Origin of the sequence: Pseudomonas weihenstephanensis (genome assembly GCF_001043055.1) — a bacterium.
GTDB classification, from domain to species: Bacteria; Pseudomonadota; Gammaproteobacteria; order Pseudomonadales; family Pseudomonadaceae; genus Aquipseudomonas; species Aquipseudomonas weihenstephanensis.
This window is the reverse complement of record NZ_JYLF01000002.1, coordinates 284335-341347: the sequence shown is the minus strand read 5'-3', so window position 1 is coordinate 341347 and position 57013 is coordinate 284335. Positions and strand designations below refer to the sequence as shown.

Annotated in this window: 54 protein-coding genes (2 of these 54 running past the window's edge); 14 read left to right on the top strand and 40 right to left on the bottom strand. The window is 58.0% G+C overall.

Features of this window, described 5'->3' with window-relative positions; translation table 11 throughout:
- Positions 1–612: the 3' portion of a putative RNA methyltransferase gene (locus TU86_RS05775; protein ID WP_048363342.1), read on the top strand. Its footprint begins 198 nt before the window's first position; the window shows 612 of its 810 coding nt (coding positions 199–810); its start codon lies off the left edge, out of view; it ends in the stop codon at positions 610–612.
- A gap of 80 nt (positions 613–692) precedes the next feature.
- Positions 693–1070, top strand: a complete 378-nt coding sequence (locus TU86_RS05770) for a hypothetical protein (protein WP_048363341.1) — start codon at positions 693–695, stop codon at positions 1068–1070.
- A gap of 119 nt (positions 1071–1189) precedes the next feature.
- On the opposite strand, the gene TU86_RS05765 is transcribed toward TU86_RS05770, so the two are convergent.
- Positions 1190–1399, bottom strand: coding sequence for a cold-shock protein (locus TU86_RS05765; RefSeq protein WP_048363340.1), 210 nt, complete (start codon positions 1397–1399; stop codon positions 1190–1192).
- Positions 1400–1640: 241 nt separating this feature from the next.
- Between TU86_RS05765 and plsB the strand changes: the two genes are divergently transcribed.
- The 3 genes from plsB to TU86_RS05750 all read left to right on the top strand — a co-directional run bounded on the left by plsB (position 1641) and on the right by TU86_RS05750 (position 5076).
- Positions 1641–4136: a glycerol-3-phosphate 1-O-acyltransferase PlsB gene (gene plsB / locus TU86_RS05760; protein WP_048363339.1), complete on the top strand. Its 2496-nt coding sequence runs from the start codon at positions 1641–1643 to the stop codon at positions 4134–4136.
- Between the two features lie 121 nt (positions 4137–4257).
- The gene (locus tag TU86_RS05755) at positions 4258–4539 is read left to right on the top strand and encodes a hypothetical protein (RefSeq protein WP_048363338.1); all 282 of its coding nucleotides are present in this window, start codon (positions 4258–4260) and stop codon (positions 4537–4539) included.
- Between the two features lie 132 nt (positions 4540–4671).
- A complete protein-coding gene (locus TU86_RS05750; RefSeq protein WP_048363337.1) occupies positions 4672–5076 on the top strand; it encodes a YbaY family lipoprotein in 405 nt (134 codons plus the stop codon).
- Positions 5077–5145: 69 nt separating this feature from the next.
- Here the strand turns inward: TU86_RS05750 and TU86_RS05745 are convergent, their stop codons facing one another.
- Both TU86_RS05745 and TU86_RS05740 read right to left on the bottom strand, forming a co-directional pair.
- Positions 5146–8217, bottom strand: coding sequence for an efflux RND transporter permease subunit (locus tag TU86_RS05745; protein WP_048363336.1), 3072 nt, complete (start codon positions 8215–8217; stop codon positions 5146–5148).
- A 5-nt stretch (positions 8218–8222) separates the two neighbouring features.
- On the bottom strand, positions 8223–9323 hold the full coding sequence (locus TU86_RS05740) for an efflux RND transporter periplasmic adaptor subunit (protein WP_048363335.1): 1101 nt from the start codon (positions 9321–9323) through the stop codon (positions 8223–8225).
- 90 nt (positions 9324–9413) lie between these two features.
- Between TU86_RS05740 and TU86_RS05735 the strand changes: the two genes are divergently transcribed.
- A complete protein-coding gene (locus TU86_RS05735; protein ID WP_048363334.1) occupies positions 9414–10052 on the top strand; it encodes a TetR/AcrR family transcriptional regulator in 639 nt (212 codons plus the stop codon).
- A 9-nt stretch (positions 10053–10061) separates the two neighbouring features.
- On the opposite strand, the gene TU86_RS05730 is transcribed toward TU86_RS05735, so the two are convergent.
- Entirely contained in the window at positions 10062–10844 is a 783-nt protein-coding gene (locus TU86_RS05730) for a class I SAM-dependent methyltransferase (protein WP_048363333.1), read from the bottom strand.
- A 93-nt stretch (positions 10845–10937) separates the two neighbouring features.
- Here TU86_RS05730 and TU86_RS05725 point away from each other — a divergent pair, with 93 nt between their 5' ends.
- A complete protein-coding gene (locus TU86_RS05725; protein ID WP_048363332.1) occupies positions 10938–11558 on the top strand; it encodes a hypothetical protein in 621 nt (206 codons plus the stop codon).
- Here TU86_RS05725 and TU86_RS05720 read toward each other — a convergent pair.
- The 5 genes from TU86_RS05720 to ppc form a co-directional block, all read right to left on the bottom strand.
- Entirely contained in the window at positions 11555–12424 is an 870-nt protein-coding gene (locus TU86_RS05720; protein WP_048363331.1) for a DUF72 domain-containing protein, read from the bottom strand. The two genes, TU86_RS05725 and TU86_RS05720, sit on opposite strands and share 4 nt — an antisense overlap.
- A gap of 3 nt (positions 12425–12427) precedes the next feature.
- The gene (locus TU86_RS05715; protein ID WP_048363330.1) at positions 12428–12724 is read right to left on the bottom strand and encodes a hypothetical protein; all 297 of its coding nucleotides are present in this window, start codon (positions 12722–12724) and stop codon (positions 12428–12430) included.
- A gap of 209 nt (positions 12725–12933) precedes the next feature.
- On the bottom strand, positions 12934–13620 hold the full coding sequence (gene tsaB, locus TU86_RS05710) for a tRNA (adenosine(37)-N6)-threonylcarbamoyltransferase complex dimerization subunit type 1 TsaB (RefSeq protein ID WP_048363329.1): 687 nt from the start codon (positions 13618–13620) through the stop codon (positions 12934–12936).
- 92 nt (positions 13621–13712) lie between these two features.
- Positions 13713–14360 (bottom strand): adenylate kinase, encoded by a 648-nt coding sequence (gene adk, locus TU86_RS05705; RefSeq protein WP_048363328.1) that lies wholly within the window; start codon positions 14358–14360, stop codon positions 13713–13715.
- A gap of 286 nt (positions 14361–14646) precedes the next feature.
- Entirely contained in the window at positions 14647–17277 is a 2631-nt protein-coding gene (gene ppc, locus TU86_RS05700) for a phosphoenolpyruvate carboxylase (protein ID WP_048363327.1), read from the bottom strand.
- A 416-nt stretch (positions 17278–17693) separates the two neighbouring features.
- Here ppc and TU86_RS05695 point away from each other — a divergent pair, with 416 nt between their 5' ends.
- From TU86_RS05695 to TU86_RS05685, 3 genes are all read left to right on the top strand, one after another.
- The gene (locus TU86_RS05695) at positions 17694–18107 is read left to right on the top strand and encodes a DUF4398 domain-containing protein (RefSeq protein WP_048363326.1); all 414 of its coding nucleotides are present in this window, start codon (positions 17694–17696) and stop codon (positions 18105–18107) included.
- A gap of 65 nt (positions 18108–18172) precedes the next feature.
- A complete protein-coding gene (gene lptF, locus TU86_RS05690) occupies positions 18173–18952 on the top strand; it encodes a lipotoxin F family OmpA-related lipoprotein LptF (protein WP_048363325.1) in 780 nt (259 codons plus the stop codon).
- 337 nt (positions 18953–19289) lie between these two features.
- Positions 19290–20654 carry a lytic polysaccharide monooxygenase gene (locus tag TU86_RS05685; RefSeq protein WP_048363324.1) on the top strand — a complete coding sequence of 455 codons (1365 nt, stop codon included), beginning with the start codon at positions 19290–19292 and terminating at the stop codon, positions 20652–20654.
- Between the two features lie 49 nt (positions 20655–20703).
- Here TU86_RS05685 and TU86_RS05680 read toward each other — a convergent pair whose 3' ends face one another.
- From TU86_RS05680 to prfB, 7 genes are all read right to left on the bottom strand, one after another.
- Positions 20704–21030 (bottom strand): PA3694 family proteiin, encoded by a 327-nt coding sequence (locus tag TU86_RS05680; protein WP_048363323.1) that lies wholly within the window; start codon positions 21028–21030, stop codon positions 20704–20706.
- Positions 21027–21941, bottom strand: a complete 915-nt coding sequence (locus TU86_RS05675; protein WP_048363322.1) for an alpha/beta hydrolase — start codon at positions 21939–21941, stop codon at positions 21027–21029. The genes TU86_RS05680 and TU86_RS05675 overlap by 4 nt, the downstream gene beginning before the upstream one ends.
- Before the next feature lie 52 nt (positions 21942–21993).
- Complete coding sequence (locus TU86_RS05670) at positions 21994–23271, bottom strand: flavohemoglobin expression-modulating QEGLA motif protein (RefSeq protein ID WP_048363321.1); 1278 nt, start codon at positions 23269–23271, stop codon at positions 21994–21996.
- 24 nt (positions 23272–23295) lie between these two features.
- Positions 23296–23844, bottom strand: coding sequence for a hypothetical protein (locus tag TU86_RS05665; protein WP_048363320.1), 549 nt, complete (start codon positions 23842–23844; stop codon positions 23296–23298).
- Between the two features lie 12 nt (positions 23845–23856).
- Positions 23857–24573 carry a TetR/AcrR family transcriptional regulator gene (locus TU86_RS05660; RefSeq protein ID WP_048363319.1) on the bottom strand — a complete coding sequence of 239 codons (717 nt, stop codon included), beginning with the start codon at positions 24571–24573 and terminating at the stop codon, positions 23857–23859.
- Between the two features lie 151 nt (positions 24574–24724).
- The gene (lysS, locus tag TU86_RS05655; protein WP_048363318.1) at positions 24725–26227 is read right to left on the bottom strand and encodes a lysine--tRNA ligase; all 1503 of its coding nucleotides are present in this window, start codon (positions 26225–26227) and stop codon (positions 24725–24727) included.
- 116 nt (positions 26228–26343) lie between these two features.
- Positions 26344–27439 (bottom strand): peptide chain release factor 2 gene (prfB, locus tag TU86_RS05650; RefSeq protein WP_120752346.1). Its coding sequence is split into 2 segments (ribosomal slippage): positions 26344–27366 and positions 27368–27439, totalling 1095 coding nucleotides; the frame shifts between segments, so codons are not numbered across the junction.
- Between the two features lie 373 nt (positions 27440–27812).
- Here prfB and TU86_RS05645 point away from each other — a divergent pair.
- Complete coding sequence (locus TU86_RS05645) at positions 27813–28601, top strand: class I SAM-dependent methyltransferase (RefSeq protein WP_048363317.1); 789 nt, start codon at positions 27813–27815, stop codon at positions 28599–28601.
- A 76-nt stretch (positions 28602–28677) separates the two neighbouring features.
- Here the strand turns inward: TU86_RS05645 and TU86_RS05640 are convergent, their stop codons facing one another.
- The 12 genes from TU86_RS05640 to TU86_RS05585 form a co-directional block, all read right to left on the bottom strand.
- Positions 28678–29679: a response regulator gene (locus TU86_RS05640; protein ID WP_048363316.1), complete on the bottom strand. Its 1002-nt coding sequence runs from the start codon at positions 29677–29679 to the stop codon at positions 28678–28680.
- Positions 29680–29731: 52 nt separating this feature from the next.
- A complete protein-coding gene (gene cheB / locus TU86_RS05635; protein ID WP_048363315.1) occupies positions 29732–30742 on the bottom strand; it encodes a chemotaxis response regulator protein-glutamate methylesterase in 1011 nt (336 codons plus the stop codon).
- On the bottom strand, positions 30739–33018 hold the full coding sequence (locus tag TU86_RS05630) for a hybrid sensor histidine kinase/response regulator (protein WP_048363314.1): 2280 nt from the start codon (positions 33016–33018) through the stop codon (positions 30739–30741). Before TU86_RS05630 ends, cheB begins: the two co-directional genes overlap by 4 nt.
- A complete protein-coding gene (locus TU86_RS05625; RefSeq protein WP_048363313.1) occupies positions 33015–33701 on the bottom strand; it encodes a chemotaxis protein CheW in 687 nt (228 codons plus the stop codon). Before TU86_RS05625 ends, TU86_RS05630 begins: the two co-directional genes overlap by 4 nt.
- Positions 33698–34981: a CheR family methyltransferase gene (locus tag TU86_RS05620; protein ID WP_048363312.1), complete on the bottom strand. Its 1284-nt coding sequence runs from the start codon at positions 34979–34981 to the stop codon at positions 33698–33700. Before TU86_RS05620 ends, TU86_RS05625 begins: the two co-directional genes overlap by 4 nt.
- Positions 34978–35493: a chemotaxis protein CheW gene (locus tag TU86_RS05615; protein ID WP_048363311.1), complete on the bottom strand. Its 516-nt coding sequence runs from the start codon at positions 35491–35493 to the stop codon at positions 34978–34980. Before TU86_RS05615 ends, TU86_RS05620 begins: the two co-directional genes overlap by 4 nt.
- Positions 35493–37115 carry a methyl-accepting chemotaxis protein gene (locus TU86_RS05610; protein ID WP_048363310.1) on the bottom strand — a complete coding sequence of 541 codons (1623 nt, stop codon included), beginning with the start codon at positions 37113–37115 and terminating at the stop codon, positions 35493–35495. Before TU86_RS05610 ends, TU86_RS05615 begins: the two co-directional genes overlap by 1 nt.
- Before the next feature lie 263 nt (positions 37116–37378).
- Complete coding sequence (locus tag TU86_RS05605; protein ID WP_048363309.1) at positions 37379–37588, bottom strand: hypothetical protein; 210 nt, start codon at positions 37586–37588, stop codon at positions 37379–37381.
- A 155-nt stretch (positions 37589–37743) separates the two neighbouring features.
- Positions 37744–38463 (bottom strand): tellurite resistance TerB family protein, encoded by a 720-nt coding sequence (locus TU86_RS05600; RefSeq protein ID WP_048363308.1) that lies wholly within the window; start codon positions 38461–38463, stop codon positions 37744–37746.
- A gap of 191 nt (positions 38464–38654) precedes the next feature.
- Positions 38655–39761 carry an NADH:flavin oxidoreductase/NADH oxidase gene (locus tag TU86_RS05595; RefSeq protein WP_048363307.1) on the bottom strand — a complete coding sequence of 369 codons (1107 nt, stop codon included), beginning with the start codon at positions 39759–39761 and terminating at the stop codon, positions 38655–38657.
- 140 nt (positions 39762–39901) lie between these two features.
- Entirely contained in the window at positions 39902–41611 is a 1710-nt protein-coding gene (gene recJ / locus TU86_RS05590) for a single-stranded-DNA-specific exonuclease RecJ (protein WP_048363306.1), read from the bottom strand.
- Between the two features lie 53 nt (positions 41612–41664).
- Positions 41665–42207 (bottom strand): YaeQ family protein, encoded by a 543-nt coding sequence (locus TU86_RS05585; RefSeq protein ID WP_048363305.1) that lies wholly within the window; start codon positions 42205–42207, stop codon positions 41665–41667.
- A gap of 134 nt (positions 42208–42341) precedes the next feature.
- On the opposite strand from TU86_RS05585, the gene TU86_RS05580 reads away from it, so the two are divergent.
- Positions 42342–43541: a CaiB/BaiF CoA transferase family protein gene (locus tag TU86_RS05580; protein WP_048363304.1), complete on the top strand. Its 1200-nt coding sequence runs from the start codon at positions 42342–42344 to the stop codon at positions 43539–43541.
- A 49-nt stretch (positions 43542–43590) separates the two neighbouring features.
- The gene (locus TU86_RS05575) at positions 43591–44475 is read left to right on the top strand and encodes a TIGR02285 family protein (protein ID WP_048363303.1); all 885 of its coding nucleotides are present in this window, start codon (positions 43591–43593) and stop codon (positions 44473–44475) included.
- A gap of 168 nt (positions 44476–44643) precedes the next feature.
- Here TU86_RS05575 and TU86_RS05570 read toward each other — a convergent pair whose 3' ends face one another.
- The 6 genes from TU86_RS05570 to xerD all read right to left on the bottom strand — a co-directional run bounded on the left by TU86_RS05570 (position 44644) and on the right by xerD (position 52142).
- Positions 44644–45054 carry a response regulator gene (locus TU86_RS05570; RefSeq protein ID WP_048363302.1) on the bottom strand — a complete coding sequence of 137 codons (411 nt, stop codon included), beginning with the start codon at positions 45052–45054 and terminating at the stop codon, positions 44644–44646.
- 136 nt (positions 45055–45190) lie between these two features.
- A complete protein-coding gene (locus TU86_RS05565) occupies positions 45191–47290 on the bottom strand; it encodes a transporter substrate-binding domain-containing protein (protein ID WP_053075986.1) in 2100 nt (699 codons plus the stop codon).
- Between the two features lie 119 nt (positions 47291–47409).
- Positions 47410–48819: a threonine synthase gene (thrC, locus tag TU86_RS05560; protein ID WP_048363301.1), complete on the bottom strand. Its 1410-nt coding sequence runs from the start codon at positions 48817–48819 to the stop codon at positions 47410–47412.
- A 106-nt stretch (positions 48820–48925) separates the two neighbouring features.
- The gene (locus TU86_RS05555; protein ID WP_048363300.1) at positions 48926–50230 is read right to left on the bottom strand and encodes a homoserine dehydrogenase; all 1305 of its coding nucleotides are present in this window, start codon (positions 50228–50230) and stop codon (positions 48926–48928) included.
- 136 nt (positions 50231–50366) lie between these two features.
- Positions 50367–51098, bottom strand: a complete 732-nt coding sequence (locus tag TU86_RS05550) for a thioredoxin fold domain-containing protein (RefSeq protein WP_048363299.1) — start codon at positions 51096–51098, stop codon at positions 50367–50369.
- 147 nt (positions 51099–51245) lie between these two features.
- Positions 51246–52142: a site-specific tyrosine recombinase XerD gene (gene xerD, locus TU86_RS05545; protein WP_048363298.1), complete on the bottom strand. Its 897-nt coding sequence runs from the start codon at positions 52140–52142 to the stop codon at positions 51246–51248.
- A 133-nt stretch (positions 52143–52275) separates the two neighbouring features.
- Here xerD and TU86_RS05540 point away from each other — a divergent pair, with 133 nt between their 5' ends.
- On the top strand, positions 52276–54081 hold the full coding sequence (locus TU86_RS05540) for a cation:proton antiporter (protein ID WP_048363297.1): 1806 nt from the start codon (positions 52276–52278) through the stop codon (positions 54079–54081).
- 41 nt (positions 54082–54122) lie between these two features.
- Here TU86_RS05540 and TU86_RS05535 read toward each other — a convergent pair whose 3' ends face one another.
- The 6 genes from TU86_RS05535 to ffh form a co-directional block, all read right to left on the bottom strand.
- On the bottom strand, positions 54123–54536 hold the full coding sequence (locus TU86_RS05535) for an acyl-CoA thioesterase (protein WP_048363296.1): 414 nt from the start codon (positions 54534–54536) through the stop codon (positions 54123–54125).
- A 97-nt stretch (positions 54537–54633) separates the two neighbouring features.
- A complete protein-coding gene (rplS, locus tag TU86_RS05530; protein ID WP_003440273.1) occupies positions 54634–54984 on the bottom strand; it encodes a 50S ribosomal protein L19 in 351 nt (116 codons plus the stop codon).
- A 45-nt stretch (positions 54985–55029) separates the two neighbouring features.
- Positions 55030–55782, bottom strand: coding sequence for a tRNA (guanosine(37)-N1)-methyltransferase TrmD (trmD, locus tag TU86_RS05525; RefSeq protein ID WP_048363295.1), 753 nt, complete (start codon positions 55780–55782; stop codon positions 55030–55032).
- Positions 55783–55784: 2 nt separating this feature from the next.
- Complete coding sequence (rimM, locus tag TU86_RS05520) at positions 55785–56324, bottom strand: ribosome maturation factor RimM (protein WP_048363294.1); 540 nt, start codon at positions 56322–56324, stop codon at positions 55785–55787.
- Positions 56325–56329: 5 nt separating this feature from the next.
- Positions 56330–56581, bottom strand: a complete 252-nt coding sequence (gene rpsP, locus TU86_RS05515; RefSeq protein WP_048363293.1) for a 30S ribosomal protein S16 — start codon at positions 56579–56581, stop codon at positions 56330–56332.
- Between the two features lie 249 nt (positions 56582–56830).
- Positions 56831–57013 carry the 3' portion of a signal recognition particle protein gene (gene ffh, locus TU86_RS05510; protein WP_048363292.1) on the bottom strand. 1194 nt of this gene lie beyond the right edge of the window, so only the last 183 of its 1377 coding nucleotides appear in the window; its start codon lies off the right edge, out of view — the gene reads right to left on this strand; it ends in the stop codon at positions 56831–56833.

Here is a 57013-nt window from a genome sequence, read left to right as displayed (position 1 = left end):
GCGCCTGTGGCCAAGCGCCTGGCGGAGCTGGCTGCCGAGCGCGCCCCGCAGCGCTGGCTGGACATCGGTTGTGGCGAGGGTTACTACACCGCACAAATCGCCGACGCCCTGCCCCATGCCGATGGCTACGCCCTCGATATCTCCCGCGAGGCGGTCAAACGGGCCTGCAAGCGCAATCCGCAATTGACCTGGTTGATCGCCAGCATGGCCCGAGTGCCTTTGGCTAACGGCAGCTGCCAGTTTTTGGCCAGCGTGTTCAGCCCGCTCGACTGGCTTGAGGCCAAACGCTTGCTCAGCCCCGGCGGCGGGCTGATGCGTGTCGGCCCCACACGCGGGCACCTGATGGAATTGCGCGAACGCCTGTACGACGAAGTGCGCGAATACGCAGACGACAAGCATCTGGCGCTGATACCTGAAGGCATGCAGTTGCAACACAGTGAAACACTGGAGTTCAAACTGCGCTTGAGCGAACCGCAAGATCGCGCCAACTTGCTGGCCATGACCCCGCACGGCTGGCGCGCCAGCGCCGAACGTCGCGCCGAAGTCATCGAACACCCCGAGCCTTTAATCGTGACGGTGTCCATGCGCTACGATTATTTCGTGCTTCAATAACCCACTTTACGGCCAGGGGCACACGCCCCAGGCCCGACTAATCCGCGAATGGATTTTTCAGACCCGCAGTGAGGACATCCATGCGCCAACCCGACATTGAGATTTACCTGAAAGAAACCGTCACCTACAAAGACGTAGAAGTCTGGCTTTCAGAGGTTCTGGGCACATGCTCGGAATGGAAAAAGAAAGGCGAAACCTGGAAATGTACCGCTGGCAACGTTCCCGTGACCTGGATGCCAAAAGCCGTAGGCAAATGGAACAGTTTGTACCTGGACAGCGATCAAACGCCTTGGGAAGACGACATCGCCTGTGCCCACGCCGCCTTCAAGGCACTGAACATCGAAGTGCGCTGCGCGCCGGGTAGCTGGGTTGAAGAGCAAGGCGAAGCCGACGCTGACCGCTGGGTGCGCATCAGCGAAGACGGCGAAGAAGAAATCACTTGGAAAACCGGCTCCTGACCCACAGGCCTTGTAGCCGCTGCCGCAGGCTGCGATGGGTTGCACAGCGACCCATCGCCTGAAAAGCGAAGGCCCTTCGGACCTTATCCAGCCTTGGGCAGCGGCTACAGGTTTTACCGTTACAGCCCTACCACATCCTCAGCCTGCAAGCCTTTGTCACCCGTCACCTGGTTGTATTCGACCTGTTGACCTTCAGCCAGGCTGCGATGGCCTTCACCGCGAATTGCGCGGTAGTGCACAAACACATCCTTGCCCTCTTCGCCCTGAATAAACCCGTAGCCTTTGGCATCGTTGAACCATTTCACATTGCCTGTAAACCGCGTAGTCATGCGTGCATCCCCTTTATTATTTTTGAGCGGGCTTGCTGATTCAGCCCATTGAGCACTTTCGCTCGAACTTATAGTTTGCTGAAAACGTCTTACATTTGATGGCGAAAGAGCATCGAGTATAAGACAGCGCGAAAAACACTCAATCAATATTAGTTCGCAGCTTTTTTGCCGATTTTCCAGAGATACGGCACACTACCCGCCCGAGTAAACACTCGTTTTAATCCACTCATGCAGAAGCCGTATGACCCGTTCCCCGTTCCGTCGTCTAGTGTTTGGCGCCTTGCGTCGCTTGCTGTACCTGTGGGTACGCTCGGAGACCATTAATCAGTCGTCCTTCACCCTTAATCTGGACCGCAGCCGGCCGGTGTTCTACGTCCTGCAATCGCCCTCCGTGACAGAACTGGCGGTGGTCGACGCCGAATGCACCAAGGCGGGCCTGCCGCGCCCGGTATTACCGGTGGCCGTGGGGCAAATGGTTGAACCTGCCGCCTTCTTTTACCTGACCCCAGAACCCGACTGGTTAGGGCGCCAGGACAAACGCGGGGCCCCGCCGACGCTGACCCGTTTGGTGGACAGCCTGACCGCCAACCCCGGCGAAGACGCGCAAATCATCCCCGTCAGTGTGTTCTGGGGCCAATCCCCTGACAGCGAGTCCAGCCCGTGGAAGTTGCTGTTTGCTGACAGCTGGGCAGTGACCGGGCGTCTGCGTCGCCTGCTGCGCATTCTTATTCTGGGCCGCAAGACCCGCGTGCAGTTCTCGGCGCCCATTCATTTACGTGAACTGCTCGACCATAACAAAGGCCATGAACGCACCGTGCGCATGGCTCAGCGCATCTTGCGCGTACACTTTCGCAACCTTAAAACCGCGGTCATCGGCCCCGACCTGTCGCACCGGCGCAATCTGGTCAAAGGCCTGGTCAATGAGCCAACCGTGCGTCAGGCGATTCTCGACGAAGCCGAGCGCGAGAACATCTCCCCCGATAAGGCCAAGGCACAAGCCCTGCGCTATGCCAACGAAATCGCCTCGGACTACACCTACACCGCCATTCGCTTTCTGGAAGTGGTACTGAGCTGGTTTTGGAACAAGATTTACGACGGGATCAAGGTCAACCACATCGAAGGCGTGCAAGACGTCGCGCAAGGTCACGAAATTATTTACGTGCCGTGCCACCGCAGCCATATCGACTACCTGCTGCTTTCCTACCTGCTGTTTCGCAACGGTCTGACTCCGCCGCACATCGCCGCCGGGATCAACCTCAACATGCCGGTCATCGGCAGTTTGTTGCGCCGTGGCGGGGCATTTTTCATGCGCCGTACCTTCAAGGGCAATCCGCTCTACACCTCTGTATTCAACGAATACCTGCACACCTTGTTCACCAAAGGCTTCCCGGTCGAGTACTTCGTTGAGGGCGGGCGCTCGCGTACCGGCCGTATGCTGCAACCCAAAACCGGAATGTTGGCCATCACCCTGCGCAGCTTTTTGCGCTCTTCGCGCATGCCCATCGTGTTCGTGCCGGTGTATATCGGCTATGAGCGTGTGCTTGAAGGCCGTACATACCTGGGTGAATTGCGCGGTGCGAGCAAGAAGAAAGAGTCGATTTTCGACATTTTCAAAGTCATTGGCGCGCTCAAACAGCGTTTTGGTCAAGTGGCGGTTAACTTTGGCGAACCGATCAAACTGGCGGAATTCCTCGACACCGAACAACCGAACTGGCGCCAACAGGAACTCGCACCGTCGTACCGTCCTGAATGGTTGAACGCCACCACTCATCGTTTGGGTGAGAAAGTGGCTCAGCACTTGAACGAAGCGGCCGCCATCAACCCGGTGAATCTGGTGGCACTGGCGTTGTTGTCCACCAGCAAGCTGGCGCTGGATGATCGCGCTATGGCCCGCGTGCTCGACCTCTATCTGGCGCTGCTGCGCCGCGTGCCGTATTCACCGCACACCACCTTGCCTGAAGGGGATGGCCGCGCGCTGATCGAGCATGTAAAGGACATGGACTTGTTGTCCGAGCAAAGCGATGCATTGGGTAAAATTCTGTATCTGGATGAGCAGAACGCCGTCCTGATGACTTACTACCGCAACAACGTGCTGCACATCTTCGCGCTGCCTTCGTTACTGGCCAGCTTCTTCCAGAGCGCTTCGCGAATGACGCGTGAGCAGATCCTGCGCTACACCCGCGCCTTGTATCCGTACCTGCAATCGGAATTGTTCATCCGCTGGACGCTGGACGAACTGGATGGCGTCGTCGATCAATGGCTGGAGGCTTTTGTCGAACAAGGTTTGCTGCGTTTCGAAAACGAGGTGTACCTGCGCCCTGCTCCTAGCTCGCGCCACTTTGTGCTGCTGACGCTGTTGTCCAAGAGCATTGCGCAAACCCTGCAACGCTTTTACATGGCGATTTCACTGCTGCTCAACAGCGGTCAAAACACCTTGAGCGCCGAAGAACTGGAAGACTTGTGCACCATGATGGCTCAACGCCTGTCCATTTTGCATGGCCTAAATGCCCCGGAGTTCTTCGACAAGAGCTTGTTCCGCCACTTTATCCAGACGCTGCTTGAAGAAGAGGTACTGCGCCGCGATGCCAACGGCAAGTTGAGTTACCACGAACTGTTGGGGGAACTGGCCGAAGGCGCAGCCAAACGCGTATTGCCGGCAGAGATTCGTCTGTCGATCCGTCAGGTGGCCCTGCACCGTGCAGAAGATGCCGCTGACACACCGCAGAGCGTAGGGTAAGTCTTCAAAACAACGCAGAAAGCTCTCGATCATTTTTCGACGACTTATAAGCAACTAGCCTTGGCATGTACCGAATGAATCGGCACATACCCAGGCTAGTCAACCTATAAGGACATCAAACATGACTCAAGAAAATGAAGGCACTCACGTAGAACATAACGCTCAAAACCGCGGCCGACCTGACCTTGGCGGCGACACCGAAACCCGAGGCCGTCCTGACCTTGGCGGCGATACCGAGACCCGAGGCCGCCCTGATTTTGGCGGCGATGCCGAAACCCGAGGCCGCCCAGACCTTGGCAACGACGCAGACACTCAAGGCGTACCGGACAAAGAAACACCTCCTGGCACCCCTTGGCGCATCGACCATCCGGACGGTGGCGTTCACGGCGGCAACAACGGCTAAGGCCACATCCAGCACCGTGGTCACAGCGATGTTGGCCACCCACCAGCGCCCAAGCCGCTTTTCATTGTTAGAATCCCTTCAGCTTCCCTGGGTGAAATCACTTGCTCAGGGATAGAAACGGAGTTTTCTGCCATGAAAAAACTGCTTGTGCTCAGCCTTGCTGCACTACTTGGAGCCTGTAGCTCAATGAACTCAACCCCACACGCCACACTCGACGGCGAAGTGTTCTACCTGCAACGCATCGCCTTGCCGCCAACCGCCACTCTGGAAGTCAGCCTGCAAGATGTTTCACTGGCTGACGCCCCGGCCGTGACCCTTGCCAAACAAAGTGGCCAGATCAAAGGCCAGGTTCCGTTGCCGTTTCACTTGAGCTACGACCCTGCTCAAGTCAAGCCCGGCCATACCTACGCCGTCAGCGCCCGCATTGAAGACAACGGCCAATTGCTGTTCATCACCACCGAACGCAATAGCGTTGACCTCAACGACAAAACGCCGCAACCGCTGCGTCTGCGAGTCGATCAAGTTCCAGCTTCATAACGAACCCTGTAGGCGCTACCGCAGGCTGCGATCTTTTGCACCCACACAGCTCTCATCCTGCGGCAGCACCTACGCACTCGGCTTCTTCACCTTGAACCACGCGGCATACAACGCGGGCAAAAACAGCAACGTGAGTGCGGTCGCGACAATCAGCCCGCCCATGATTGCCACTGCCATCGGCCCAAAAAACACACTGCGCGACAGCGGAATCATTGCCAGCACCGCCGCCAGCGCGGTCAGCACAATCGGACGAAAACGGCGCACGGTCGCTTCGATGATTGCCTGCCAAGCCTCCAGCCCCGCCGCTTTGTCCTGCTCGATCTGGTCCACCAAAATCACCGAGTTGCGCATGATCATCCCTGACAGCGCAATGGTGCCCAGCATGGCCACAAAACCAAACGGCTGGTTGAACACCAGCAAAAACAACGTCACGCCGATCAACCCCAACGGTGCGGTCAAAAACACCATCGCCACGCGTGAGAAGCTGCGCAGTTGCACCATCAGCAAGGTCAGCACCACCACGATAAACAGTGGAACTCCGGCCTTGACCGAATTCTGACCACGGGCAGAGTCTTCCACCGTGCCACCGACTTCCAGCAAATAGCCATCGGGCAGTTCGGCACGCACCCCTTCAAGCGTCGGCAAGATCTGCTGTACCAGCGAAGCCGGTTGCTCCTTGCCGTAAATATCAGCCCGCACGGTCACGTTGGGCAGACGGTTGCGGTGCCAGATAATCCCTTCTTCGAACCCGTATTCAAGCGTGGCGATTTGCGACAAGGCAACGCTCTGGCCGTTATCGGTCGGCACGGCCAGACTCGGCAGCAACGTCAATTGCGTACGTTCTTGGGGCGTGCCGCGCAGCAGGATTTCGATCAATTCGTTGTCTTCGCGATATTGGCTGACCGTCGAACCCAGCAGCGTGCTTTGCAAAAACCGCGACACGTTAGCAGTGCTCACGCCCAAGGCCCGTGCACGGTCCTGGTCAATATTGAGATACACCACTTTGCTCGGTTCTTCCCAATCCAGGTGCACGTTCACCACATGAGGGTTTTCACGCACCTTCGCCGCAACTTTACGCGCCAGTGCCCGTACCTCCTCGATGTGCTCACCCGTGACCCGAAACTGCACCGGGTAGCCCACGGGCGGGCCGTTTTCCAGGCGCGTCACCCGCGAGCGCACCGTCGGGAATTGCTCGTTCAAGGTGTCAATCAGCCAACTGCGCAGGCGCTCGCGGTCTTCAATGCTGCTGGCCAGCACCACAAACTGCGCGAAGCTGGCCGCAGGCAATTGTTGGTCCAGCGGCAAGTAGTAACGCGGCGAACCGGTCCCGGCGTAGGCCACGTAGTTGACGATGCCGGGATGGTCTTTGAGCAAGGCTTCCAAACGCTCAACCTGCTCAGTGGTGTTGCTCAAAGACGCGCCTTCGGCCAGCTTCAAGTCCACCATCAGTTCCAGACGGCTCGATGCCGGAAAGAATTGCTGGGGCACGTACTTGAACACCACCACCGAACCGATAAACAGCAGCACGGTCAGCGTAATCACGGTTTTGCGCCGCCGCACACACCACTCCACCAACCGCCGGATACGTTGATAAAACGGCGTGCCGTAAGGGTCTGTTGCGCCATCACCGGTGCCATGCCTGGCGGCATGGCGCTTGGCCAAATCTGGCAACAGCAAGGCGCCCAGATAAGGCACAAAGACCACCGCCGCAATCCACGACGCCAGCAGCGCAATGGTCACCACTTGAAAGATCGAGCGGGTGTATTCACCCGTACTCGACTGCGCCAGGGCGATAGGTAAAAAACCGGCGGCGGTTATCAACGTGCCCGTGAGCATCGGGAAGGCAGTGCTGGTCCACGCAAAGCTCGCCGCCTTGAAGCGGTCGTAGCCTTGCTCCATTTTGATCGCCATCATTTCCACTGCGATGATGGCGTCATCGACCAACAACCCCAGGGCCAGCACCAACGCGCCCAGCGAGATCTTATGCAGGCCGATGCCGTAGTAATGCATGGCTGCAAACGTCATGGCCAGCACCAGCGGAATGGTCAACGCCACCACCATGCCGGTGCGCACGCCCAGCGAGAAAAAACTCACCAGCAACACAATCGCCAAGGCCTCGACCAACACCTGCACGAATTCGCCGACGCTGGTTTTAACCGCTGCCGGCTGATCAGAGACCTTGCTCAGGTGCATACCGGCCGGCAGGTTTTTCTGGATACGGGAAAACTCAGTCTCCAGCGCCTTGCCCAGCACCAGAATGTCACCACCGTCTTTCATGGCCACGGCCAGACCCAGGGCGTCCTGGCCCATAAAGCGCATACGCGGCGCAGGCGGATCATTGAAACCACGGCGTACATCCGCCACGTCTTCAATGCGCAAGGTGCGCTCACCGACACGAATCGGGAAGCGCTCGATCTCTTCGACAGTCTTGAAGTTGCCGCTGACGCGCAGTTGCACACGCTCGGTCGGGGTCTCAAAGAAACCGGCGGTCGAGACCGCGTTTTGCTCCTCCAGGGCCTTTTGCACTGCCTCCAGCGGCAAACCCAGCGTAGCCAGCTTGAGGTTGGACAGTTCGATCCAGATTTTTTCGTCTTGCAGGCCCAGCAGCTCGACCTTGCCCACATCCTTGACCCGTTGCAGCTGGATCTGGATGCGATCGGCGTAGTCCTTGAGCACTGCGTAGTCGTAACCTTCGCCGCTCAGGCTGTAGATATTGCCAAATGTGGTGCCAAATTCGTCGTTGAAGAAAGGTCCCTGAATGGCGGGCGGCAAGGTGTGGCGGATATCGCTGATCTTTTTGCGAACCTGATACCACAGCGCCGGGACTTCATCGGAGTGCATGGAATCGCGCGCCATAAACGTCACTTGCGATTCACCGGGGCGCGAGAACGACACGATGCGTTCGTACTCGCCGGTTTCCATCAGTTTTTTCTCGATGCGCTCAGTGACCTGACGCGAGACCTCTTCAGCCGTGGCGCCGGGCCATAGCGTGCGAATCACCATGGCTTTGAACGTAAACGGTGGGTCTTCGCTTTGGCCCAATTTGGTGTAGGAAAGCCCACCGACGATGGCCAGCAACAGCATCAGGAACAGGACGATCTGGCGATTGCGCAACGCCCATGCAGATAGGTTGAAACCCATGGGAATTACTCCTTCGCCATGACATTGATCGTTCGGTTGGAACGATCAATAGGCCGTACCTCCTGCCCTTGATGCAGCACATGCGCCCCGGCGGCGACGATCCAATCCACAGACGTGAGGCCTTCCAGCACCGGCACTGTTTTCTCGCCATACGGACCAACACGCACAGCCACTTGCTCCAGCTTGTTGCCAAGGCCAACCCGCCACACATAGGCCGCGCCGTTTTCAGCACTCAGTGCCGACAGCGGCACCGACAACGAACTCACGCCCTCGTTTTGGATAAAGACCCGCGCACTTTGCCCCAACTCGGCAGGCACTTTGCCAGCCGTGAAGGCGATACGGGCTGCAAAGGTTCGCGACTTGGGATCGGCCGATGGCGACAACTCACGAATCCGCCCGCTAAACCGCTGATCGGGCTGGGACCACAGCTCAACCGACACCGGCTGGCCAATCTTGAACCGCGCGAACGCCTGCTCGGGCACGCTGATCAACACTTCACGCTCACCGTCGGCAGCGAGCGTAAAAACGGTCTGACCTGCGGCCACGACCTGTCCGACTTCCACTTGGCGCTGGGCAATGACGCCATCTTGCGGCGCGCGTAATACGGCATAGCTGGCCTGGTTGCTGGCGACGTTTTGCTCGGCTTGCAACTGCTGCCATTTGGCCTCGCCTGCGCGATAAAGGTTTTCGGCGTTATCGAACTGGGAACGGCTGACCATCTGACGGTCGAGCAACGTTTTGTAACGATCACGTTCGGAGCGCACCAGGTTAAGGTTGGCCTGTGCAGCCGCCACTTGAGCGCGGGTCGCGTCCAGTTGCAGGCGAACGTCTTGCGGGTCCAGCTCAGCCAATGGCTGGTTGGCCTTGACCCGCTCACCTTCATCGACCAACCGGCGCGTGACTTTGCCGCCGATGCGAAAGGCCAACTGCGGGTCAAACCGTGCGCGCACTTCGCCGGGATAGCTTTGGGTCGCCAGCGCCGAAGGTTGGGGTTGCACCACAATCGCCGGGCTGATGCTGACCTGAGCAGGCTCTTCATGCCCGCACGCAGCTAACAAAAACACCAAACAGACAGGCACAGCGCGGGGCAAGGCATGACGCAACATGGAGACGACCTTTCGCTTATAGGGCTTGGAATATTTATACTGGGCGGCATGTTATTAATACTAAACTCACCAGTCCAGTAATAAACGGAAATGTCTGACCAACCTTTAGTCCCTAATGCCCCCGGCCGCCCCAAAGATCTGGCAAAACGCCAGTCGATCCTGGATGCGGCCAAAATTCTGTTTTTGAGCAAGGGATTTGCCAGCACCAGCATGGACGCCGTTGCCAACCTGGCTGGCGTGTCAAAACTGACGGTCTACAGCCATTTCACCGACAAGGAGACCTTGTTCTCGGCCGCCGTGATGGCCAAGTGCACTGAGCAGTTGCCGGAGTTGTTTTTTGCTTTGCCCCACGGCGTGCCGATTGAAACGGTGCTGTTAAACATCGGGCGCGGGTTTCACACGCTGATCAACAGTGAGGAGTCGTTAAACCTGCACCGGTTGATGATCACGTTGGGCAGCCAGGACCCGAAGCTGTCGCAGATATTCTTCGACGCCGGGCCGCACCATGTGGTGCTGGAGATGGAGCGCTTGCTGGATCGCATCCACCAGCAAGGCACACTGCGGATCAACAACACCCACCATGCGGCCGAGCACTTTTTTTGCCTGCTCAAGGGCGCACCCAACTTTCGCCTGCTGCATGGCTGCGGCGAACCGTTGAGCGCGCAAGAGGCCGAGGCCCATGTGCGCGAGGTCGTCACATTGTTTATGCGCGCCTACAGGGCGGATTAACCCGGCGGCTCAGGGCTTGAGAGCTTTTTTGGGGTAGATATCGTAGCGGCTCGATTTGCCGTCCAGTGCATGGCTTGGTTTGGGGCCTGCTATGCACGGGGCCTTGCGCGGGCGCTTGACCACGACGCGGTGGCTTGCCAGCGCCAACGCCGCTTCGAGCAATGCTGGCGCATCGTTGTCATCGCCTACCAAGGGGCGGAACAAGCGCATTTCTTTTTTCACCAGCGCCGTTTTTTCTCGGTGCGGGAACATCGGATCGAGGTAAATCACCTGCGGCGGCTCGCCTTCCCAGTGACGCATCACCTCAATCGAATTGCCTTTGAGCAACTTCATGCGTGACACGATTGGCGCCACCTCATGGTCATCCAGACCACGAGCCAGGCCGTCTTCCAGCAGCGCACCGATCAACGGCTGACGTTCAATCAGGCTCATTTCACAGCCCAGGCTGGCCAGCACAAACGCGTCTTTGCCCAACCCTGCGGTGGCGTCCAGCACCCGTGGGCGCACGCCCTGCTGGATGCCCACAGCCTTGGCAATCATTTGCCCGGTGCCGCCGCCAAACAAACGCCGGTGCGCAGCGCCACCCTCTACAAAGTCGACACGTACCGGCCCCGGCGCATCGGCGCCCAACTGCTGCAATTGCAGACCGTGCGCACTGACTTGCAAGGCGAACTCGGCATCCGCCTCGTCCATCGGCAGGCCAAGGCGCTCGGCCCACTGCTCGGCCAAGGCTTGGTACGCCTCGTCCAGTGCCTGGACGTTGATTCGACAGCCTGCTGTTTGCTCACTCATTTAAAAACACGCTCAAAAATTTAATGATCGGCAAACGCTGCCGATAAATGAAATATCCGGCATTTTGCCAGAGCTGGGCGTCGACCGAGAGCTATGTCAGACATTCATTCCACATCGATAGGCTTTATCGCGCCAATTGGCGATTTTGGCCGTCACAATTCGCAGATCACGGGCAGTGTCAATCACCTGTGGAAGGACTTCTACGCCCAGGCATTGGTCGAGCAGTCCGGTACTGACGAATTCTCACCGCTCGACATCGAGCCGGTAGAGAGCGATGAAAACGTCGAACCCCGCGGCGGCAGTGATTTGCTGAGCAGCATCGTGACCCAGCGCCATTGCGACGTGATAGACACCGAGCTGCGCCCGCCCGAAGCGCTGTTTTTGCCCATTGCCGAGTTCGAACTGGACTTGTTGCCCCCCATTGCCAAGCCTTACCCGCCGGACGAGCTGTTCGCCCAACAGCATCAGCAAGATTTCGACAGCCATTGGGTGCGCCCGATCGTAATGGCCGCCGGTCACCCGCTGCCTGAACCAGGCCCAGCGCCTGAGCCGCGGCCTTTGCACCTGCCGATAGCAGAGTTCGAAATGGACTTGCTGGACAAACCTGCCGAGCCGTTCGATGCCATGACGTTGATTGAGCAGCAGCGCGCAATGGACTTTGATCTGGGCTGGGCACGACCGCTGATCATCAATAACCTGCGCCTGGCGGCTTAAAGCAGCCCCAGTTGTTCGCTCGTCTGCGGGGTGTGCAGCACGGGCAATGCCGGCATTCCCGGCAACCGTTCGCTTAATTGCGCATGAAAACGCCGCGCCAACTCGGGTGCCAAGTGATTATCCGGCGTGTGTAAAAACACATACGGCGTGCGCCCTTCTTCGATCCAGCCCGCAACCTTTTCCACCCACGGCAGCAAAAACGCATCGTTGGCTTGCAATTGCGGCCGACCGATAAAGCGCACCTGTGGAAACAAGGTAAAGGCCGCAGGACGCGGCGGCACACGAGGTTTTTTTTCTTGGGCATGCAGCACCGCGGGTGCGGTGGAGGTGCAACTGAACAATGCACGCGAGTCCAGACAGATGCGTTCGACACCGCGATCCCTCAGCACGCGATTCAACAGGCGCTCGGCATCGCCTTTGGCAAAGAAGGCCGGGTGGCGCACTTCAACGGCCAACGGGCGCTCCAGGGCGTCTATAAAGCTCACCAGCTCTGCAAGACGCTGAGGGCCGAAGCTCGCGGGCAGTTGCAGCCACAACGGTGCTACGCGCGCGCCTAACGGGCGCAGCAACTGAAGAAAGCTCTCCACGGCTGGCCCTTGGCTACGCAAATCACCGCCATGGCTGATTTCCCGCGCGAACTTGGCGGTGAAACGAAAATGTTGGGGCATGCTCTGCGCCCAGCGCTCGACCGTGGCCAGAGCAGGCGTGGCGTGGAACGTGGTGTTGCCTTCGACCGCATTGAACACTTGCGCATACAGGCTCAGAAACTCGGTGGACCGCGCGTTTTGCGGGTACAAGCCTTCGCGCCAGGCGTTTTCACTCCAGGCGGGGCAACCGAGGTAATACGGGAGAGGATTTTGCGTCATGGCTCAAATGTACAGGTCTAGCCCCAGCACTTCAGCGTCCCAGTCGACGAAGCCTGCCGTGGTCAGGTAACTGGTCAGGGCACTGGCGACTTTTTTGCTCATGACACGTTGGAAAATCATGTCTTGCTGACGGGCGGGCACTTGGCTGATGCGCTCACCGGAGGGAGGCGTGCGTGCGGCTTGCGGGGCGTTTTCGAAGACGATTTCGCTGTCTTCCACTGACTCGTCAACCAGCGCCTGGCCTTTACGCGGCTTGCGCTTGATCGGGTAAGACTGTGAGGAAAATCCGTCGATGCGCATAGCGATAAGCTCGGTTGCAATGATGGCAATTTAGCGGCACCGGCCGAACTAAGCAATTGCCCAAGTGAAGACTAGACTGCAAAAAAGCGAAAAGGTTTAAAGCCCTGCCCATAACTGTAGTCGCTGGCGCAGGCTGCGTCCGGTGGTGCTGGCATCGTGGCGTGAAGCTTTACCACGGCGACGCCGCCGCACGCAGGCTTCGTCAACTGCTACGGGGCCAGAACAGGGTGCTTGGGGGTGGCAACTTTGTCTCGCAGGTACACCGGCTGGGCTTCGTCGGCCACGATGGCTTCGCCGCGTGCCCAGGCAAATCGGGCCAGGGTCAGTAAGTCTTCAGCGTGCGGCAGCATGCCCGCGTCCATTGCGTACGGCTTAGGGCTCAAACGTTCGGCATAGCCCCAGCCAGTACCCGCCCCAAACCATTGGCCCGTGGCGTCGTCCGGCAGTTGCGCGGCTTCAGGCGCCAATACGGCTTCAGCCCCGACCAAGCGCATTTCACCGGCCACTTCGCGGTAGCAACCCCAATACACTTCGTCCATGCGCGCATCAATTGCAGCGGCCACCTGGGTAGCGCCGTGCTCGCGGTAGGCTCGCTGGGCCAGTACCGCGAGGTTGGAGACGGGCAATACCGGGCGCTCCAGCGCAAACGCCAACCCTTGCACCACGCCGATGGCGATGCGCACACCCGTGAACGCGCCCGGCCCGCGGCCAAATGCAATCGCGTCAACGTCCGACAGTTTGACTCCGGCCTCGGCCAGCAAGGTTTGAATCATGGGCAACAGCTTTTGCGCGTGCAGGCGCGGGATGACCTCGTAGTGGCTTGTAACCTTGCCATCGTGCAGCAAGGCAACAGAGCAAGCTTCAGTCGCGGTATCCAGGGCCAGCAAGGTGCTCATCGGTGTTCCCGTCAGAATCAGAATTTAAAAAGTGCAGCAGTATAAACAACAACAGCCCGCAAGCGGGCTGTTGTATCAGGGCAAATCGACGATCAGTTCAGGGCAGCAAGCACCTTGGCGGTGATGTCCTGTACTGAGCCAACGCCTTCAACGTGGCTGTACTTTGGCTTGCCTTGAGCAGCGGCCAGCTTCTGGTAGAAATCCACCAACGGCTTGGTCTGCGAGTGGTAAACCGAAAGACGGTGACGCACGGTTTCTTCGGTGTCGTCTTTACGTTGCACCAGCGCTTCGCCGGTCACGTCGTCTTTGCCTTCAACTTTAGGCGGGTTGTAGACGACGTGGTAAACGCGGCCCGACGCTTCGTGCACGCGACGGCCAGCAATGCGCTGGACGATTTCTTCGTCTTCTACGGCGATTTCCAGTACGTGGTCCAGCTCGACACCAGCTTTGACCAGTGCTTCAGCTTGCGGAATGGTGCGCGGGAAGCCGTCGAACAGGAAACCGTTTTTGCAGTCGTCCTGGCTGATGCGTTCCTTGACCAGATTGATGATCAGGTCATCGGAAACCAGACCGCCGCTGTCCATCACGCTTTTAGCGATCAGGCCCAGCTCGGTGCCTGCCTTGACGGCTGCACGCAACATGTCACCGGTGGAGATTTGCGGGATACCGAATTTTTCGGTGATGAACTTTGCCTGAGTACCTTTACCGGCCCCGGGAGCTCCCAGCAGAATGACGCGCATCGATGTGCTCCTAAAATTTTTATTTAAATGACAACAGACTCGCCTCTTTGGGCCAATCTCAGAATCAGGTGATGGCCATCAAAATGGCCAAGGGCTGACCAAGATACACAGCAGGCCCGAGCCACACAAGACGGCAAAAGTAGGAATAATCAGAGGCTGACAGGCCCGTGCGACGGGGTGTCACAGCGCGCAGCCTTGCAATAAAGTGCTGTGCCCACGCAGCCAGTGCAGGTGTTGGTGCACAGGCTGCGTCGTGAGGGGCACGGTCACTGAGCCGGTTTTTTCGTTAACCGGTGTTACGCAAGCCTGCCGCAATTCCGGCCACCGTGACCAACAATGCTTGTTCCAGAGGGCTGTCTTGCGCCGCTTCCTGGCGCCGGGAACGGGCCAGCAATTCGGCCTGCAATAAATGAAGCGGATCAAGGTAGGTGTTGCGCAAACGTATGAATTCCAAGGTTTCAGGGCTGTGCGCCATGAGTTGCGTCTGCCCGGTCAAGCCCAGTACAACCGCGCACGCCTGCGACAATAAGTCGCGCAAGTGCGCACCCAATGGCAGCAGTTCGGGCGTCACCAGGCGCTCGTCGTACAAACGCGCAATGTCGGCATCGGCTTTGGCCAGCACCATTTCCAGCATGTCGATACGGGTGCGGAAAAACGGCCATTGTTCGCGCATCTGCCCTAACACTTCGCCTTCTCCACGCTTGAGCGCGTTGTTCAAGGCCGTTTCCCACCCTAACCATGCCGGCAGCATCAGCCGCGTTTGGGTCCAGCCGAAGATCCACGGGATGGCTCGCAGGCTTTCGATGCCGCCCGCCCGGCGTTTGGCCGGACGACTGCCCAGCGGCAAGCGCCCCAACTCTTGCTCCGGGGTGGATTGGCGGAAGTACTCCACAAATTGCGGGTTATCGCGCACCACGCTGCGGTACGCCTTGACGCCATCGGCGGCCAACTCGTCCATCAGCACGCGCCAGCCCGGTTCAGGCAAGGGCGGTGGCAGCAACGTGGCCTCCAGCACCGCCGCCAAATACAAGTTGAGGTTTTGCTCGGCGATCTGGGGCAGACCAAACTTGAAGCGGATCATTTCGCCTTGTTCGGTGGTGCGAAAACGCCCCGCCACCGACCCCGGCGGCTGAGACAAGATGGCCGCATGCGCCGGACCGCCGCCTCGACCCACGGTGCCACCCCTACCATGAAACAGCAGCAGTTCGACTTGCTGATCGCGGCAGATATTGACCAGTGTTTCCTGTGCCCGGTATTGCGCCCACGCGGCGGCGGTGGTGCCGGCATCTTTGGCGGAGTCGGAGTATCCGATCATCACTTCTTGCGGCCCGTGCAGGCGCGCACGATAACCGGGCAACAGCAGCAGGCGTTCAATCACCGGGCCTGCGTTGTCGAGGTCGGCCAGGGTTTCAAACAACGGCACCACGCGCATCGGTCGTTCCAGCCCCGCCTCTTTAAGCAGCAATTGCACCGCCAGTACATCGGAGGCGGCACCTGCCATCGAAATCACGTACGAACCCAATGAGGCTTCTGGCGCTGCGGCAACCTCACGGCATGTGGCGAGTACTTCTGCGGTGTCTGCGCCAGGTTTGAAATAACCCGGCAACAGCGGCCGACGGTTGGCCAGTTCGCGCATCAGAAAGGTCAGGCGCGTGTCTTCATCCCACTCTTCGTAGCGCCCCAGGCCCAGATAATCGGTAATTTCGGTCATCGCCGAGGCGTGACGCGCCGCGTCCTGACGCACATCGAGGCGTACCAGAAACAAACCGAAGGTCACCGCGCGGCGCAGGAAATCAAGCAATGGGCCGTCCGCAATCACCCCCATGCCGCAAGCGTGCAGCGACTGATAACACAACTGCAACGGCGCCAGCAGGTCGCGGTTGTCATGCAATACGCTTTCAGGTGCAGGCTGGGTCACGCTCAGCGAGCTATGTGCCCAATTGCGGGTTATGCGCAGGCGCTCACGCAATTGTTTAAGTACGCCACGATAAGGCTCGACGCTGTCCCCGGCGGCGGCCAACAACGCCGGTGTGCCTTGCTGCATCGACAAGTCAGCCGCCAGTTTATCGAGGTCGCGCAGGTACAGATCCGCCGCCATCCAGCGTGCTAACAACAACACTTCGCGGGTGACGCTGGCAGTCACATTGGGGTTGCCATCGCGGTCACCGCCCATCCACGACGCAAAGCGAATCGGCGCGGCCTCCAGTGGCAAATGCAGCCCGGTGGCGGCGTACAGCGCCTCATCGGCCTTGCGCATCATGTTCGGCAAGGCATGCCACAGGGAATGCTCTATCACGGCAAAGCCCCACTTGGCTTCATCAATGGGCGTGGGGCGCGTGCGGCGGATTTCTTCGGTGTGCCACGCTTCGGCAATCAAGCGTTGCAGGCGTTGTTCGATGTGTGTTTTTTCGCTGAGCGTGAGGTCGCGGTGGTCTTGTGCAGCCAACTGCGCGGCAATGGCGTCGTATTTTTGAATCAACGTGCGACGGGTCACTTCGGTCGGGTGCGCGGTCAGCACCAGCTCGATCTGCAGGCACGCAACCTGTCGCGCCAAAGATTCGGCGCTATGCCCCTCAGCCAGCAAACGCGCCAGCAACGTGGGCAATACCAGCGATTCAAACGGCTCGGGCTGCCCCTCTTCACGGCGGTGGATGAGTTCGTACTGTTCGGCGATGTTGGCCAGGTTCAAGAACTGGTTAAACGCTCGCGCCACCGGCAGCACTTCGTCATCGTTCAAATCCCCCAGAATGGTGCTCAACTCCTCGCCAGTGGTGCCACGCCGGTCATCCTTGGCGCCTTGACGAATGTGTTCGATTTTGGCGAGAAACGCTTCGCCGTACTGGTCACGGATTGTATTACCCAACAGTTCACCCAGCAGGTGAACATCATCGCGCAAGCGTGCAGCAATATCGGTCATCAGCAATTTCTCCAGCAGTATCCGGGGACAGCTCGTGGCCCAAGAGTGCGTCGCAATCGTTGTGCATGGCAAGCCGCACGTGCGATAAAAAAAACCTGCACGCTGACGCGTTTCAGCAAGGACCGGACGCTGGCTTTTTAATGTTACCGCCTGCCCGCAAACCCTTATAGAACCCGGCGCACCCTCTAAATCAGTGCTTGGCATCGCTTTGATCGCGGCAAAATAGCGTGACTGATCGGTCACTAATAATTAGGCCATTAGCCATCTTTTTTTTTGAACTATTCAAAAATCGTTTCGGTCACACCCATTAACCATCACTGCCGGGGCAGGGATATCAACACTCCGGGTGACATCACAGGCAATCCTGTTTGACGCCACAGACGTGATGGAATTTGAAGTTTTTCAGGAGTTACCTAATGGAGTTGAAGACCATGATGACCCGCACTGTCAAAACCACCTCACCTCGCCTGCGCGGGCTAAAACTGGCTGCGTTGGCAATCGGTACCAGCTTCGTTTTGGCCGGTTGTGCTGGCAACCCGCCGTCCGAGCAATACGCAGTGACTCAATCGGCGGTCAATAACGCCGTGAGCGCTGGCGGTACCGAATACGCCCCGGTGGAAATGAAGTCGGCGCAAGACAAGCTCAAGCAAGCCGAGCTGGCCATGCACGACAAAAACTACAAGGACGCCAAGCGTCTGGCTGAACAAGCCGAGTGGGATGCTCGCGTAGCAGAACGCAAAGCCCAGGCCGCTAAAGCCGAGAAGGCCGTTCAGGATGCTCAGAAAGCCGTTCAGGAACTGCGTCAGGAAGGCATGCGCAGCGTTAAGTAAACGCCGCCCCTTTTTGCCTGTCTCTGCGACTTCGCATTCCTAATCGTTAGAAAGGACTAAATATTATGCGTAACACAGTACTGATCCCTGCCCTGTTGGCCCTCAGCGTTGGCTTGGCGGCGTGCTCGCACCAGCCAAACATCAACCTGGAAAACGCCAAGACCAACTTCTCGGCGCTGCAAACCAACCCGGAAGCCACCAAGGTCGCCGCCCTGGAAACCAAAGACGCCAGCGAGTGGCTGGACAAGGCACAAAAGGCTTACCTGGACAAAGAAGACGAGTCCAAGGTTGACCAACTGGCGTACCTGACCAACCAGCGTGTTGAAGTGGCCAAGCAGACCATCGCGCTGCGCACTGCTGAAAACCAGCTGAAAAACTCCGCTGCCGCCCGTGCTCAAGCCCTGCTAGAAGCTCGTGACGCGCAAATCCGTCAGTTGCAGAGCCTCAATGCCAAGCAAACCGAGCGTGGCACCCTGGTCACCTTCGGTGATGTGCTGTTTGATTTCGATCGTGCAGACCTCAAGGCCAACAGCCGTGACAGCATCACCACGCTGGCCAACTACCTGATCAAAAACCCGGATCGCAAAGTGATCGTTGAAGGGTATACCGACAGCAAAGGTTCGGCCTCTTACAACCAGGGCCTGTCTGAGCGCCGTGCCAACGCGGTTAAAAACGCACTGGTACGTGCCGGCGTTGATCCATCACGCATCGTGGCTCAAGGCTATGGCAAGGAATACCCGGTGGCCAGCAACGCTACCAACTCCGGCCGTGCCCAGAACCGCCGCGTTGAAGTGACCATCTCCAACGACAACCAGCCCGTAGCGCCGCGTTCGTCGATGCAGTAACAGCTTGATCTAAGCTGCGCAGCACACCACGCCCCCATCGTCGGACTCAATCCCGACAGTGGGGGCGTTTTTGTACGTGCGGCAGGTCAGCCTATAGACGTAAATCACACATAAAAATAGCCAATTAATTTCGAATTGCTCTAACCAACTGTCAGTTCTGACAGTTCTCACCGCCCCGTACCCTCTCTATATATGACGCTCTGACTGCACGGTTGGATGGCCAATCCATGCGTGTACCAAAGCCTCGTCGCGTTAGCGGTCATTGCCGTTGCTGAGGGATTTTCTGCCTAATCGTCAGCATGTTTCTCTTTAGGACTATCAAAATCAGAGGCGCACAATGTCCAAAATTCGTACAAACAACGTCATCAGCAAAAGTAAGATGCCGCGTCATGGGCATGTTTTTTCACCCGCCTCACGGGCCTACTTTGCGTGGCAAGCGGGGGAACTGGATGAAGGCGCTTTAAACCAGCGGGAGTCAGGCAAGTTTTTTCCAACAACAGCCGCTGATCAGTTGGATGTTTACGCGAAACAGGACACCCTCAATGCGGCGCCTCCGCCGGACGGAAAGATTGCCAGCGCCAACCAGCTTACCGGCGCTGCACTCGATGCACCGGGTAGTCATTGGCAAAAACATGAGGTTCGAGGGGGCGAGGCTTTAGAGGTGTCCTGGCACTTCACCGCCAACCATGCCACACGGCGCTGGAACTACTTCATGACCAAAGAAGACTGGAACCCAGAGCGCGTTTTAAGCCGTGACCAATTCGAGGCCGAACCTTTTTACACCGTGCAAATCAACCTCCAGCCCTTCTGGGAACATACCGATGCGATGATGCCCTCGTCGCCCACCGTGCATGGCGTTCCGCTCCCCCAGCGTGAGGGCTACCACGTGCTGTTGGCTGTATGGGAAGTGGCAAACACGGGCAATGCGTTTTATCAGGTCATCGACCTGGACTTTTTAGCCGATGACGCAGGCGAAGAGCGCCCCACTACGCCGAGCCATCTGATGACCCGGGAGGTGACTGACAAACACATCACACTGACGTGGGGTGCCTCCACTGGCCCTCATCCCATTGCCGCCTATCGATTGATACGCAACGGCTCTACAACGGTGGATGTCATCGCGCCGCTGCTCAGTTGGATGGATAACAGCGTTAGGCCTGAAACGCTGTACACCTACTTCATCAGCGCCATTGATGAACTCGGCAATATGTCTACCCCCAGCCGCGCCATTGAAGTGATCACGCCAGCAGAGGGCGGAGAAAATGCGCCTCCCACTGCGCCAAAAAACCTGCACAGCATGGGCCAAACCTCGACCGTTGTAAGTGTGATGTGGGGCGCATCGACGGGGCCTTCTGCCATCACGCAGTACCTCATCTACCGTAACGACCAGGAGATCGCGCGGGTCAAGGCCGATAAGACTTCATTCGATGACACCGGCCTGACACCGAACACGCAATACCGCTATTACGTCACGGCGCTGGACGAACGTGCTCAAGCGTCAGCCCCCAGCAATGTGCTCTCGGTCAAAACCGAGGCTGATCAAGGTGGCGGTGAGTATCCGCTCTGGGCACTTAACACGAAGTACTTGGTGAATGAGCGGGTGAGCCACAACGGGAAACACTGGCAGTGCCTGCAAGCGCATATCTCGAACGTTTCGTGGGCCCCAGGGCAAGCGGATACGCTGTGGACGCAAGTCGCCTAACACGCCCTGACCGCCCGGCGCGAGGCCAACTCGCGCCGGGTACAGGGTTTTACTGCTCCAGCTTGGGCGTTTCCTGGCCCAGGCAGCGCACAGCTTGTTTCTTGTTGTTCACCAGTACACCGGTCAGGCCTTTCTGTTCGGTGTCGAACAGCACGATGATGCCATCGACGCACTGCGCCACTTGGTTAGCCGGGGTCAGCGACACTTTGTAATCTTCGCCGGGAATGGTTTTGAGCATGGTGAAGTCGCTGAGCAACAGGGCATCTTCAGGCTTGGCGAAATGCAGGTAGCCGTAGTACCACAGCACACCCACGGTGCCGATGATGGTGCAAATACCGGTGATGATCAGCGGGATGGCGTTACGTTCTTCACTCATGGTTGGCTCTCTGGTTCAACGTTTTTCGAATTCGGGGTGGCGGGGTAATTGGGGATTTCACCCAGGCGCCGCACGCCATTGAAGTGTTGCGGGTCTTGCAGATAACGCAGCATCACTTGCCGCCAGGTCGGGTCGGCAAACGTCTGCACATGCCCGCCGCGCGTCAATTGCAGCACCTTGGGCGGGGGCGCAGCTTGATACAACCGGATGCCGTTGGAAAGCGGCACGACCGGGTCATCCAGACTGTGGAAGATCAGCATGGGCAAATTGCCCATGTCCGGTATCGCGTAGAGCGCGCTGTCAGCGTCCGGCACCCACCACGACAACGGGACTTGCAGCGGCCACGTCAGCCACCCAGTGCTCAAGGCAAACTGCCCGACCTCACGGTAACTGGCCGGTACACCGTCAAGCACCATCGCTGTGACGCGCGCCCGCTGCTGCGGGTGTTTGCTCAAATAGTGAACCCCCATCGCACCGCCTAGGCTTTGCCCCAGCACAATCAACGGCACACCGTGAGCCTGCGGTTGGTGCTGCAACCAGTCGAACGCCGCGTCGATGTCCTGATACACCTCGGGCAAACGGGCCGAGCCTTGTGACAAGCCGTAACCACGGTAATCAAGCATCAACACCTGATAGCCCTCGGCGGGCAACCACGCGGCAGCCCCCAAGTGATAAGCCAGGTTGCCACCATTGCCGTGCAAGTGCAGCACCGTGCCCTTGAGCGGCACACCGGGTTTGGCCGGCAACCACCAGCCGTGCAGACGGGTGCCGTCGCTGGCGGTCAACGTGACGTCGCGGTACGCCAACCCCGCAGCCGTCGGCGTGACGGGCTGGCCGGGTTCCGGGTAAAACAGCAGCGAGCTGCATCCGCTGAGGGCAAGCAGCAGGCAGAGTGCAGCCAGGGTTTTCATGGAGCAATCCTATTAAAGAGGGGCCTGTAACCCCGCGGGAGCTACCGAAGCGTTACAGGATGTTGGAGTAATCCGCTTCGATCCGGTCCAGGCTCAAATGATTGAGGAAGTTGGAGAAGCACATCCAGGCCGCCAGCGCGTTCATGTCACGAAACTGCTCAGGCAAGTATTTGGGCGCCACCACCAACCCTTCATCCACCAACTGGCGCAGGGTGCGCATGTCTTCCAGCGTGGTCTTGCCACAAAACAGCAGCGGCACTTGCTCCAGCTTGCCTTTACGCACGGCCAACTGAATGTAGTTGTAAACCATGATGAAGCCCTTGAGGTAGGACAAGTCTTTGGTAAATGGCAGGCCATTGGGCACTGACCCACGGAATACCCGACTCGCATTGCCATAGCTTTCAGGCATTTCAAAGCCTTGCTCACGGAAGAACTCATACACCTGCATAAAGTCCGCGCCCTCCTCCACCATGTGAATGGCGCGGGTGCGGTTGGTCAGTTTGCGCAAGCGGCTGGGGTAGGAGGCAAAGGTGATGATTTCCATCAAAATTGCCAGCCCCTCCTGCGTCACCGTCGAAGACGGCGGGCCTTTGGCCAGAAAGGTGCAGATCGGCTGGTTCAACCCGTTGAGCGTGGTGCCGACATGCACCAGCCCTTCGTGAACTTCCAGCGCCCGCACATCACGTTCGTTGAACATCGCATCGGTGCGAATCTTGATGTAGTCCGCACCTGCCGCCGCATCGGCCACGATGCCGTCAGACTCAAAAACGCGAATGGTATCCTCGGCCTCACCGAACACCTTGTTCAGTCGGCTTTGCAGCATGCTCACCGCGTCTTTGGCGGTCAGGGTTTTGGCTTCGTCTTTAAGCGCGCCGCGATCATCGATGTTGTCCAAATAGTCCGACATCATCAGCCCCAGATCGGCCAGCGTCGGGTCGCCCGCGTGGAACGCATCGGAGGCCGCGCCGTAGAGTTCCTGCGAGATCAGCCCGAAATCTTCAGTGCCACGCGCTTCGAGCATGCGCACCACCATTCGGTACTCTTTGCACATGCGGCGCATGATCTGCCCCACCGGGTTGAACTGACCCAACTGGCGGGTAATATCACGTTCGATGTTCTGAAATTCCAGCTTCACCGCGCCCGAATCAAACGACAGCGGCCGCCCCAGGTAGTAATCGCGGTCCACGGCTGGCATTTGCTTGCCCTTGGCCTTGAGAAATCCCTGACGGATGCTGTCATCCCACTTCACCGCATCCAGCACGCGGATCGGGGTTTGGGCCAGCACGATGCGGTCTGACAAGGTACGAATCGTGCGTTGATAATCGTCCACCCGGTGCTCCTTTGATGTGGGCTGTTACTTGGCCACGCGCTGATAGCGGGCGATTTCGACAAACACGTCGGAGTTCGCCGGGTCATCCAGATAAGCAAAGACTTTAGCCGATGGGCTGTTGATCTGTACGCCAGTCCCCTCAGCGGTTTCCACCGTGTCGCCGCTCAACGCGGACTGACTGATGGCCTGACGGATTTGCTCAAGGTCAAGGTCATACACCACCAGTTCGCCCGCGTCGGTCAGTTCAAAGCCATTGAGTGTGTAATCGCCACCCACGTTCGCCGGCAACGCCGCCGAGGCGTACCAACGGTTGCCGTGCCGGGCGACGATGAAGGTGTAGCGCTTACGGGCCTTGGGCTCGCCCTTGGGGTAAACCTCGGCTTGATAGCGGGTTTTATCGATGGCGCGAATGTTCAAATGGCGCGCCTGCCCCCAAGCGTCTTTGCTGCTCCATTTGCCCAGCAGCGACTGCGGGGCCGTTTGTGCCACCAAAGGGGCTTGCTTGAAGGTGACCAGACAACCGTTCAACAGTAAAAACGAGACTGCCAGAAGCATTACGCGCCAACCTTTCATGCCTGCATCCTTCTATAAAGCGGCCAACACCAAGTGCATGTAGCGCGTGAGGATAGCGAGCCGCTCTGCATCGACTGCTGGCTGCGCGCCATTAAGTAGGGCCTGATATTCCATCCGACCGATAATCGCCGTCAAGACATTGGCATCCTGCTGCGGCTGTTTGGAACCCAGCACCTGAAAGATCTGACACGTGCCCTGCAAAAATATTTGCTCGTGTGCCCGCACCAGTACGGCCAGCCGCGGGTTAAGCAGCGCGGCCTGATGGAACGCCTGCTCGGCGCGCAACTGGTCTCGCCGGGTCAGCAGTTGGTGCTCCACATAGTGCGCCGTCATGGCCGCGATTTCATCGGCCAGTTGTGAGCGCGATTGCGGGCTACCATCGCCGTACGCCACCATTTCGCGCAGCTTGCCCTCAGTGCTTTGCCACAATTTGGCCATAAAGGCCGCACTGCGCTCCACATACTGGGCAAAGGTATCGTGGATCAGGTCATCGATGTCTTTGAAGTAATAAGTGGTCGCCGAGAGCGGCACGCCCGCCTCGCCAGCGACTGCACGATGGCGCACACCGCGCACGCCATCGCGCACCACAATACGCATCGCTGCATCCAGAATCAGTTGCCGACGCTGCTCACTGCCATGTCGACTGGCTTTGCGGCCTTGATACTGGACGCTCCCGGCCACCGCCGTGGCAACATCTACGGCACCGGTTTGTGCCTTGACAAGGTTCACGAATGTTTCCTTTTATTGAAGACGATGACTGTGCCTCAAATGCGCCCCTTTTAGCCGCAACCGCCGCCTGCGGCAGCCACAACAAGGCATACACCACCGGGCAGCAGGCAATAAAAAGCCGCCCTTGGCGGCGGCTTCTTATTTCGCAACGTTACGCTTGTGGGCGCATGTGCGGGAACAAGATCACGTCGCGGATCGACGGTGAGTTGGTCAACAACATCACCAGACGGTCGATGCCGATACCTTCACCGGCCGTTGGCGGCATGCCGTATTCCAGCGCACGCACAAAGTCAGCGTCGTAGTGCATGGCTTCGTCATCGCCTGCGTCTTTATCAGCCACCTGAGCCATGAAGCGCTCAGCCTGATCTTCAGCATCGTTGAGCTCGGAGTAAGCATTGGCGATTTCACGACCACCGATAAACAGCTCGAAACGATCGGTCACATTCGGGTTATCGTCGTTACGGCGTGCCAGTGGCGACACTTCGAACGGGTACTCGGTGATGAAGTGCGGCTGTTCCAGTTTGTGCTCGACCAGCTCTTCGAAAATCATCACCTGCAATTTGCCCAGGCCTTCGAAACCCAGCACCTTGGCACCGGCTTTCTTGGCAATGGCGCGCGCCTTGTCGATGTCGTTCAGGTCATCGGCGGTCAGCTCAGGGTTGTACTTGAGGATCGAGTCGAACACCGACAAACGCACGAACGGTTCACCGAAGTGGAACACTTTGTCGCCGTACGGCACGTCGGTGCTGCCCAGTACCAGCTGCGCCAGTTCACGGAACAGCTCTTCGGTCAGGTCCATGTTGTCTTCGTAGTCGGCGTACGCCTGATAGAACTCCAACATGGTGAATTCAGGGTTGTGACGGGTCGACACGCCTTCGTTACGGAAGTTACGGTTGATCTCGAACACTTTTTCGAAGCCGCCGACCACCAGGCGCTTGAGGAACAGCTCTGGCGCGATGCGCAGGTACATGTCCATATCAAGGGCGTTGTGGTGGGTTTCGAACGGCTTGGCCGCAGCACCGCCCGGGATGGTTTGCAGCATCGGCGTTTCGACTTCAAGGAAGTCGCGTGCCATCAGGAAGCTGCGGATGTGGGCAATCACTTGCGAACGTACACGGAAGGTGTGACGCACGTCTTCGTTGACGATCAGGTCAACGTAACGCTGGCGATAACGCTGCTCGGTGTCGGTCAGGCCGTGGTGCTTGTCGGGCAGCGGACGCAGCGATTTGGTCAGCAGACGCACGTTGGTCATTTCAACGTACAGGTCGCCTTTGCCGGAACGGGCCAGGGTGCCTTCGGCGGCAATGATGTCGCCCAAGTCCCAGGTTTTGACTGCGGCCAGGGTGTCTTCCGGCAGGGTTTTACGGTTGACGTAGACCTGAATGCGACCGCTCATGTCTTGGATCACCATGAACGAGCCACGGTTAAGCATGATGCGACCCGCAACCTTGACCGGGATGGCCGCCTCGGCCAGCTCTTCCTTGGTCGCTTGCGCGTACTGCTTTTGCAGGTCGGCGCAAAGGCTGTCACGGCGGAAGTCGTTCGGGAAGGCATTGCCCTTGGCGCGCTCGGCTGCAAGTTTTTCCTTGCGCAGGGCGATCAGGGCGTTTTCTTCCTGTTGCACATCTTGCGGGTCGAGTTGTTGGTCGCTCATGTCTTAAAAAATTCCATCACAGGTTCGTTGCCCCCGCCTTGCGGCAGGGGGAAGCGGGCGTTGGCGGCCCTCACGGGGCAGCGCCTCAGCGGCGCACTTTACGGTTGTTGCGCGACTTACAGCCCTTGTTTCAGGCTCGCTATCAGGTACTCGTCGATGTCGCCGTCGAGCACTTTGTCGCAATCGCTGCGTTCTATATTGGTACGCAAATCTTTAATGCGCGAAGCATCGAGTACGTACGAACGGATCTGGTGACCCCAGCCGATGTCCGACTTGGTGTCTTCCAGCGCTTGGGAAGCGGCGTTGCGCTTTTGCACTTCCTGCTCGTACAAACGTGCCCGCAGCATTTTCATCGCGGTGTCTTTGTTCGCGTGCTGGGAACGTTCGTTCTGGCAGCTCACCACGGTGTTGGACGGTACGTGGGTGATACGTACGGCCGAGTCGGTGGTGTTTACGTGCTGACCACCCGCACCGGAGGAACGATAGGTGTCGATCCGCAGGTCTGAGGGGTTGATGTCGATTTCGATGTTGTCGTCGATCTCTGGCGAAACGAATACCGCCGAGAACGAGGTGTGACGACGGTTGCCCGAGTCGTAGGGACTTTTGCGTACGAGACGATGGACGCCAATTTCGGTGCGCAACCAACCAAAGGCGTATTCACCCTTGATGTGCACGGTTGCGCCTTTGATCCCGGCCACTTCACCGGCAGACAGTTCCATGATGGTGGCATCGAAGCCGCGCTTGTCGGCCCAGCGCAAATACATCCGCAGCAGGATATTGGCCCAGTCTTGCGCTTCGGTGCCGCCCGAGCCTGCCTGGATGTCCAGGTAAGCGTTGTTGGCGTCCATCTCACCACTGAACATGCGGCGAAATTCGAGTTTTTCAAGGGACTCGCGCAGACGTTCAACCTCAGCGGCAACGTCATCCACAGCGGCCTGATCTTCTTCCTCGGCAGCCATCAGCAGCAGGTCTTTGGCATCGGCCAGACCGGTGTGCATCTCATCGAGGGTTTCTACAATTTGCGCCAATAATGAGCGCTCGCGTCCCAGTTCCTGGGCGTACGAAGGGTTGTTCCAGACACTCGGATCTTCAAGCTCGCGATTGACTTCGGTCAGACGCTCATGCTTTTGATCGTAGTCAAAGATACCCCCGAATGGTTTCGGAGCGCTCTGACAGGTCCTTGATGCTGTTAAGGATCGGGTTGATTTCCATGGCGGACTGCACTCGTAGGCGATTTTTACAAAGCCAAAGAGTATACCGAAAATATACCGTTACAGCAGCCCGCCCGGCGGCCTTATATGGGCCATTTGCCGCAGCCCGAAGGGCGCAACACGTCACTGACCGCGCCTTACGAGGCCTACAGCACACCGCGAATTTGCATCTGGCACGCCACAATAAACAGGCGAAGTCACATCACAGCTACAGCTTGGGAATAGTTACCCAACTTTAGAGAAATGGACTACCCGGCGTTTCATTGCACATCACAACAAGCTCGCTATACCTAACCAGTACGGCCTTTAACGCGCTGCTGTCGCGTGATAACACCCTTGGGCTGACCGTACAAACAAGCACCAGGAGCAAGGCAATGGAAAACCCGAGGTGTGGCCCACAAGGCTTTCAACGCAATTCACGGCAGGTCAACAAGCGCTGCCTGGAGCTACTGCTGTCATTGGCAACGCCCCAGGGCAATGTGCTGGATGTCGGCTGTGGCACCGGCAATAGCCTGCTGTTTGTGGACTTGAACAACATCGAACAGTACGTCGGCATCGATCAATCCAAGGACAAAATCACCTATGCCAACCTGGCGCATGCCGCGCCCAACGTGCGTTTTATCATCAGTGACTTTCTGACGTACTCCCTGGACCACTTTTCGCCCTTTGATGCCGTCGTTTGCGCGGCCTGCTTGCAAGCGTTTATTCCACAAGAACAAACCGTGATCGACAAACTGTCGGCCGCCATCAGGCCCGGCGGTGACTTGTTTTTGTCGTGCGCGCTGGATTTCGATTACTTGCCGGACGAGCGTTTTATACAAGAGCGAGCCTTGATGGAGATCCGCCATCAATACCCCTGCATCACTGAACCGGTGGTGTTTGATGACTTCAGGTTCAGCCGCCGGGACATTCTGGACACCCTGCACGACTTTGACATGGTGCGCGCACAGCGCATTGAGGAAACCGTCGAGTTTGAGAACTTCAGCGACTTCAGGGACTGGCATTGGGGCGCCAGTACGCAGGTACGCCGCCAGTTCGACGAAACCATCCGCGAACAGGCGATCACTGACTACTACCAAACGCTGTATGCACACTACTGCGCTGGCCGTTATAAAACGGCGTACGCCACCGGGCTGATGCTGCTCAGAAAGAAAGGCGGCTAACGCCCAGGCTGGACTGCATCTGAACGCACAGACGCAGCCTGCGCCAGCAGCTAAGGGGAGCCTGACGAGAGTTGGCTTACTCAATACCCACTTGGTTGCGCCCGTTGTTTTTGGCCAGGTACAACCCCTTGTCCGCCGCCGATATCAATTCGCGACAGTTGCCGCTGTGTTGCGGCGTGAGCGTGGCCAGCCCAATGCTGATCGTGAGGCTGCTGCCCTCGGTGGGCGAGATGTGCGCAATCTTCAGCGCCGCAACGGCCTGGCGCAGTTTTTCTGCCACCAGTCGCGCTCCGCCCTGAGAGGTATTGGGCAGCACGATGGCAAACTCTTCGCCGCCGTAACGCGCAGGCAAGTCGGAGGGTCGACTGCTGGCATCGCGGATGGAGGCGGCCACTTTGCGCAACGCTTCATCACCGTCCAGATGGCCAAAGGTGTCGTTGAACGACTTGAAGTAGTCCACGTCGATCATCAGCAACGACAACTGGGTTTGTTCACGCAAAGCGCGACGCCATTCCAGTTCAAGGTACTCGTCAAAGTGACGACGATTGGACAACCCGGTCAGGCCGTCAGAGTTCATCAACCGTTGCAGCACCAGGTTGGTGTCCAACAGTTGCTGCTGGCTCACCCGCAGCGCACGGTAGGCCGCATCACGCTGCAACAGCGTCATGTAGGAGCGCGAGTGATAGCGAATGCGCGCCACCAGCTCGATGTTGTCGGGCAATTTCACCAAATAGTCGTTGGCCCCTGCCGCAAAGGCCGCGCTCTTGATCAGCGGGTCCTCTTTGGTGGAGAGCACAATAATGGGGATATCTTTGGTCGCCGGATGATTGCGGTATTCGCGCACCAGCGTCAGGCCGTCGAGGCCCGGCATCACCAGATCCTGCAAAATCACGGTCGGTTTGATGCGAATGGCTTGCGCGATGGCCTGGTGCGGGTCGGCACAAAAGTGGAAATCGATGTTTTGCTCAAGGGCCAACCCCCGGCGCACGGCCTCGCCGATCATCGCCTGATCGTCGACCAGCAACACCATCGCTGCGTTTTCGTCGTTTTTGACGTCGTCCAATTGCAAGTCATTCATGCGCGTTCACCTGAATTACCACCTTCAAGCCAGTCCTGCCGGGTTTTGTCACTCATTTGCCAAATATCTCCAGCAAGCGTGGCGCAATCGTGTCCAAGGGTCGAATTTCAACCGCGGCATCAATCGCCGCGGCCGCTTTGGGCATGCCGTACACCGAGCTGCTCTGTTGGTCCTGAGCGATGGTCAAAAAGCCTTGCTGGCGCATGAGTTTAAGCCCTTGCGCGCCATCACGGCCCATACCGGTCAGCAGCACCCCCACGGCATCGCCGTTCCAAAACCTGGCAACACTCTCGAAGAACACATCAATCGAGGGCCGATAAATTTCGTTCACCGGCTCTGCCGTATAGGCCAGCGTGCCGTTTTTCAAGAGCCGGATATGGTGGTTGGTGCCGGCCAGCAACACCGTACCGGGCTGGGGCGCTTCACCATCTCGGGCCAACCGTACATTGACCCCGCACGAGCTGCTGAGCCATTCGGCCATACCGGCTGCAAACACCTGATCAACGTGCTGTACCAGCACAATCGCCGCCTCAAACTGCCTCGGCAGCCCTTTTAGCAGTGTTTCGAGGGCGGCTGGCCCTCCGGCCGATGAACCAATGGCCACCAGCCCGTGGCGTATGCTGTGCTGACGTGGCGGGGTGTCCACCGGTTTTACCCGCTTGTCGGGTTGGCCCACCAACCAGCCAATGTTCAAGATTTTACGCAGCAACGGCGCGGCGGCTTCTTTGGCGTTACCCGCCCCCAAGGCCGGTGTGTCCACCACATCCAGCGCGCCAAAGCCCATGGCTTCGAACACACGGTGCACATTTTGCTGACGGTCGACCGTCACGATCACAATCGCACAGGGGCTTTCTGCCATGATCCGGCGGGTGGCTTCTACACCGTCCATGACCGGCATGATCAGGTCCATCAAGATCAGGTCAGGGGTGTTTTCGGCGCACAGCAAAACCGCTTCTGCGCCGTCTCGCGCCACCCAGATCACCTGATGGGCCGGTTCGAATGCCAACGCCCGGCGCAAGGCTTCAACCGCCATGGGCATGTCGTTGACGATGGCAATTCTCATGTTTGGGCTCCTCCAATGAGTTCAACCACTGCATCGAGCAGCGCATCGTCATGGAAACTGGCTTTGGCTAAATAGTAGTCGGCTCCTGCGTCCAGGCCGCGCCGACGGTCTTCTTCACGGTCTTTATAGGACACCACCATCACCGGCATCGATTGCAGACGGTTATCACGGCGTAACAACGTCACTAACTCGATACCGTCCATGCGCGGCATGTCGATGTCGGTAATCAACAAATCAAAGTGTTCGGCACGCAATGCATTCCAGCCGTCCATGCCATCGACCGCCACCGCCACTTCATAGCCGCGATTGAGCAGCAACTTGCGTTGTAGCTCACGTACGGTGAGCGAGTCGTCGACCACCAAAATACGCTTGCGGGCCAATTCGGCCGTGTGCCGATTACGCCGATCAATACGCTCAAGACGCCCGGTATTGAGCAGTTTATCGACAGACCGCAGCATGTCTTCGACGTCAACGATCAGCACCGGCGAGCCGTCATCAAGCAGCGCGCCAGCCGAAATATCCTGCACCTTGCCCAGACGCGGATCGAGGGGCAATACGACCAACGTGCGCTCGCCAATAAAACGCTCCACCGCAACCCCGTAGACCACATCGCGCTCGCGAATCACCACCACGTTGAGGGTTTCGTCATCGTTCTGGCTGGGCGGGCGTTGCAGCAACTGGCTGGCGGCGACCAAGCCTACGTGGCGGCCCTCATGCCAAAAATGCTGGCGCCCTTCGAGCTGTACGATGTCGTCGGGTTGCAGGTCGCGCATGCGTTCGATATGCGCCAGCGGGAAGGCGTAGGCTTCGTCGCCGACCTCCACCACCAGGCTGCGCACCACCGACAAGGTCAGCGGCACTTCCAAATGGAAACGGCTGCCCTGCCCCCCCGTTTGCTCCAGCACAATCGCCCCACGCAGCAGGCGCACCATGTGCTGCACGGCGTCCAGTCCCACCCCGCGCCCGGACACTTCGGTCACGGTGTCGCGCAGGCTGAAGCCGGGCAAAAACAGAAAGGACAGTAGCTCTTCTTCACTGAGCTGGGCGGCCGTGGCCTCGGTCGAAAGCTGGCGCTCGACGATGGTGCGGCGCAAGCGCTCAAGGTCTACCCCCGCACCGTCATCGCTCAATTCCAGCACCAGCAGACCGGCCTGATGCGAGGCCCGCAAGCGGATCAGCCCTTCAACCGATTTACCCGCCAACAACCGCTGCTCGGGCGACTCGATGCCGTGATCAACTGCGTTGCGCAGCAAATGGGTCAGCGGTGCTTCGAGCTTTTCCAATACGTCGCGGTCAACCTGGGTTTTTTCGCCTTCAATTTCCAGGCGTATCTGCTTGCCCAGGCTGCGGCCCAGGTCACGCACCATGCGCTCTTGCCCGGCCAATACATCGGCGAACGGGCGCATGCGGCATGCCAGCGCCGTGTCATACAGCAACTGCGCGCGCTGGCTCGCCTGCCAGCCGAACTCGTCCAGCTCAGCGGTCTGCTCACTGAGCACGTGCTGTGATTCGGCCAACAAGCGCCGGGCCTCGGCCAAGGCTTCTTGCGCCTCATGGCTCAGACCGACCACTTTGAGTTGATCGCTGAGGCTGTCCAACGCCCGCAGGCTGGTGCTCTGGATCCGCTTAAGGCGCTGCAACGTGGCCAGATAAGGCTTGAGCCGCTGGGTTTCGACCAGCGACTTACTGGATAAATCCAGCAAGCTGTTGAGGCGCTCTGCGGTGACGCGCAGTACCCGCTCGCCACTTTCAGTGCGTCGTTGCGGGCGCTGCGCAGGTTCAGCCGCCAGCGGCGGCTCGATCGTGGGTTGCGGGGCCTCAGGCTGCGGTGCCAGCAGCCGTTGCGACACATCAAAAACCGGGGCTACCACGGGTGCGGGGATCTGCGAGGGATCGAGCAGGCGATTCATCAGCGCCACATAGGCCTCGACATCCGCCGCGCTGACCGTATTGCCCGGTGTTGCAATGCGCATCAACAGGTCAGTGCCCTGCAACAAGGCATCAATGTGCTCAGGCAGCAGGTACAAGCGGCCTTCCTGAGCGCTGACCAGGCAATCCTCCATCACATGAGAGACGCTGACCCCGGCATCCACCCCGACAATGCGCGCTGCACCTTTGAGCGAATGCGCCGCGCGCATGCACGCTTCAAGCTGATCGGCCTGAGTCGGGTTGCGCTCCAGCGCCAGTAAACCCGCATTCAGTACTTGGGTTTGGGTTTCAGCCTCCAGGCTGAACAGCTCCAGCAACGAGGCATCGCGCATTTGCTCAGGGGTCATGTGAGGCTCCGGGTAATGGCGCTGAGCAATTGCTCTTCATCCAGCCAGCGCAGGCTGCGGGCCTTGTACGGCAACACCCCCCGGGTGAATTTGGCGCTGGCGTGCTCGCCCGAGAGCGATGCGGTGTTTAACACCCGTTGTTCAATGTTATGAATGCCGTCGACTTCATCCACCGGCAGCACCACCGGCCCGCCCGGCGCGGCCACAATCAGCATGCGCGGCATCACCCGCTGTGACGCCGTCACGCTCACGGTCGGGTCCAGCCCCAGCAATTCGACCAGCGACAGGCAAGGCACCAGCGTACCCCGCACGTTGGCCACGCCCAACAGGGCGCGTGAGCGCTGATGGGGCAACGAATGGATCGACTGCATCGGCGCCACCTCGTCCAGGCAACCGGTGGCTAGCCCCAACCATTCACCGCCCATGCGAAACATCATCAGCGAACGTGTCGCCACTTTATGTTCAAGGTCGGGCGGGGCGGCAAGGTCTTGGCCGTCCTGCTCAAATGAATAGCGATCGAGCAAGCGGGTTGCCGCTGCCGAGTACACCGAACAGTTGCGACAGTGAATATGCTCAGCCAATAACGGGCAGGATTTATTGCCATAAACACCGATGCGGTTCCAGCAATCATCAATCGCCAGGGCTTCGGTGTGGATCAAGCTTTGGGCTGTTAAACCGTTCATTGTTTACGCTCACTCTGAACCGAGCGCTCATTGCGCGCAGCTCGGGCCTGCAAACGCTGGGCACCGGCGACATCGCCCAACGAGGCCAGCAACGCGGCCAACTGCGCCAGCGCCTGGGCATGTTGAGGTTCCAGATACAACGCCTTGCGATAGAACGCTTGCGCCTGGGCGGTCTGCCCTTCGACATCGCTGAGCAGGCCCAACCAATAAAACACCTGCGCCTGCGGCCCGTGGCGCTGCAAGCTCAGCTCACAAGCGGCACGCGCTTCGCGGCTATTGCCTTCATTGGCCAGCGTGGCGATTTTTTCGAGCAATTGCGCGGGTTCGTCCAACGTGGGCGCTGGCGGCTGCGCCGCAGGCCGCGTGAGCGTTTTCGTTTGCGGGCGGGCAATAAAGGGCCGACTGGCGGGCGCTGTGAGCGGCGCAAAAGGCCGCGCTTGCGGCTTGCGTTCCACCAGTGCGGGCATCACCGCAAGCGGCGGCTCCTGGCTGTGGCAAAACGCAAACGACTGCGGCGCATTGATTGAGCGCATGCCCAACCCGTTGAGCAGGCTGCCTTCGGCCGGGCCGATAAACAACACACCCTCGGTACGCGTCATGCGTTTGAGCACATCCAGTGCTTGCTTCTGCGTTTTGAGATCGAAGTAAATCAGCAGATTGCGGCAAAACACGAAGTCATACGCGGGTTGGTTGGCCATCAGTGCAGGGTCGAGCAGGTTACCCACATGGAACGTGACCTGCTCACGCACCCGCGCGCGCAGCTGATAGCCGTCCTCCTCAAGGGTGAAATAGCGCTCACGAAACTCGATGCTCTGCCCACGAAACGAGTTTTTGCCATACACCGCGCGCTGGGCGCGCTGCACCGAGAGCGGGCTGACATCCAGCGCATCGACCTTGAACTGATGCGCGGCAAAGCCTGCGTCAAACATCGCCATCGCAATCGAATAAGGCTCTTCGCCGGTTGAACACGGCAGGCTCAAAATGCGCAGGACCCGTGGGCTGCTTTGCGCCGTCAGACGCTCACGGGCCAGCCGTCCCAGCGTGACAAAGGATTCGGGATAACGAAAAAACCAGGTCTCGGGCACGATCACTGATTCGATCAACGCTTGCTGCTCGTCCTGCGAGCGATTGAGCCACTGCCAATACTGATCGTGGTCGGCCATGTTCAATGCCGTACACCGCTGGCGCACGGCCCGCTCAATAATCGCTGGCCCTACTGACGCCACATCCAGACCGATCTGACGTTTAAGAAAGTCAAAAAAACGCTGATCAGCACTCATGCGCGGGCCTGCCCAGACAGATCGAGGTCCGCGTCAGTGAACAACAACCCGCGTACTGCTGGCGTTAGCAGATCGTTGACGCGAATCCACTGCAACAACCCCTGTGCGTCTTTGCGCACCGGCCCCAAATAAGGTGCCTCGCGGTTATCCAGCCCATAGGGCTGAAAGTCCGCCGGGTTGCAGCGCAACATCTCGTTGGCCTGCTCCAGCACCAGCCCCAACAAACGGCCCTGATAATTGACCAACACCAGGCGGGTACTGGTGCGCTCGACCGCCGGTTGGCCGAAGGTCATGGCACTCACATCAATCACCGGCACCATCTGGCCACGATGCGCCAACACCCCTGCCACCCACGCGGGCGCATGGGCGATGGGTTTAAGCGGCAAACGCGGCAACACTTCAACCACGTCGATAGCCTGTAAGGCATAGCGCTCGGCGCCAATATAAAACACCAGGAAAAGGCTGTTTTTCGACGCCTTGGCGGCTTCGCGCGGGGCGAGAGGTTCGCTCATCAGACTTTGAATCGCGAAACGCCGCTGCGCAGCCCGACCGCCACCTGGCTCAGCTCGTCAATGGCAAAGCTGGCCTGGCGCAACGACTCAACGGTCTGGCTGCTGGCATCGCCCAACTGCACCAGCGCATGGTTAATCTGCTCGGCGCCGGTGGCTTGTGCCTGCATGCCTTCGTTGACCATCAACACGCGAGGCGCGAGCGCCTGCACCTGATGAATGATCTGCGACAACTGCTCGCCCACCTGCTGCACCTCGGACATGCCGCGGCGCACCTCTTCGGAGAACTTGTCCATGCCCATCACACCCGCCGACACGGCGGACTGAATCTCACGCACCATTTGCTCAATGTCATACGTGGCCACGGCCGTCTGGTCAGCCAAGCGGCGCACTTCGGTGGCCACCACGGCAAAGCCGCGTCCGTATTCACCGGCTTTCTCGGCCTCAATTGCAGCGTTGAGCGACAGCAGGTTGGTTTGGTCGGCCACTTTAACGATGGTCACCACCACCTGATTAATATTGCCGGCCTTCTCGTTCAGAATCGCCAGCTTGGCGTTCACCAGATCGGCCGCCCCCATGACCTGATGCATGGTGTCTTCCATCCGCGCCAGACCCTGTTGCCCGGAACCGGCCAAAATCGAGGCTTGGTCGGCCGCCGACGTGACTTCGGTCATGGTGCGTACCAGATCACGCGAGGTGGCCGCAATTTCGCGCGACGTGGCGCCGATTTCAGTGGTGGTGGCGGCGGTTTCAGTGGCGGTGGCCTGTTGCTGCTTGGAGGTGGCGGCAATTTCAGTGACCGACGTCGTGACCTGCACCGAGGAGCGCTGGGCCTGAGACACCAGCGCCGTCAACTCGGCCATCATGTCGTTGAAGCCGGTTTCGACAGCGCCGAACTCGTCTTTACGCTCCAGGTCCAGGCGCTTGCTCAAGTCACCGGAACGCATCACGTCGAGGATCGACACAATGCGCTGCATCGGCGACATAATCGCGCGCAGCAACAGGAAGCCGCACACACTGGCCGCGATCACGGCAATCAGCAGTGACACCAGCATGCTGGCCTTGGCCGCCAACACCGCGTCAGAAATGTTGTTGCTGGCATGAATGGCCGCGTTCTGGTTGTCTTCAATCATTTTATTGAGTTGCTGACGGCCTGCGTTCCACGCGGGCGTCAGTTGCTCAACCAGCAGGCGACGAGCTTGATCCATGTCGTTCTTTTCGAACAGCGCGACCACCGTGTCCAGCGAGGCGTCGTAGGCTTTGTGGCGCACTAAAAACGCTTCATATTCGGTCTCATCCGTGCCGTCGCTGATGGTCGAGCGATAACCGGCCAGTTCTTTTTCCAGACGGGCTTCATAGGACGCGTAGAGGTCTTTTTCCTCTTTGGTGAGCGGGTGACCGGTTACATCATTCATCAGGTGCAAGGTCTGAACGTAACTGTCGACCCAGGCACTGCGGATCATGGAGCTGTAATACAAACCGGGAATGGAGTCGGTGCGCACTTTGTCTTCACTGGATTCAATCGAGACCAGGCGTGAATACGCTGCGACGATCATCAACAGCATGATGGCAATGATTACGGCAAAGCTCGCCAAGATGCGTTGGCGTAACGTCCAGTTCTTCACAGTCAATCCTCGGGTGCCGTTCAAATGAAGGGGAGTATAGCCGAGGGTGCAAGATGATTCGCACGAGGTTTGAGACCGCTCTCACATGGATCAAGTAAAAAACTTACATAGGATTACATCTGTAATCGCCAAGGCGACACCATCAGGGCGTTCTACCGCCAGTCCGCCACCTCATGTGGCGGCGAGCGGCTTGGTACACAGCCGGTTCAGGTGGGTTGCAGGCGCCAGCCCAGCACGTTGAGCACGTCGCAGCCATCACGCAGTCACGCCGCTGCCGTGGTGGCCAAGTGTTTGAGGTCGATGGCGTCTGCCTCTTGCACTTCACGGTTGGCAAAGGTTTCCATCCGTTGTGTGACGGCCAGCACACGGGCGGTGGCATTGGCATGTAATACGTCGAGGGGGCGTTGCGGTCGATCAACATAGGGGATGTTGCAGTCGATGGCGGTGAGGGGGATATAAGGGATTTTTGGCATGAGTGGTGCTGCTAGTCCTTACGATTGAACTGCACACATTTCGTCGCCAAACGAAAGTAGGCGGCCGGATGGTAGGGCAAGACCTTGCCCCCGCGTACGGCTGCGTGGGCACGCCGTGACGGGCCATCCTTGGCCCAACACGGCGATCCCTCCTCTCAGAGGTCTGCGGTGTGAACCTGCTTTTCAAGTTCGACTTTCAACGCCGGATCAAGCTTGAGCTGCCTGGCCAGTTCATCCAGATACGAACGTTCCATGAAGCTGTCTTCATCCACCAGCATCACGCTGGCGATGTACATTTCTGCCGCCATTTCCGGCGTGCTCGCCGCGCGGGCCACTTCGGCCGGGTCCAACGGCTTGCTCAGCTCGGCTTGCAGCCACTGCTGTGTCCCGGGGTCGTTGTTGAATTTGCTGAACTCGCCTTCGATCAGTTGACGCTCACGGTCGTCAATGTGGCCATCGGCCTTGGCCGCCGCGATTAACGCTTTAAGGATGGCCTGGCTATGCTGCTCAACTTGCGGTGGCGGCAGGCGATCAATGGTCTGCGGCTCGGTTTGGGGCGCGCTGCCCTGGTTGGCCTGCCAGTTGCCATAGGCTTTGTAGGCCAACACGCCCAAAGCCGCCAAACCACCGTAGGTGATAGCCTTGCCGCCAATTTTGCGCGCGCTTTTGTTGCCCAGCAGCAGGCCCATTGCGCCCGCCGCCAACGCTCCACCGCCCGCGCCCGATAGCAAGCTGCCCAACCCGCCCGCGCCGCCCAGCAGGCCGCCTAACGCGCCTTTGTCAGCTCCCGCGCTGTTTTTGGCGGCACCGGTTTTGTTCTGTAACAAATCCTGGCCAGACTTGAGTAACTGATCGAGTAATCCACGAGTGTTCATACAAGGCCTCTAGCAACGGGGTTAAGGAAAAAAGCAGGCCGACAGAGTAGTGCCCCATCACCGGCTATGGTCAGTTCGATTGCTTCCAGATGTTGCACCGCGTGGGCCAAGCCCACATTAAGTGCAACTGATAACGCCCTGCCCCGCAGCGTTATCAGACACTCCTACAACGCAAATCGTACAGAGCCGCTTCAATCACGCAGGTCCGATTCATGAATCGGCTGATCGCGATGGGTGGCCCGCTGGTATTGTGCAGGCCAGGTGGCGTGTTTGCCGCCCAGGTCATCATCGGCGTGCAAGGCCCAGTAAGGGTCGCGCAGCAGTTCACGCGCCAGCAGGATCAAGTCGGCCTGACCAGTGCGCAATATATGCTCGGCCTGCGCCGGCTCGGTGATCATGCCTACCGTGCCGGTAGCGATGCCTGACTCTTTGCGAATGCGCTCGGCAAAGCGCGTCTGGTAACCCGGCCCCACGGGGATTTCTGCGTTGGCCGCGGTGCCGCCCGATGACACGTCAATCAGATCCACACCCAACGCTTTGAGGCGCCGCGCCAGTTCGACGGTTTCGTCGGGGTTCCAGCCGTCTTCCACCCAGTCGGTGGCCGAGACCCGCACGAATAACGGCAGCTCTTGTGGCCACACTTCACGCACCGCTTCGGTGACTTGCAGGACCAGACGAATACGGTTTTCAAAGGAGCCGCCGTACTGGTCGCGGCGCTGGTTGCTCAACGGCGAAAGGAACTGATGCAGCAAGTAACCATGCGCGGCGTGCACTTCAACCACTGAAAAACCCGCCTCTAACGCACGTTTGGCGGCGTCGACAAAGGCTTGAATCACGTCCTGAATCTGACCCTCGTCCAGTTGGGTGGGTGCGGTGTGTTGGGGGTCGAAGGCGATGGGCGATGGCCCGACCGGCACCCAGCCGCCCTCTTCGACTTTCACGCTGCCGTGCTTGCCCAACCACGGGCGATGGGTGCTGGCCTTGCGTCCGGCGTGAGCCAACTGGATACCTGCGACCGCGCCTTGTGCCCGAATGAAGCGGGTGATGCGTTGCAGCGGTTCAATGTGTTGGTCATCCCACAACCCAAGGTCTTGGGCGGTGATGCGGCCATCGGCGGTGACGGCGGTGGCCTCGGTGAAGATCAGCCCTGCGCCACCTACCGCACGGCTGCCCAGGTGCACCAGGTGCCAGTCATTGGCCAAGCCGTCGACGCTGGAGTATTGGCACATCGGCGAGACCGCGATGCGGTTAGGAAAGGTCAATTGGCGCAGGGAATAGGGTTCGAGCAGCAGGCTCATGGGTCACCTCTCATTTCAGTGGGCGGGCTCCAAGCTGCTCAGACCCGTGATGGCGACCAAGCAGTACCCAGAGACTAGTCGACAACACTGAAAGAGGTGGGGTTCACATTCAGGCACAGGCCTCAATAAATCACCGTGGGTTAGCGCGGCTCAATATGGGCAATCATTAATTGCACGGTTTCATTGCCACGAAACTCGTTGAGGTCCAGTTTGTAGGCCAGCTCTACAAAACGGATGGTCGGGTTGGGCCACACCTCACGGTCGATGCCAAACGCGATGCCATCGAGTTTCACGCTGCCGCATTCGGTTTTGAGCACCACTTTCAAATGCCGCTCACCGACAATACGCTGCTCGACCAGTTGAAAAACACCGTGGAACAACGGCTCCGGGAAGTGCTGCCCCCACGGTCCGGCCGTGCGTAACGCCCGCGCCAGTTCGAGATGGAACTCTTCGACCGCCAGGCTGCCATCTGACAACAGGCGCCCGGTCAGGTCTTCTTCACGCAGCTGGCGGCGCACTTCGGCATCGAACGCCTGTGCAAACAGCTCAAAATTGGCCACCGGCAAGGTCAGGCCCGCCGCCATAGCGTGCCCGCCGTATTTGGCGATCAAGTCTGGATGCTGTGCGGCAACCACACTCAGTGCATCGCGAATATGAAAGCCCGGCACCGAGCGCCCAGAACCTTTGAGCACGCCATCGCCCGCATCGGCAAAGGCAAACGTGGGGCGGAAATAACGCTCTTTCAGGCGCGAAGCCAAAATCCCGATCACGCCCTGGTGCCATTGCGGGTCAAAGAGGCACAAACCAAAGGGCATTGAATCGAGCGGCAGCTCTTTAAGCTGGGCCAGTGCTTCGCGTTGCATGCCTTGCTCGATGGCTTTGCGGTCCTGGTTCATTTCGTCCAGTTGCACGGCCATCGCCCGCGCCGCATTGGCGTCGTCGGTGAGCAGGCATTCGATCCCCAGGCTCATGTCGTCCAGACGCCCTGCTGCGTTCAAACGCGGGCCGAGGATAAAACCCAGATCGGTAGAGGTGATGCGCGAGTGATCGCGCTTGGCCACTTCCAGAATGGCTTTAAGCCCAGGCCGCGCGCGCCCGGCGCGAATGCGCTCAAGCCCTTGGTGCACCAAAATGCGGTTGTTGGCGTCCAGCGGCACCACATCGGCCACGCTGCCCAGTGCCACCAGGTCCAGCAGCTCGGCAATGTTCGGCATCTTGCTGTCTTGATAGCGGCCCAGGTCTTTCAAACGGGCACGCAGGGCGATCAGCACATAAAAGATCACGCCCACCCCCGCCAACGCTTTGCTGGGGAACGCGCAGCCGGGCTGGTTAGGGTTGACGATAGCGTCAGCCGCCGGCAGTTCGGTGCCCGGCAAGTGGTGGTCGGTGACCAGCACGCTCAACCCTGCCCGTTTCGCTGCGGCCACACCGTCAACGCTGGAGATGCCGTTGTCGACAGTGATCAGCAGGTGCGGCTCGCGGGTCAAGGCCACTTCGACGATTTCCGGGGTCAGGCCGTAGCCGTATTCAAACCGGTTAGGCACCAAGTAATCGACATGGGCGGCGCCCAACAAGCGCAGCCCCAGCATGCCGACCGTACTGGCCGTGGCGCCGTCGGCGTCAAAGTCGCCCACGATGAGGATGCGCTGGCGCTGATCCAGTGCCACCACCAGCAAATCCACTGCGGCATCGATGCCTTTAAGTTGCTGAAACGGGATCAGCCGCGCCAGGCTTTTGTCCAGTTCTGCTTCAGATTGCACGCCCCGTGCGGCGTACAACCGTGTGAGCAGCGTCGGCATTTCGCCCAAAAAAGGCAGGATGTGTGGCAATGGGCGAGGTTCGATGCGCATAAGCGGGTGAAGAGTCTCTGTTACTGAAGATTAAAGGGTGCAGCGCGTGCGGCTTAGCCGCGCTCGCCCGTCAGCCATTGCAATTGCACTTCGTGCTGTCCACGGTCATCGGTCACGAAGATCGTGCCTTCGCTGATCATCACGTCCCACTTGATAACCCGAGGCATGTCTTTGGCCAAGGTTTCGAGCACGTCTTGGGGCACGGCGGCGACATTGACGTTTTTCAGGTTTTTGATCGCCGGGATCACTTTACCTTCCCACACGCGCAGGCTGCCATAGGCCAGCAAGCTGGTGCGCTCGGTGCGACGCGAACACCAGGTCAGACGGTCTGCGTCTGGCTGGCCGACTTCGATCCAGTGCAACACGCGGTCATCCAGGCTTTTTTCCCACAGCGCGGGTTCGTCTACATCAGACAGCCCACGGCCGAAGGACAGTTGCTCGTTGTACCAAAAGGCGTACGCCAACAAACGCACAGTCATACGCTCTTCGGTCTCCGAAGGGTGACGGGCGATGGTCTGTTTTACGCTCTCATACACACCGCGATCGAGATCGGTGAGATTGAGTTCAAATTTGTACGTGGTGGACGGCTGGGCCATGAACGGGCTTCTTGATACAGAGAAAGGCGCCAAGTCTAACCGATACGTCCGTGTTCAACGAATTCTGCGGCTTCTTGCAGGCACTGTCCTATGTTAAAACGCTGTACCCGCTCGCTCCCGGACAAGGATTACTTATGCCGCTCGCCGCCAAACCCCTTTCGGGCCTCAACGTCGTTGAACTTGGAACACTGATTGCCGGCCCCTTTGCTTCGCGCATTTGCGCCGAGTTCGGCGCGCAGGTGATCAAGGTCGAGTCCCCGGATGGCGGCGATCCCTTGCGCAAGTGGCGCAAGTTGTACGAAGGCACGTCGCTGTGGTGGTTTGTGCAGGCGCGTAACAAAAAATCCCTGACGCTGAACCTTAAACACCCTGACGGCTTGAACGTCCTCAAAGAACTGCTGGCCGACGCCGACATTTTGATCGAGAACTTTCGTCCCGGTGTGCTCGAAAAACTTGGCCTGGGATGGGACGTGTTGCACGCACTGAACCCAAAACTGGTGATGGTGCGCTTGTCGGGCTTTGGCCAAACCGGGCCAATGAAAGACCAACCGGGGTTTGGCGCGGTCGGCGAGTCGATGGGCGGCTTGCGGTACATCACAGGTTTTGAGGACCGGCCACCGGTGCGAACCGGCATTTCCATCGGCGACTCGATTGCCGCGCTGTGGGGGGTGATTGGTGCGTTGATGGCACTGCGTCATCGTGAGGTCAATGGCGGTCTGGGCCAGGTGGTGGATGTGGCCTTGTATGAAGCCATTTTCGCGATGATGGAAAGCATGGTCCCCGAGTTCGATGTATTCGGTTTTATTCGCGAACGCACCGGCAACATCATGCCGGGCATTACCCCCTCCTCGATTCATACCAGCCTGGACGGTAAACACGTGCAGATCGGGGCCAACGGCGACGCCATTTTCAAACGTTTCATGCACACACTGGGGCGCGACGATTTAGCCAATGACCCGGCGCTGGCCAGTAACGATGGGCGCGACGTGCGACGCGATGAGTTGTATGGGGTGATTGATCGTTGGGTCGCCTCATTACCGCTTGAGACGGTGCTGGAACAGTTGAATGCGGCACAAGTGCCAGCCAGCCGCATTTTTTCAGCAGAAGACATGTTCACCGACCCGCAATTTTTGGCACGCGAAATGTTTTTGCACGCCAAACTACCGGACGGCAAAGACTTTAAAATGCCAGGCATTGTGCCCAGGCTGTCCGAGACGCCCGGCTCAGCCGATTGGGTGGGCCCTGAACTCGGTGCCCACAATCATGAGGTATTGGCCGCGCTGGGTTATGACGCGCACGCCATTGCAGAACTCAAGCGTTCAGGCGCCATTTAGTCCGAATGCCGATCGCCATTTTTAGAGGCTGTTCAAGGAGATCAGCACAATGACCATTCGCTCACAGCGGCGAAACCTGTGGGCAGGACTTATCGCATGGATCGTGTTGATGGGGTCGCCCGCCAGCCACGCAGCCGAAAAACTCATTTGGCTAATGCGTGACTTACCACCCTTGACGGTGTTCGAGGGGCCACAAAAAGGACGCGGCGTGATCGACCAGCTCATGCCGTTTCTGATCGCCAACCTGCCCCAATATGAGCACGAGGTGGTGAAGGTCAATCGGGCACGCGCCCTGCAAATGCTTGAAGACACGACACTGGCCTGTGATCCGGCACTGGTATGGAACCCGGCCCGCGCTCGTTCAATTGTTTATTCCACACCCATTATGGGTTTGCACAGCAACGGCTTGGTGATTCGGCGCAGTGACCAGGCACGGCTTGCGCCGTTTGTCAGCGATCAAAGCGTCGACCTCAAAAACATGCTCAATGCGCAGGCCATCAGGCTGGGTATTGTTGCCAAGCGCAGCTACGGGGTCTGGATAGACGAACAACTGGCACAAGGCGAAGCCGACGCTGTCTTCATCCATTACGGTAACGATGCCTTGGGCAGCCTGCTGCAAATGCAGCAGGCGGGGCGAATAGGCGCCATTTTGGGCTACTGGCCCGAAATTCAGTCAAAAGCCCGTCAGCAAGGCCTGTCACCCGAGAACCTGGTGTTTTATCGCATTCACGGCGCACCCACTTATCAACCCATTTACATCGGCTGTACGGCGACACCGGCAGGACGTGAGGCGCTGGTCAGCATTAACCATGCGCTGAGCAAAATTGACTCACAGGCGCTGTTCGATTCACAAACCCAATGGCAAGCGCCTGACCAGCACGATGATTATCTGAACGCACAACCCGCGCCGCTTCAGCCGCAATTGCCCCGGTGAAAAAACCCAAAAAAAACCCCGAGCCGTGGGGTGTCGACTCGGGGTTTAACAGGATCAAAATGATCCGCTCGACAGGCTACAAGCATCGGAGCAAAACGCCTGACCCTGTCGATGAAAAATCTGACAGGCATATCGGAATAAAGGTTCCCTGCCTTGCCGATGAAATGCTCAATAGCAACAGGATCTGAAATTGGCCACCTGGTATTTCTCAAGCAACTGATTCAAACGGTTCAAGGTTACGGGCTTTGACAGGCAACCCAACACCTTGAGCCCTTGCCTGCGGGCATCGCGTGCCACCATCTCGACGATATGGGGCGCGGCACAACTTTGAATAATCAACGCCGACGCATGCTGCTTTACAGCCAACTCACTGATCAGCTCCACCCCCGATGCATCTTCCAGATACAGATCGCAAATGGCGATATCAATAGCACCGCGTACGGCCAAGGAGTTGCGCGCAGACTCAATGCTTGAAGCCGTCAGCACATCAAAAACGCGGCATGCATTCAGCATCTGGTGCATGGCCATTAACTGGAAAGGGTTGTCTTCAAGGATCAATATTTTGAGGGATCGCATCATGAGCCTTCGGCCGGCTGAATGATTTCGCCGTGAGGACGCACTTTAGTGGCCTCAACCTGGGCGAGGTATAGGATAAGTCCGAAATATCAGTAGGAATAACCAATAGCCATTCGACACAGCGTGCACGCACGTCCTGTCACAGGGGGTCCCACTTCTTCATTTCAGAAATATCGAACCACCCTCCCATCAAGCCGACCAACTCCCCCGAGGTTGCGTAAAACGGGACCGTCCATTGGTAGATATATCTTCCCCCTGATTTGAACTCGACATACCGCTTTTTATAAAGGGATTTTCGGCTTTGCAACATGCCCATTAACTCGCTATGAAACTGCTCGGCCTGTGCTTGCGGATAGAGGTTAATTTCAATGCTGTTTAAGCCCAGAATGCGCTCTAACTTAATGGACAAACGATCTTCATAACTGTGATTGCAGCTAATGACTTCACCCTTAAGACCGACCACAAAAATGGGACTCGGAATACCGTCCAAAAAACGCTGATGCAACAGAATATCTTCACGTAATACGTTTTCTCGCACTTGCCCACTGAAAATCTGTTTGTGCAATTTTCGATTGCACAAAAACAAGCACAGACTGAATGCACTCAGCACCGCCATAAGCGCATACAACCAGTAGGAGTGGTGTAAGGCATTGCCGACATTTGGCGCTGCACCACCACCGCCTAACCATTTGCTTCTCAAGCTACGAATCTCGGTCATGGGCATGGCTTCCAGTGCTTTGTTCAGAATGCTCAGAAGTTCAGGATGCTGCGTATTGACCGCAAAAGTATCGGCGGACCATCGTCCGTCCACACTGCGCCCCACTTTGAGTCGGCCTTGGGGATAAAGATGCGCCTGCGTTTCACTCTGAATCGTCGCATCGGCTTCGCCACTTTCAACCAGGTCCCTTGCCTGCTCAAAGGTATCTACGGATTTCACGGTGATGGTCGGGTATTCACGCCTGACCATGTCTTCAAGCGCGTGTTTGGCAGGAAGAGCCAACACCTTGCCCGCTAACTGATCAAGCGAACCCAACCGGACGTCATGGCTACGTACAACAAAAACCCAAGGCGCGCCGCCATACGAATAGCTGAAGTTCAAAAACGCTTTTCGCTCCGGAGTGATCGACAGAGTTGAATTCATGTGCGCGATCCCCCCCTTGAGCAAGTCCAGAGTTTGCATCGTTGAAAACGTTTCAATATGCGCAAACTGCAAACCGGTCATGCGTGTAATGCGCGCCAGAATATCAATGTTCAATCCCTCCCAATCACCGTCTATATTTTTGAAGGCATACAAAGGGAATTGTTGACTGGCCAACATCACCACCGGATTGGCCTTGATCCACTCTCGCTCGCTGTGCAGCAGGTCGATATGTTGCTGCGCGATGCTGCCCTCAAGCCCGTGGGTCCAGCGCGCAAGAATCGCCCGACAAAGGGTTTCATCCACACTCCCCAACACTTGATTGATCAGGGCAACCATTTGCCGGTCGGCCTGGCGCGTGGCAAATGAAAACCCGGACACGGGCAAGGCACTGCTCCCCAAGATGCGCAACTTGGAGTACGGCCTCACGCTTTTAAAGGACTGGACAATGATCTCATTGCCGATAAAAGCATCAATATCGCCCTCAGTCAGGGCTTCCATGGCGCTGTGCAGGGTGGGCGTAATAATGAGCTGGCTGTCAGGGTAAAAGGCATGGGCCGTTTGTATATCAACGTAACCGTCTACAAAGCCGATCTTTTTACCCACCCAGTTTTCGATGGGCTGCGCCTCTGAGGCTCGAACGACAATAACAGGCCGATCAATCAGGTAGTCCTCAGAAAAAGCGAGACCTTCGATACCGCGTTCAAAACCATTGGCGCTGGCGAGCATATCGATTTTGCCACTCAGCAAGTCGGCGACGGCCTCAGCACGTTTTCGGTAGCCAACCACTTCAACCTTTGCACCCAACGTGTCACGAATGATGCTCAAGTAGTCGGCACTGATGCCTTGATAACGGTTACGGTCGCTTGTGATATCGACAGGCTCGTAATCGTCGAGGGTAATGCCTACACGCAGCGCTCCATGCGCCTCAAGCCAGCGCTTTTGCTGGTTATCCAGACGCAAGGGATTAAAGCTGGCAAAGCTTTGTGGGAGCTTGAAGGGCAACCCCTGGGCGGCACTGGCCGACGGCACCAGGCTCAACATACCCATGAAAAACACTGCACAAACCCATGATTCAAATGCCTGAAGAGACCGTAACATTGCAGCTTCCTTGACCGACCACTCAGCCGCCCAAGAGGGCGAGAACGAGACAAGTTTGCCACGCAGACACTAAAAAGCCCGTCAGGCGACGGGCTTCAAAGTTTGTAAGAAAACGCCGCTTAGAGCGACTTGCCTCGGTTGCCATGCTGGCTGACAAAGGCTTGAACCGCTTTGAGATCGTTATCCAACACGGTGTACCGCTCCTCTCTCTCAAACAAGTCAGAAAGATGAGCTGGAAGTTCCAGCGCTTTTCCTACGCCAGCTTTCTCAACGGCATCAGGGAACTTGACCGGGTGCGCCGTTCCCAAAATGACCATCGGGGTGTCCAGGTGGCGACGGCATTCACGGGCCGCCTTGACGCCAATGGCGGTGTGCGGGTCAAGCACTTCGCCCGTTTCAGCAAACACTTGGGCGATGGTTTCACAGGTCTGAGCGTCATCCACGGCCAGCGAGTCAAACAGGCGGCGTGCTTCGGTCCAGCGGTCTTCTTCAACGCTGAAGTGGCCGCTGTGCTTGAAGGTGTCCATCAAGCCTGCAACCGCTGCACCGTTGCGCCCATGCAGATCGAACAGCAAGCGTTCGAAGTTCGAGGACACCATGATGTCCATCGACGGGGACAGGGTCGCGTGCAGGGTGTCTTTGGCGTACTGATTACCGCTCATGAAGCGGTGCAGGATGTCGTTACGGTTGGTGGCAACGATCAACTGGTTGATCGGCAACCCCATATTGCGTGCCAGGTAACCGGCGAAGATGTCACCAAAGTTACCGGTAGGCACCGAGAACGAGACGGAGCGCTGAGGCCCGCCCAACTGCAACGCTGCATGGAAGTAGTAAACGATCTGGGCCATGATCCGCGCCCAGTTGATCGAGTTAACCGCCACCAGGCGCGTGCCTTTCAGGAAGCCTTGATCGGCAAAACTGGCTTTGACCATTTCCTGGCAGTCATCGAAGTTACCTTCAATGGCGATGTTGTGAATGTTGTCGCCGAAGAGTGTCGTCATTTGACGACGCTGCACTTCTGACACCCGGTTATGGGGGTGCAGGATGAAAATATCGACGTTTTCACAGTGCTTGCAGCCTTCAATCGCCGCAGAGCCGGTGTCGCCGGACGTCGCGCCAACAATGACCACGCGCTCTGCGCGCTTTTCAAGCACGTAGTCGAGCAGGCGGCCGAGCAATTGCAAGGCGAAATCTTTGAACGCCAGGGTCGGGCCGTGGAACAGCTCCATGACCCATTCGTTGTTATTGAGTTGACGCAGGGGTGCAACCGCAGCGTGAGCAAACACGCCGTAGGTGTCTTCCAGTATTTTTTTGAAGTCCGCATCCGGGATGCTGCCTGTCACAAACGGACGCATTACTCGGAATGCCAGCTCGTGATAAGGCAGACCAGCCCAGGAAGCGATTTCTTCTTGCGTGAAACGTGGCAGGTTTTCTGGCACGTACAAACCGCCATCGCTGGCCAGACCGGCCAGCAACACGTCTTCAAAATTCAGGGCCGGTGCCTGGCCGCGGGTACTGATATAGCGCATTAGGGCGAACCTTCGATGTGAGCTGCAAGCGGTTTGGCCATCGGCCACACGTCAAGCACAGGGGCTTTGAACATGTGGCGCGCAACAAGACGCTTGCCGCTATTAATTAATTTAGATGCTCAACGCGGATACGGACCACCGGGCCGACGACGCCTTGCAACGCTTCAAGCGCGGTGATGGCATCGTTCATGCTTTGTTCAAGCACACGGTGGGTCAGCAGGATCATGGGCACCAGACCGTCGTGTTCTTCGACTTCTTTTTGCATGATCGATTCAATGTTGATACCACGCTCGGACAAGATGCTGGCCACTTGCGCCAGGACACCTGGATGGTCCTTGGCCTGAATGCGCAGGTAATAAGCGCTTTCGCAGGCTTCGATCGGCAGGATCGGGTGGTCGGACAGTGCGTCGGGCTGGAAGGCCAGGTGCGGCACGCGGTTCTCAGGGTCGCTGGTCATGGCGCGAACCACGTCGACCAGGTCTGCGACGACCGAAGACGCGGTCGGTTCCATGCCAGCGCCAGCGCCGTAGAACAAGCTTGAGCCGGCAGCATCACCGTTGACCATCACCGCATTCATTACGCCATTGACGTTGGCGATCAGGCGATCAGCCGGGATCAGGGTGGGGTGAACACGCAATTCGATGCCGCTGGCCGTGCTGCGTGCAACACCCAGGTGCTTGATGCGATAGCCCAGTGCTTCGGCGTAATTCACATCAGCGGTTGTCAGCTTGGTGATGCCTTCGGTGTAAGCCTTGTCGAATTGCAGCGGGATACCGAACGCGATGGACGCCAGAATGGTCAGCTTATGCGCGGCGTCAATGCCTTCAACGTCGAAAGTCGGATCGGCTTCGGCGTAGCCCAGTGCTTGTGCCTCGGCCAATACGTCTTCAAAGGTGCGGCCTTTTTCACGCATCTCGGTGAGGATGAAGTTACCCGTGCCGTTGATGATGCCCGCTACCCAGTTGATACGGTTGGCCGACAACCCTTCACGGATGGCCTTGATCACCGGGATACCGCCCGCTACAGCGGCTTCAAACGCCACGATTACGCCCTTTTCCTGCGCCCTGGCGAAGATCTCGTTACCGTGCACGGCAATCAGCGCCTTGTTGGCCGTGACTACGTGCTTGCCGTTTTCGATGGCTTTGAGCACCAGCTCGCGGGCGATGGTGTAACCGCCAATCAGCTCGATGACGATGTCGATTTCAGGATTGGTTGCCACGGCGAATACATCGTGGGTAATGGGGGTACCGGTAATGTCGCACTGAGGGTTTGGCGTACGCAGGGCAATTTGCGCAACCTGGATACCACGCCCGGCACGGCGGGCAATCTCCTCGGCGTTACGCTTAAGTACGTTGAAGGTGCCGCCACCGACGGTCCCTAGTCCACAGATGCCTACTTTGACCGGATTCACGCTGAACTCCCCATAAAACGGCCGACTCAAGGCCGGCCGTGGAATACAACCGTGGACTGCCACGGTTCTCTATAAATGACTGGGCAACGGAGCTGCCCGGCCATGCTCGTCAAAGGCTTAGCGTGACGAGGCAGGATTATTTAACACTGAGTGCCAGCTTGCCAACCTGTACTGCCGGCTGATAGCCCGGAATCACCTGGCCATCGGCCAAAACGATGGCAGGCGTACCATTGACCCCAATGGACTGACCCAGGGCAAATTGCTTGGCCACCGGGTTGGCGCATTTAGGGGCGTCGACTGTTTTGCCGTCGGTCATTTTGTCCATGGCGCTTTTCTTGTCTTTCGAGCACCAGACCGCTTGCAGCTGCTGATCACCGGCCGAACCCAGGCCCTGACGCGGGAACGCAACGTAACGCACTTCAATGCCCATTTTGTTCAGCTCAGGCACTTCTTCATGCAGTTTGTGGCAATAAGGGCAGGTGGTATCGGTAAAAACAGTGATGTGCGACTTGGTTTCGCCGATGGCCGGGTACACCACGGTTTCTGCAACGGGAATCCCGTTGATCAACTTGGCGACACCTACACGCTCGGCTTTTTCGGTCAGATTGACCGGCTTACCGTCTTTGAGCTGGAACATATAGCCTTGCACGATGAACTGGCCATCCGCGCTGGCATACAGTACGCGGCTGCCCTTGAGCTTGACTTCATACAGGCCCGCCATCGGACTTGCGCTGATGCTTTCTACCGGAACATCCAGTTGCAGCGTTTCAAGGCTTTTACGGATGGCTTGCTCGGCGCCGGTGTCGGCCAATGAAAAGGTACTGACCAACGCAAGGGCTGCGGCGGCAAAAATATGGGTCACGCGCATGAAAACTCCTGAAGGCGGACAAAACGGCCAAACCTGAATGCCCCGAGACAAAAAAGGGAGTCAGTGGCCCGTTTTCTAAACCCGCGAAGCCTACCACAAATGGCTTTCAAGGCCGACTGTGGCCAACGCAAGAGCACGGCAAACAACTTAGCCTCGCGGATGATGTTGAGCATGCAGGTCTTGCAGGCGAGCACGCGCCACATGGGTGTAAATCTGGGTGGTGGATAAATCGCTGTGCCCGAGCAGCATCTGCACCACGCGCAGATCGGCTCCGTGGTTGAGCAGGTGGGTCGCGAAAGCATGACGCAAGGTGTGCGGTGACAATGACTTGTCGATGCCTGCGACGCGGGCTTGATGCTTGATGCGGTGCCAGAACGTTTGACGGGTCATTTGTTCACCGCGCTGGCTGGGAAACAACACGTCGCTGGGCCGCCCATTTAACAGTTCATGCCGCGCATCGCGCATGTAGCGCTCAACCCACACGATCGCTTCCTCCCCCATCGGCACCAAGCGCTCCTTGCTGCCCTTGCCCATGACGCGCAATACGCCCTGACGCAAGTTGACCTGCTCCAGTGTCAGGCTGATCAGCTCTGTCACACGCAGCCCGCATGCGTAAAGCACCTCCAGCATGGCGCGGTCACGCTGGCCGATGGCCTCACTCAAATCAGGTGCGGTCAGCAAGGCTTCTACGTCTGCCTCTGACAACGATTTGGGCAGCGGCCGTCCCAGTTGCGGCATGTCGACTTGCAAGGTTGGATCAACCGCAATCAGCTTTTCACGCAACAGATAACGATAAAAACCACGCGCACCTGACAAGAACCGCGCTGTTGAACGGGGTTTGTACAACTGATCAAGGCGCCACGCCAAGTGATCGAGAATCAGCTCGCGCCCGGCATGAATCAACTCAATGCCACGCTCATGCAACCAGCCATTGAATAACGCCAAATCGCTGCGATACGCGTAACGGGTGTTGTCGGACAGGCCTTTTTCCAGCCACAAGGCATCCAGAAAGCGGTCGATCAGTGGGTCATCTATAGCAGGCATCGGTTCTCGACAGGCACAGCCACAAGGCCACGCAAAAATAAAAAGTGAACGGTGAAAGTGGCCGCTAGTCTTTCATAGCCGGCTCTGGGCATAAACACAAAGCTCCACTTACTCGGCACGCAAAGGACCCTTTATGAATGAACAACAGATTCTGCTGACGTTCGGTGGCATCGGGGTCGCAGCACTGGGCTGCCAATGGCTGGCCTGGCGGCTGAAGCTGCCCGCCATTTTGTTTTTGTTGCTGGCGGGGATTTTACTCGGCCCGGTATTGGGCTGGCTAAACCCGCAACAGCTGTTTGGCCCCCTGCTGATGCCTTTGGTATCACTGGCAGTGGCACTGATTCTGTTCGAAGGCAGCCTGACGCTGCACCTGTCCGAGTGGCGCGAAATCGGCACCGTCGTACATCGGCTAGTCACCGTGGGCGCACTGTCGACATGGGCTGTGATTACCCTCGCCACGCATTGGCTGCTGGGTTTTGACTGGCTCCTGGCCTTGCTGTTCGGCACCCTGACGCTGGTGACCGGGCCGACCGTGATTGTGCCGATGTTACGCGTAGTACGGCCCAAAGCATCAATTGCCAATATTTTGCGCTGGGAAGGGATCGTCATCGACCCGATTGGTGCATTGCTCGCGGTGGTGGTCTACAGCTTCATCATTGCCAGCGCCAGTGGTGACGGCCTGAGCCACAGTTTATTGACCTTTGCCGGGGTAATTGTATGCGGCAGTGTGTTTGGCATCGTGGGCGGCTGGGCCTCTGGCCACGTATTGCGCAAGCAATGGCTGCCCGAATATCTGCATAGCCTCGCCACGCTCGCGGTGGTATTGGCGGTGTTCATCGCGGCCAATCAGGTGATGCATGAATCCGGCTTGCTGGCAGTCACGCTGATGGGCATGTGGATGGCCAACATGAAAGGGGTTGATGTGCGCAATATTCTGCACTTCAAAGAAAACCTCAGCATCTTTCTGATTTCGGGCCTGTTCATATTACTGGCCGCCCGTCTGGACCTGAACGCAATGATCGGCCTTGGCCCGGCGGTGCTGGTCTTGCTGCTGATCATTCAGTTCATCGCGCGGCCACTGAACGTGTTGCTTTGCACCTTTGGCTCAACGCTGAACTGGCGCGAACGCACCTTGCTGGCCTGGATCGCACCGCGCGGCATTGTGGCCGCAGCAGTGTCAGCTATTTTTGCCATTCGTCTGGACGAAGCAGGGCATGAAGGTGCCCTGCTGCTGGTCCCTCTGACCTTCGCCGTGATCATCGGCACCGTGGTGTTACAAAGCGCCACCGCTCGACCGCTTGCGCGCTTGCTCAAGGTCGCTGAACCGCCACCCAGCGGTTTTTTGATCGTGGGTGCCAACGGCCCTGCCCGTCTTATCGCCAAAGCGCTGCACCAACTGGGCAGCCGGGTGCTGCTGACGGATTCAAACTGGGAAAACATCCGCGCTGCACGCATGGACAACCTGCCGACTTACTTTGGCAACCCGGCGTCGGAACATGCCGAGTCGCATCTGGATTTAGTCGGCCTGGGCCACCTGCTTGCGCTGTCACCATCGGGTGAGCTCAACGCACTGGCTGCCACACGCTTTCGGCATGAATTTGGGCCTCAACGCTTGTATACACTGACCAACAATCACGAAAGCCGTCGTACCGACAAACATCGCGCCAGCCATGAACATCGCGGGCAAGCCTTTGGGGACCGGGCACTGACCTACAGCCAGTTGGTGAGCGACCTGAATCAGGGCGCTGACATCTACAGCACACTGCTCACCGACGCGTTCACGTGGGAGGACTATCAGGCGCTGCATGGTGAGCGTGCCACATTGCTGTTTGCACGCGATAAAACCGGCTGGGTGCATGTGGTGACACCTGACAGCGACTTGAAGCCGAGCGCTGGCTGGACGCTACTGGCGTTGATCAGACAGCCCTGTAGCCGCTAACGAGTATGCACCCACTGGCGTGCACCGCGCTTGCTACACCGTTATTGCGCAAACCCTGGCAACACGGGCACCGGGCGTTTGTCGTCATCAATCGCCACGAAGCTGAACAAGCCCTGGATCGCCAATTCACGGCCATCGCAGCTCATGCTTTCTACATACACTTCAACTTCTACCTTGAGGCTGGTGTTGCCGACTTTCACCACCCGACCCACCAGTTCCACAATTGAACCTGCCGCTATCGGGTGGTTGAAGTTGATGGGATCGGTGGACACGGTCACCAACGGCAGCCGGCAGAAACGGGTCGCGGCAATGAACGACACTTCGTCCATCCAGGCCAGCGCAGTACCGCCAAACAAGGTGTTGTGGTGGTTGGTGGTCGAAGGGAATACAGCTTTGGTAATGCGGGTAACGGACAGTTCGGTCCGGCGTTGAATCTCTTGCTCACGCGAAATCATGCTTGCTTACTACCTACAACTGGACAAAGGTCTGACAAATCTCAAGCAACAAAAAAGCAGCCCGAAGGCTGCTTTTTTCTGCATCGGGAAGCTGGACTTAAGCCAGTTTTTCCTTGATGCGAGCTGCTTTACCGGACAGGTCACGCAGGTAGTACAGCTTGGCTTTACGAACGTCACCGCGACGCTTAACAGCCATGCTGTCGATTTGCGGGCTGTAGGTCTGGAAAGTACGCTCTACGCCAACACCGTTGGAGATTTTACGAACAGTGAAAGCACTGTTCACGCCACGGTTACGCTTGGCAATCACTACACCTTCGAAAGCTTGCAGACGCGAACGATCGCCTTCCTTCACTTTCACCTGAACGACAATGGTGTCGCCCGGGGCAAAAGGAGGGATCTCTTTGGTCATCTGCTCTGCTTCGAGTGCAAGGATGATTTTGTTAGTCATGCTGTGCTCCTAAGGTAGATCGTCGGATCTACCATCGATACGTTGTTAACTATCGTCCCGCGCGAGGATGTATTCCTCGAGCAGCTTCTTCTCTTCTCCAGAAAGCGAGCGGCTTTCCAGAAGATCGGCGCGTCGTTCATAGGTCCGCCCAAGGGACTGCTGTAAACGCCAACGCCGGATGTGTGCATGATTGCCACTAAGCAATACGTCGGGAACACGCTGATCCGCATACACCTCCGGTCGGGTGTAGTGCGGGCAATCCAGCAGACCATCCGTAAAGGAATCTTCCTCGGCGGAGTCCGCATGCCCTAAAGCTCCAGGCAGCAGTCGTGTAACCGCATCAATCAGCACCATCGCTGGCAGCTCGCCGCCAGACAATACATAGTCACCAATTGACCACTCTTCATCGACATGAGCGTCTATAAAACGCTCGTCAATGCCTTCATAACGACCTGCAATGAGGATTAATGCTTCCTCATTCGCCAGTTCGCGTACCGCCGACTGATTCAGTTGACGGCCTTGGGGCGACAGGTAAATCACCTTCGCCGCCTCTCCGGCTGCGTTTCTGGCCTGAACCAGCGCATCTTCCAGAGGCTTGATCTTCATCACCATGCCCGGACCACCGCCAAATGGGCGATCGTCCACAGTGTGATGTCGGTCCGTTGTGTAGTCTCGCGGGTTCCAACAGGTGAGCTGCAACAGCCCTTGTTTCACCGCGCGACTGGTGATGCCGTAGTCGCTGATGGCAGAAAACATTTCGGGAAACAAACTGATCACTTCTACGCGCAATTTAGCCACGCTTAGAAATCCGCATCCCAATCCACCTTCATCTCGCCGGCGGCCAGGTCGACGCTCAACACGCATTGCTCTGTATAGGGCAACAAGCGATCACGATCATCCAGACTTCCTGGGCAAGGTTTGACTTCCATGACATCGTTCGAGCCAGTTTCCATCAGGTCAACAATCTTGCCGAGCAGTTGCCCTTCAAGGTTGGTCACTTTCAGTCCCTGCAGCTGGTACCAGTAGTACTCGCCGTCGGTCAGTTCAGGAAACAGGTTACGCGGCACGCAGATTTCAAATTCGCGAAGAAGACCCGCTTCGTCACGGTCATCGAGACCCTTGAGCTTTACAACCAGAAACTTGCCGTTATGAGAACGGCCACTGACCAGCTCTGCCTGTCGTACATCATTGCCGCGCCGAAGCGTCAGCTTTTTGTAGTCCAACAGGTTATCAATTGGATCCGTAAAGGAATAAACCTTCACTTCGCCGCGTACGCCGTGAATCGAGTAGATTTTGCCGATAACGATCAAATCATCAGCAGTTTCAGGCGTCACGCTCATATTGCTCAGGCCGCAGCCTTAGCATTTACTTTAACCAGCTGAGCAACACGCTCAGACATAGTTGCGCCAACGCTCAACCAGTAAGCCAGACGGTCTTCTTTAACGGAGAAACGAACTTCCTGACCACGGGCAACCGGGTTGAAGAAGCCAATTTGTTCCTTGTGGGAACCGTCACGTGGGTTACGGCTATCGGTAACGGTCAAGTGGTAAAACGGGCGCTTTTTGGAGCCGCCAAGGGCAAGACGGATTGTTAGCATGTGAACATCATTCCTGTAGTCGGTGCTGCAAATCTAAATGCACAGCGGGCATAGGTGCCCGAAAGGCCGCATATTCTAAGGAATATCCGGACTTTTGCAAATGTCTTTTTCTGGCGCCTATTGGCATAACACCCAGATTTGCTATAAGGCCGCCACGAATGGCGACAGGTCAGCTCCCGCACTGTGCGGGTTTGCTGGGGGTCTCGCATTGCTGCGAGCCGCGCAAACGCAAGCGCTTGCGCAGGTGATTTACATTTTTGGCATGCCACCGCCGGGCATCATCGAGCCCATGCCGCGCATCATTTTGGCCATGCCGCCTTTAGCCGAGAACTTTTTCATCATCTTTTGCATCTGCTTGTGTTGCTTGATCAAGCGACCGATGTCCTGCACTTGCGTGCCGGAGCCCATGGCAATACGGCGTTTGCGCGAACC

Excerpts from the sequence above, each read along its gene's own strand:
- TU86_RS05595 (WP_048363307.1), bottom strand. The coding sequence starts at position 39,761 with ATGAGCCTGCTGCTCGAACCCTATTCCCTGCGCCAATTGACCTTTCCT.
- rpsP (WP_048363293.1), bottom strand. The coding sequence starts at position 56,581 with ATGCTAACAATCCGTCTTGCCCTTGGCGGCTCCAAAAAGCGCCCGTTT.
- TU86_RS05740 (WP_048363335.1), bottom strand. The coding sequence starts at position 9,323 with ATGTTGCGTCATGCCTTGCCCCGCGCTGTGCCTGTCTGTTTGGTGTTT.
- TU86_RS05755 (WP_048363338.1), top strand. The coding sequence starts at position 4,258 with ATGACTCAAGAAAATGAAGGCACTCACGTAGAACATAACGCTCAAAAC.
- TU86_RS05745 (WP_048363336.1), bottom strand. The coding sequence starts at position 8,217 with ATGGGTTTCAACCTATCTGCATGGGCGTTGCGCAATCGCCAGATCGTC.
- TU86_RS05535 (WP_048363296.1), bottom strand. The coding sequence starts at position 54,536 with ATGATTTCGCGTGAGCAAGAGATTCAACGCCGGACCGAACTGTCCGTT.
- TU86_RS05625 (WP_048363313.1), bottom strand. The coding sequence starts at position 33,701 with ATGAACGGTTTAACAGCCCAAAGCTTGATCCACACCGAAGCCCTGGCG.
- TU86_RS05600 (WP_048363308.1), bottom strand. The coding sequence starts at position 38,463 with ATGAACACTCGTGGATTACTCGATCAGTTACTCAAGTCTGGCCAGGAT.
- rimM (WP_048363294.1), bottom strand. The coding sequence starts at position 56,324 with ATGAGCGTGACGCCTGAAACTGCTGATGATTTGATCGTTATCGGCAAA.
- TU86_RS05615 (WP_048363311.1), bottom strand. The coding sequence starts at position 35,493 with ATGAGCGAACCTCTCGCCCCGCGCGAAGCCGCCAAGGCGTCGAAAAAC.
- TU86_RS05720 (WP_048363331.1), bottom strand. The coding sequence starts at position 12,424 with ATGACGCAAAATCCTCTCCCGTATTACCTCGGTTGCCCCGCCTGGAGT.
- TU86_RS05645 (WP_048363317.1), top strand. The coding sequence starts at position 27,813 with ATGGAAAACCCGAGGTGTGGCCCACAAGGCTTTCAACGCAATTCACGG.
- TU86_RS05675 (WP_048363322.1), bottom strand. The coding sequence starts at position 21,941 with ATGAAAACCCTGGCTGCACTCTGCCTGCTGCTTGCCCTCAGCGGATGC.
- TU86_RS05630 (WP_048363314.1), bottom strand. The coding sequence starts at position 33,018 with ATGACCCCTGAGCAAATGCGCGATGCCTCGTTGCTGGAGCTGTTCAGC.
- TU86_RS05665 (WP_048363320.1), bottom strand. The coding sequence starts at position 23,844 with ATGAAAGGTTGGCGCGTAATGCTTCTGGCAGTCTCGTTTTTACTGTTG.
- TU86_RS05570 (WP_048363302.1), bottom strand. The coding sequence starts at position 45,054 with ATGATGCGATCCCTCAAAATATTGATCCTTGAAGACAACCCTTTCCAG.
- TU86_RS05605 (WP_048363309.1), bottom strand. The coding sequence starts at position 37,588 with ATGCCAAAAATCCCTTATATCCCCCTCACCGCCATCGACTGCAACATC.
- TU86_RS05620 (WP_048363312.1), bottom strand. The coding sequence starts at position 34,981 with ATGAGTGCTGATCAGCGTTTTTTTGACTTTCTTAAACGTCAGATCGGT.
- TU86_RS05750 (WP_048363337.1), top strand. The coding sequence starts at position 4,672 with ATGAAAAAACTGCTTGTGCTCAGCCTTGCTGCACTACTTGGAGCCTGT.
- TU86_RS05575 (WP_048363303.1), top strand. The coding sequence starts at position 43,591 with ATGACCATTCGCTCACAGCGGCGAAACCTGTGGGCAGGACTTATCGCA.
- TU86_RS05730 (WP_048363333.1), bottom strand. The coding sequence starts at position 10,844 with ATGAGTGAGCAAACAGCAGGCTGTCGAATCAACGTCCAGGCACTGGAC.
- lptF (WP_048363325.1), top strand. The coding sequence starts at position 18,173 with ATGCGTAACACAGTACTGATCCCTGCCCTGTTGGCCCTCAGCGTTGGC.
- ppc (WP_048363327.1), bottom strand. The coding sequence starts at position 17,277 with ATGACCGATATTGCTGCACGCTTGCGCGATGATGTTCACCTGCTGGGT.
- adk (WP_048363328.1), bottom strand. The coding sequence starts at position 14,360 with ATGCGCGTCATTCTGCTGGGAGCTCCCGGGGCCGGTAAAGGTACTCAG.
- lysS (WP_048363318.1), bottom strand. The coding sequence starts at position 26,227 with ATGAGCGACCAACAACTCGACCCGCAAGATGTGCAACAGGAAGAAAAC.
- TU86_RS05715 (WP_048363330.1), bottom strand. The coding sequence starts at position 12,724 with ATGCGCATCGACGGATTTTCCTCACAGTCTTACCCGATCAAGCGCAAG.
- TU86_RS05685 (WP_048363324.1), top strand. The coding sequence starts at position 19,290 with ATGTCCAAAATTCGTACAAACAACGTCATCAGCAAAAGTAAGATGCCG.
- TU86_RS05540 (WP_048363297.1), top strand. The coding sequence starts at position 52,276 with ATGAATGAACAACAGATTCTGCTGACGTTCGGTGGCATCGGGGTCGCA.
- xerD (WP_048363298.1), bottom strand. The coding sequence starts at position 52,142 with ATGCCTGCTATAGATGACCCACTGATCGACCGCTTTCTGGATGCCTTG.
- TU86_RS05725 (WP_048363332.1), top strand. The coding sequence starts at position 10,938 with ATGTCAGACATTCATTCCACATCGATAGGCTTTATCGCGCCAATTGGC.
- rplS (WP_003440273.1), bottom strand. The coding sequence starts at position 54,984 with ATGACTAACAAAATCATCCTTGCACTCGAAGCAGAGCAGATGACCAAA.
- thrC (WP_048363301.1), bottom strand. The coding sequence starts at position 48,819 with ATGCGCTATATCAGTACCCGCGGCCAGGCACCGGCCCTGAATTTTGAA.
- TU86_RS05765 (WP_048363340.1), bottom strand. The coding sequence starts at position 1,399 with ATGACTACGCGGTTTACAGGCAATGTGAAATGGTTCAACGATGCCAAA.
- plsB (WP_048363339.1), top strand. The coding sequence starts at position 1,641 with ATGACCCGTTCCCCGTTCCGTCGTCTAGTGTTTGGCGCCTTGCGTCGC.
- TU86_RS05550 (WP_048363299.1), bottom strand. The coding sequence starts at position 51,098 with ATGCGCGTGACCCATATTTTTGCCGCCGCAGCCCTTGCGTTGGTCAGT.
- TU86_RS05565 (WP_053075986.1), bottom strand. The coding sequence starts at position 47,290 with ATGTTACGGTCTCTTCAGGCATTTGAATCATGGGTTTGTGCAGTGTTT.
- tsaB (WP_048363329.1), bottom strand. The coding sequence starts at position 13,620 with ATGAGCACCTTGCTGGCCCTGGATACCGCGACTGAAGCTTGCTCTGTT.
- TU86_RS05585 (WP_048363305.1), bottom strand. The coding sequence starts at position 42,207 with ATGGCCCAGCCGTCCACCACGTACAAATTTGAACTCAATCTCACCGAT.
- TU86_RS05735 (WP_048363334.1), top strand. The coding sequence starts at position 9,414 with ATGTCTGACCAACCTTTAGTCCCTAATGCCCCCGGCCGCCCCAAAGAT.
- TU86_RS05640 (WP_048363316.1), bottom strand. The coding sequence starts at position 29,679 with ATGAATGACTTGCAATTGGACGACGTCAAAAACGACGAAAACGCAGCG.
- TU86_RS05695 (WP_048363326.1), top strand. The coding sequence starts at position 17,694 with ATGGAGTTGAAGACCATGATGACCCGCACTGTCAAAACCACCTCACCT.
- TU86_RS05680 (WP_048363323.1), bottom strand. The coding sequence starts at position 21,030 with ATGAGTGAAGAACGTAACGCCATCCCGCTGATCATCACCGGTATTTGC.
- recJ (WP_048363306.1), bottom strand. The coding sequence starts at position 41,611 with ATGCGCATCGAACCTCGCCCATTGCCACACATCCTGCCTTTTTTGGGC.
- cheB (WP_048363315.1), bottom strand. The coding sequence starts at position 30,742 with ATGAGAATTGCCATCGTCAACGACATGCCCATGGCGGTTGAAGCCTTG.
- TU86_RS05770 (WP_048363341.1), top strand. The coding sequence starts at position 693 with ATGCGCCAACCCGACATTGAGATTTACCTGAAAGAAACCGTCACCTAC.
- TU86_RS05580 (WP_048363304.1), top strand. The coding sequence starts at position 42,342 with ATGCCGCTCGCCGCCAAACCCCTTTCGGGCCTCAACGTCGTTGAACTT.